The sequence below is a fragment of the Bacillus sp. AFS053548 genome (genome assembly GCF_002575105.1).
GTDB lineage: Bacteria > Bacillota > Bacilli > Bacillales > Bacillaceae_G > Gottfriedia.
Window position 1 is genome coordinate 1 of record NZ_NUHI01000013.1, and the last position, 47,128, is coordinate 47,128.

35 protein-coding genes are annotated in these 47,128 nt (G+C 32.6%); 5 read left to right on the plus strand and 30 right to left on the minus strand.

Going from position 1 to position 47,128, the window contains the following annotated elements; all coding sequences use genetic code 11:
• Positions 1 to 41 precede the first annotated feature (41 nt).
• The 3 genes from CN946_RS07055 to CN946_RS07065 are packed head-to-tail and all read right to left on the minus strand — an operon-like array spanning position 42 to position 2,897.
• Positions 42 to 842 carry an ABC transporter ATP-binding protein gene (locus CN946_RS07055; RefSeq protein WP_098860498.1) on the minus strand — a complete coding sequence of 267 codons (801 nt, stop codon included), beginning with the start codon at positions 840 to 842 and terminating at the stop codon, positions 42 to 44.
• Positions 843 to 846: 4 nt separating this feature from the next.
• Positions 847 to 1,899: a FecCD family ABC transporter permease gene (locus CN946_RS07060; protein WP_141546872.1), complete on the minus strand. Its 1,053-nt coding sequence runs from the start codon at positions 1,897 to 1,899 to the stop codon at positions 847 to 849.
• The gene (locus CN946_RS07065) at positions 1,896 to 2,897 is read right to left on the minus strand and encodes a FecCD family ABC transporter permease (RefSeq protein WP_098860499.1); all 1,002 of its coding nucleotides are present in this window, start codon (positions 2,895 to 2,897) and stop codon (positions 1,896 to 1,898) included. Before CN946_RS07065 ends, CN946_RS07060 begins: the two co-directional genes overlap by 4 nt.
• A 169-nt stretch (positions 2,898 to 3,066) precedes the next feature.
• Between CN946_RS07065 and CN946_RS07070 the strand changes: the two genes are divergently transcribed.
• On the plus strand, positions 3,067 to 4,026 hold the full coding sequence (locus CN946_RS07070) for an ABC transporter substrate-binding protein (protein WP_098860500.1): 960 nt from the start codon (positions 3,067 to 3,069) through the stop codon (positions 4,024 to 4,026).
• Between the two features lie 76 nt (positions 4,027 to 4,102).
• Here CN946_RS07070 and CN946_RS07075 read toward each other — a convergent pair whose 3' ends face one another.
• The 7 genes from CN946_RS07075 to CN946_RS07105 all read right to left on the minus strand — a co-directional run bounded on the left by CN946_RS07075 (position 4,103) and on the right by CN946_RS07105 (position 13,306).
• The gene (locus CN946_RS07075; RefSeq protein WP_098860501.1) at positions 4,103 to 4,672 is read right to left on the minus strand and encodes a GNAT family N-acetyltransferase; all 570 of its coding nucleotides are present in this window, start codon (positions 4,670 to 4,672) and stop codon (positions 4,103 to 4,105) included.
• Positions 4,673 to 4,908: 236 nt separating this feature from the next.
• On the minus strand, positions 4,909 to 5,610 hold the full coding sequence (locus CN946_RS07080) for a response regulator (RefSeq protein ID WP_098860502.1): 702 nt from the start codon (positions 5,608 to 5,610) through the stop codon (positions 4,909 to 4,911).
• Positions 5,576 to 7,210, minus strand: a complete 1,635-nt coding sequence (locus tag CN946_RS07085) for an ATP-binding protein (RefSeq protein WP_098860503.1) — start codon at positions 7,208 to 7,210, stop codon at positions 5,576 to 5,578. The genes CN946_RS07080 and CN946_RS07085 overlap by 35 nt, the downstream gene beginning before the upstream one ends.
• A gap of 69 nt (positions 7,211 to 7,279) precedes the next feature.
• Positions 7,280 to 8,785: a tripartite tricarboxylate transporter permease gene (locus CN946_RS07090; protein ID WP_483295374.1), complete on the minus strand. Its 1,506-nt coding sequence runs from the start codon at positions 8,783 to 8,785 to the stop codon at positions 7,280 to 7,282.
• A 45-nt stretch (positions 8,786 to 8,830) separates the two neighbouring features.
• Entirely contained in the window at positions 8,831 to 9,283 is a 453-nt protein-coding gene (locus CN946_RS07095; protein ID WP_098860505.1) for a tripartite tricarboxylate transporter TctB family protein, read from the minus strand.
• Positions 9,284 to 9,347: 64 nt separating this feature from the next.
• Positions 9,348 to 10,367: a Bug family tripartite tricarboxylate transporter substrate binding protein gene (locus CN946_RS07100; RefSeq protein WP_483295373.1), complete on the minus strand. Its 1,020-nt coding sequence runs from the start codon at positions 10,365 to 10,367 to the stop codon at positions 9,348 to 9,350.
• 551 nt (positions 10,368 to 10,918) lie between these two features.
• Positions 10,919 to 13,306, minus strand: coding sequence for an immune inhibitor A domain-containing protein (locus CN946_RS07105; RefSeq protein ID WP_098860506.1), 2,388 nt, complete (start codon positions 13,304 to 13,306; stop codon positions 10,919 to 10,921).
• A 220-nt stretch (positions 13,307 to 13,526) separates the two neighbouring features.
• Between CN946_RS07105 and CN946_RS07110 the strand changes: the two genes are divergently transcribed.
• Positions 13,527 to 14,108 (plus strand): DNA-3-methyladenine glycosylase, encoded by a 582-nt coding sequence (locus tag CN946_RS07110; protein ID WP_098860507.1) that lies wholly within the window; start codon positions 13,527 to 13,529, stop codon positions 14,106 to 14,108.
• Positions 14,109 to 14,187: 79 nt separating this feature from the next.
• On the opposite strand, the gene CN946_RS07115 is transcribed toward CN946_RS07110, so the two are convergent.
• The 6 genes from CN946_RS07115 to CN946_RS07140 all read right to left on the minus strand — a co-directional run bounded on the left by CN946_RS07115 (position 14,188) and on the right by CN946_RS07140 (position 21,233).
• Entirely contained in the window at positions 14,188 to 15,834 is a 1,647-nt protein-coding gene (locus CN946_RS07115; RefSeq protein WP_098860508.1) for a glycerol-3-phosphate dehydrogenase/oxidase, read from the minus strand.
• 149 nt (positions 15,835 to 15,983) lie between these two features.
• Entirely contained in the window at positions 15,984 to 17,474 is a 1,491-nt protein-coding gene (glpK, locus tag CN946_RS07120) for a glycerol kinase GlpK (RefSeq protein WP_098860509.1), read from the minus strand.
• A gap of 491 nt (positions 17,475 to 17,965) precedes the next feature.
• Entirely contained in the window at positions 17,966 to 19,201 is a 1,236-nt protein-coding gene (locus CN946_RS07125) for a sensor histidine kinase (protein WP_098860510.1), read from the minus strand.
• Positions 19,202 to 19,209: 8 nt separating this feature from the next.
• Positions 19,210 to 19,881: a response regulator transcription factor gene (locus CN946_RS07130; RefSeq protein ID WP_141546873.1), complete on the minus strand. Its 672-nt coding sequence runs from the start codon at positions 19,879 to 19,881 to the stop codon at positions 19,210 to 19,212.
• 362 nt (positions 19,882 to 20,243) lie between these two features.
• On the minus strand, positions 20,244 to 20,525 hold the full coding sequence (locus tag CN946_RS07135; RefSeq protein WP_098860512.1) for a hypothetical protein: 282 nt from the start codon (positions 20,523 to 20,525) through the stop codon (positions 20,244 to 20,246).
• A 333-nt stretch (positions 20,526 to 20,858) separates the two neighbouring features.
• Complete coding sequence (locus CN946_RS07140) at positions 20,859 to 21,233, minus strand: hypothetical protein (RefSeq protein WP_056471423.1); 375 nt, start codon at positions 21,231 to 21,233, stop codon at positions 20,859 to 20,861.
• A gap of 548 nt (positions 21,234 to 21,781) precedes the next feature.
• Here CN946_RS07140 and CN946_RS07145 point away from each other — a divergent pair.
• Positions 21,782 to 23,032, plus strand: coding sequence for an MFS transporter (locus CN946_RS07145; protein ID WP_286133853.1), 1,251 nt, complete (start codon positions 21,782 to 21,784; stop codon positions 23,030 to 23,032).
• A 38-nt stretch (positions 23,033 to 23,070) separates the two neighbouring features.
• Here CN946_RS07145 and CN946_RS07150 read toward each other — a convergent pair whose 3' ends face one another.
• Positions 23,071 to 24,204 carry a zinc-dependent alcohol dehydrogenase gene (locus CN946_RS07150; RefSeq protein ID WP_098860513.1) on the minus strand — a complete coding sequence of 378 codons (1,134 nt, stop codon included), beginning with the start codon at positions 24,202 to 24,204 and terminating at the stop codon, positions 23,071 to 23,073.
• Between the two features lie 331 nt (positions 24,205 to 24,535).
• On the opposite strand from CN946_RS07150, the gene CN946_RS07155 reads away from it, so the two are divergent.
• Positions 24,536 to 25,408, plus strand: coding sequence for a hypothetical protein (locus CN946_RS07155; protein ID WP_098860514.1), 873 nt, complete (start codon positions 24,536 to 24,538; stop codon positions 25,406 to 25,408).
• A 56-nt stretch (positions 25,409 to 25,464) separates the two neighbouring features.
• Here CN946_RS07155 and CN946_RS07160 read toward each other — a convergent pair whose 3' ends face one another.
• The 13 genes from CN946_RS07160 to CN946_RS07225 form a co-directional block, all read right to left on the minus strand.
• Positions 25,465 to 26,553: a DNA alkylation repair protein gene (locus CN946_RS07160; protein ID WP_098860515.1), complete on the minus strand. Its 1,089-nt coding sequence runs from the start codon at positions 26,551 to 26,553 to the stop codon at positions 25,465 to 25,467.
• A 34-nt stretch (positions 26,554 to 26,587) separates the two neighbouring features.
• On the minus strand, positions 26,588 to 27,358 hold the full coding sequence (locus tag CN946_RS07165) for a hypothetical protein (protein WP_098860516.1): 771 nt from the start codon (positions 27,356 to 27,358) through the stop codon (positions 26,588 to 26,590).
• On the minus strand, positions 27,339 to 27,836 hold the full coding sequence (locus tag CN946_RS07170) for an ECF transporter S component (protein ID WP_218012645.1): 498 nt from the start codon (positions 27,834 to 27,836) through the stop codon (positions 27,339 to 27,341). Before CN946_RS07170 ends, CN946_RS07165 begins: the two co-directional genes overlap by 20 nt.
• Positions 27,837 to 27,850: 14 nt before the next feature.
• Positions 27,851 to 28,450 (minus strand): histidine phosphatase family protein, encoded by a 600-nt coding sequence (locus CN946_RS07175; protein WP_098860518.1) that lies wholly within the window; start codon positions 28,448 to 28,450, stop codon positions 27,851 to 27,853.
• Complete coding sequence (gene cobS / locus CN946_RS07180; protein ID WP_098860519.1) at positions 28,447 to 29,187, minus strand: adenosylcobinamide-GDP ribazoletransferase; 741 nt, start codon at positions 29,185 to 29,187, stop codon at positions 28,447 to 28,449. Before cobS ends, CN946_RS07175 begins: the two co-directional genes overlap by 4 nt.
• A 10-nt stretch (positions 29,188 to 29,197) precedes the next feature.
• Positions 29,198 to 29,764, minus strand: coding sequence for a bifunctional adenosylcobinamide kinase/adenosylcobinamide-phosphate guanylyltransferase (gene cobU, locus CN946_RS07185; RefSeq protein ID WP_218012646.1), 567 nt, complete (start codon positions 29,762 to 29,764; stop codon positions 29,198 to 29,200).
• A gap of 62 nt (positions 29,765 to 29,826) precedes the next feature.
• Positions 29,827 to 30,546 (minus strand): hypothetical protein, encoded by a 720-nt coding sequence (locus CN946_RS07190; protein WP_286133854.1) that lies wholly within the window; start codon positions 30,544 to 30,546, stop codon positions 29,827 to 29,829.
• A 126-nt stretch (positions 30,547 to 30,672) separates the two neighbouring features.
• The gene (locus tag CN946_RS07195; protein ID WP_176547242.1) at positions 30,673 to 31,788 is read right to left on the minus strand and encodes a Ger(x)C family spore germination protein; all 1,116 of its coding nucleotides are present in this window, start codon (positions 31,786 to 31,788) and stop codon (positions 30,673 to 30,675) included.
• Between the two features lie 8 nt (positions 31,789 to 31,796).
• A complete protein-coding gene (locus CN946_RS07200; RefSeq protein WP_098860521.1) occupies positions 31,797 to 33,263 on the minus strand; it encodes a spore germination protein in 1,467 nt (488 codons plus the stop codon).
• Positions 33,260 to 34,330, minus strand: coding sequence for a GerAB/ArcD/ProY family transporter (locus CN946_RS07205; RefSeq protein ID WP_098860522.1), 1,071 nt, complete (start codon positions 34,328 to 34,330; stop codon positions 33,260 to 33,262). Before CN946_RS07205 ends, CN946_RS07200 begins: the two co-directional genes overlap by 4 nt.
• Before the next feature lie 155 nt (positions 34,331 to 34,485).
• Positions 34,486 to 38,658: a S8 family serine peptidase gene (locus CN946_RS07210; RefSeq protein WP_098860523.1), complete on the minus strand. Its 4,173-nt coding sequence runs from the start codon at positions 38,656 to 38,658 to the stop codon at positions 34,486 to 34,488.
• Positions 38,659 to 39,494: 836 nt separating this feature from the next.
• Entirely contained in the window at positions 39,495 to 43,643 is a 4,149-nt protein-coding gene (locus CN946_RS07220) for a S8 family serine peptidase (RefSeq protein ID WP_098860524.1), read from the minus strand.
• A 772-nt stretch (positions 43,644 to 44,415) separates the two neighbouring features.
• Positions 44,416 to 45,675 (minus strand): helix-turn-helix domain-containing protein, encoded by a 1,260-nt coding sequence (locus CN946_RS07225; protein ID WP_098860525.1) that lies wholly within the window; start codon positions 45,673 to 45,675, stop codon positions 44,416 to 44,418.
• Positions 45,676 to 46,231: 556 nt separating this feature from the next.
• On the opposite strand from CN946_RS07225, the gene CN946_RS07230 reads away from it, so the two are divergent.
• Positions 46,232 to 47,080, plus strand: a complete 849-nt coding sequence (locus tag CN946_RS07230; protein WP_025672344.1) for a MurR/RpiR family transcriptional regulator — start codon at positions 46,232 to 46,234, stop codon at positions 47,078 to 47,080.
• Positions 47,081 to 47,128: the final 48 nt, after the last annotated feature.

Below are 47,128 nucleotides of genomic sequence, written 5' to 3' on the forward strand. Positions count from 1 at the left end.
TAAGGGGATTATTACATTTTAGGACACCTTTTTAAAACTAATTAAATTATTTTTCTTCCTCGCCCATGAGGTATGCAAAGTGGCGTTCCGAATAATGGATCCTTCACAATATCGCAGTTCATACAGAAAACGTCACAGATTAAGTTCTGACTAATGATGTTTTCTGGGTCTCCTTCTGCGTAAACTTTACCATTTGAAATTGCAACAACGTTGTGTGCATATCGACATGCTAAGTTTATATCATGTAGTACCATAACAATTGTACGCTGTTCTTTTTCATTTAATTCGTAAAGTAAATCTAAAATCTCAATTTGATGTGTTAAATCCAAATAAGTTGTTGGTTCATCTAATAAAATAGTATCTGTGTCCTGAGCTAATGTCATCGCAATCCAAGCACGTTGACGTTGTCCACCAGATAAAGAATCGACTAATTGATCCTTTAATTCGTACATATTTGTCATTTTTAAGGCATGATTTACTTTTTCTTCATCTTCTTTTGACCATTGCTTTAACCAAGTTTGATATGGATATCTGCCTTGTTTTACTAATTGAAAAACAGTTAAACCTTCTGGTGCAACAGGACTTTGAGGCAGGATTGAAAGATTGCGTGCAATTTCCTTTGTTGGTCGCTTACTTATTTCTTTACCATCAAGTAAGATGGTTCCACTTTTTGGTTGTAGTAATCTTGCAAGTGAACGAAGTAATGTTGATTTTCCGCAGCCATTAGCTCCAATTAAAACTGTGATTTTTCCTTTTGGGACTTGAAAATTTAATTCGTTTATAATTGTACGATCATCATACGATAACGTTAACTTTTCTGTTTCGATTGCGCTCGTTGACATCTTATCACCTTTTTCCAGTCTTAAATAATAAATAGATAAAATATGGTGCACCAATTACGGCAGTAAATACACCAGCAGGTATTTGAATTGGACTAAACACCGTTCTTCCAATTGTATCGGCTACTAATACCATGATGGCACCGATGATTCCAGATAAGGGTATCAATGCACCGTAAGAAGCACCAACTATTTTCCGAGCAATATGAGGTGCAATTAGTCCAACAAATGCAATTGCTCCTGCAAATGCAACTGCACCAGCTACTAATGCTGTACTTATAAATAACAAGATTAGTCGATTTTTTTCTACTTGAACACCTAAGCTTGTTGAAACTTCATCTCCAAGTTGTTGCGTATTGATATGTCTAATAAACGATAAAGCTAACACGATAAAAACTAGCGTCCAGACTGTAATGATTTTAACCTGTTGCCAGTTCGCTCCGTAGACGCTACCAGTTAACCACATATTCGCTTCAGTTGCCCTAAAAATAGGTCCAATAATCATAAAGAATGAAGTTGTGCTCTGAGCTAATGCTGAAAATCCAACCCCTACTAAAACTAATCTTAATGGCTTTAATTCCCCATCCTTATAAGCAAAAGCATAAACAAATACTAAACTTATGATGGCACCGATAAATGCCGCTAAAGGTAGCCATTTTATACTTACTGTTAATTGATTTGTACGGTTATCACTAAAAATAGCTAAAAATAATACAACGGCAGCACCTGCTCCACCTGTTATCCCAAGAATATCTGGAGATGCTAGTGGATTTCTAACTAACCCTTGAAGAATTGCCCCAGCAATCGCTAAAGAAATCCCAGCAAAAATTGCAATGAAGATTCGTGGCATTCGAAATGCTTGAATAAATAATTCATCTATTTTTTCACCTTCACCGAATATAACAGATAATACTTTTGGAATTGAGATGTAACGGTCACCTAGCGTTAAGCTCACTATAAATGAACTAATCAGTAAAAGAAGAGCAATTATTAAAACGGAAAATGATCGCTTATTAAATAGTAGTGAAAAGTACTTGTTTCTTAATTTGATCATGTTCATTTTACAGTACCGCCTTTTCTTGCTAAGTAAATAAAAAATGGTGCGCCAATTACTGCAGTCATAATACCAACTGGCGTTTCTTCTGGCATTAAAATGTAACGAGATCCTATATCAGCTAAAAGGAGTAAAATTGCTCCGAAAATACCACAAAACGGAATCATCCAGCGATAATCATTTTTAACGAACATTCTAACTATTTGAGGGACAATTATACCAACTAATCCTATTGGTCCTGCTATACTTACAGCACCACCGGCTAGAATGATGACTAATACGACTAATGTCGTTTTTAATAAAGCTGTATTTTGACCTAAAGCTCTAGATACATCCTCTCCTAACATGAATGTATTAATCTTTCCACCAAGTGCAAGTGAGACCACCCAAGCTATTACGATATATGATAGTACCATATGTAAAGAATCAAGTGAACGTCCTTGAACTGAACCAGCTAGCCAAAATAGTACTTGCTCTAATGCCACTTCATTAGTTACTAGTAAGCCTTGGGTTATTGAGCTAAACATAGCTGCAATTGAAACACCAGCTAAAGTAATTTTTAATGGTGTCGCTCCGTCTTTCCCTATTGAACTTAACCCAAATACGAATACCGCTGATAATGTAGCTCCTATAAATGAAAGCCATATGGTCGCATTAGGTGATTGTAAATGAAAAAAAGTGATACTAAGTACAATTAACATCGAGGCACCAGCGTTAATTCCTAGAACGCTTGGTGATGCTAGAGGATTTTTAGTTAAAACTTGCATAAATAAACCAGCGATTGCTAAACTTGCTCCTACTATTGAAGCAATGATCGCTCTTGGAACTCGAACATTTTGAATAATTAACTGTTCATTAGACCCATCAAATTGTGTAAATGAATGGATTAAACTTGTAAAACTAGTATCCGTATATCCTAGTAAAATACTAGAAAAAAAACAAATTACTAATAAAAAAATACAAGCTACTAATACAAAAACTCTTGATTTTGGATGAATAAGCATTTTATATCTCCTACTATTCTATTCTCTTCTTTTAGTCTAAATGATATGAATTATCAAGTCAATGAGAATGATTTTCATTTTCTTGTTGACTTCTAATCAAATCTTAATCTATAATACTACTTGTCAAGAGAAATGATAATCATTATCAACTAAAAAGGGAGAACATTCCATGAAAAAACTAAAATTTTCCTCACTAATTGCTCTGTTCATTGCAGCAATTATGGTATTAGGTGCTTGTGGCACAAAAAAATCAGACGAAGCTTCTGGTAAAGAAAGTAAAAAAGCAAATACAGTTACGATTGAGCATGCAATGGGAACGACAAAAGTTCCTGTTAATCCAAAAAGAGTTGTTATTTTAACAAACGAAGGAACTGAAGCTTTACTAGCATTAGGTGTGAAACCAGTTGGTGCTGTTAAATCATGGACTGGGAACCCTTGGTACGATCATATTTCTAAAGATATGGATGGCGTAGAAGTTGTAGGTGTGGAAAGTGAAGTTAACCTTGAGAAAATCGCTGGTTTAAAACCAGATTTAATCATCGGAAATAAAATGCGTCAAGAAAAAGTGTATGAACAATTAAGTGCAATTGCACCAACAGTTTTTGCTGAAACATTACGTGGAGATTGGCAAGAAAATTTCAAATTTTATGCAAAAGTTTTAAACAAAGAAGAACAAGGCAAAAAAGAATTAGCTGATTATTCAAAACGTGTTGATGACCTAAAAGCTGAATTAGGCGATAAAGTAAATCAAAAAATTTCAATGGTGCGTTTCATGGGTGCTGATGTACGAATCTATCACCAAGATACATTCTCTGGTGTAATTCTTAAACAATTAGGATTCCAACGTCCAGAGGAACAAAATGCTCCTGATTTTGCTGAAAGAGGCGTAACAAAAGAACGTATCCCAGCGATGGATGGAGATTACCTATTTTACTTTACGTTTGATGACGGTAAAGAGTCTGGATCTAAGCTTGAAAAAGAATTTACAGAAGATCCTTTATTCAAAAAGTTAAATGCTTCTAAAAATGGACATGTCATTAAAGTAAATGATGTAACTTGGAACACGGCAGGTGGAATGAAGGCTGCTTACTTAATGTTAAATGACATTGAAAAGACTTTTACTAAATAATAGAATTTAAAAAGGTTTACCTTTATTGTCAGATTAAATGACAATTTAGGTAAACTTTTTTTGTTAAAGTCGGAATCTAGCTAATTTCCACGCTTGCAATACTTGCTTCTCCCGCTTTCCCTGCATCTTCAGCATTTCCTGCAATTAGCGTAAGCATCATATGCTCTTGGTCCCAATATTCATCGTTAAATTTTAAACTATTAGGGGTTTTTGCAAATGTTTTGAATCCTAGCTTTTCATATAGTTTTTTTACTGTTTCATTACCTTCTACGATATTTAATGTAAGCTGTTCAAGTCCAAAGCTTTTTGCTAAGTGGATCGCTTCTTCAATTAGAAGATAACCTGCCCCCATTTTTCGAGCGCTAGGAGAAACATAGACAGACTCAATTTTTCCTTTATGCTCTGCTTTAACCTTTTCAAATGTTTTTAAAGTTGCTACTCCAATTAATTGACCTTTGTCAGTAAATGCACCGATCGTATAATTTTTATCTTGATCTAATATTTCTGCTTTGTATTCAATAGGGTCATCTTGATCAAGTATTTCATCCATAGTTGTAATAAAAACTTCAGGATTCTCTTTTAAACCTTCTAAACGAATATTAAGATAGATTTCTGCATCTTCTTTAGTTAATAAACGTATTTTCATTAATATCCCTCCGTAATTCTTGCAAAGTATATTTTATATAACAAATAGTAGCTTTTCAACGCTTTCAAAAACTAGACTCTAGTAAACTCACATTGTCATAAACTTGTAAAAAACATAAAAAAACGCTTGTATACCAAGCGTTTAGACGATCCTCTTATCATGATTTTTCACAATTCCTGTTACAGAAATGTTAGGTTTGTCATAGTCAATAAGTAAACTTTACTAAATCACGTAATCTAGTTTTTTATCAAATAAACTCTTTCAGGTCTACCGATTGTTCCATACGCTAAATCTGCTAATACTTTTCCTTCAGATACTAGATATTCTAAATATCTCCGGGCAGTAGTACGACTAACGCCAATTTCCAGTCCTATATTCTCAGCAGTCATCCCATTATGAACTTCTTTAATCGCGAATAACACTTTATCTAAAGTAAGCTTATCAATTCCTTTAGGATAAATACTTTGTTCTTCAACTATTGAATTATTTTTTCCGATTAAACCATCTATTTCTTCCTGAGTTAGATATGCACTTTTTGATTGTAGGCTTTGCACTTTATTTGAATAATTTACATAACGAATTAGAGACTTTTTAAAACGATCAAAAATGACTGGCTTAATGATAAAATCAAATACACCATAATGTAAGGCCTTATTCACTGAATCAATTTCTTTGGATGCTGTAATCATAATAACATCTGCCAAAATTGAATTTTTCTTCATCCATTGTAAAAAATCTAAACCATTCATATCCGGAAAATACACATCTAATAATACTAGCTGCGGTTTGATAATCTCAATTAAATCAACTGCTTCTTGGTAATTTGTTGCAATACCAATTACACTAAACCCTTCTATTCTTTCAATGAATCGCTGATGAATTTCTGCAATTCTACTATCATCTTCAACTATTAACACTTCTATTAAATTCTTTTTCATCGTATCTGTTACTCTCCTTTTGGCGTTTCGGAATGGCAACAATAAATGTAGTTCCCCCATGTTCGTTTGAATGAAAAGTAATTTGTCCGTTTAATTTATGGAGTAATCTCTGGACTAGGTGGAGTCCAATCCCTGAATTTTTAGATTGCTCCTTAGTAGATATACCATATTCAAAAATCTCATCGATTAATTCCTCAGGGATACCATTTGCATTATCCTCAATTTCAATCAGTAAATCCTCACCTAGGTCAGTAAGAAATAGTGAAACAAGCTTTTCTGATTTGTTCGTTTCTAATACTGCATCGAATGCGTTATTTAATAGATTTCCAATTATCGTTATTAAGTCTTCCCGATTTATTTCTTTTGGAACATCTGCAAAACTACTATTATAATCAATGTTAAAATCTACTTTTAACTCATTAGCTAAACTTATTTTACCTAATAGAAGTCCTGCAACGACTGGGTCTGAAATTTCTTCCATAATAAAATGGATAATATTTTGAGTTATATTTGATTCCTTTGAAATTAATTCAGTCGCTTCTTGATAGGATTCAAGCTGAATTAAACCTAAAATTGTATGCAACTTATTCGAATATTCATGTGCCTGTGCTCTAAGGCCTTCTGAATATGCTTTTATTTGCGATAGTTCATTTAACAATTTATTCAATTCGGATTTTTCCCTAAAGGTTGTTACTGCTCCAACAATTTTAGAATTCACTCCAACAATCGGTATACAATTAATAATCATTACTTTTTCGTTTATTAAAAACTCTAAATCATAAATTGGTTTACCAGTTTCAACTACTTTCTTCAGTTGCGAATTATGCAATATGTCTTCTATTTTTAGTCCTCTAAGCTTTATATTATTAGGAATAGAAAGTACTTTATGAGCGTTTTCATTTACTACCGTAATCTCTCCATATTCATCAATCGCAATAATCCCTTCATGTATCGATTCTAAAATTGCGTGTTTTTCTTTGTACATCCTTCCAATTTCTTTCGGCTCCAATCCGAATATCGATTTTTTAATATTAAATGAAATTAAAAAAGCTACCCCTATTCCAAGTAATAAAATGACAATACTATTTTTTATTAGTTTTTTACTAAACGCTTTTGCCTCGTGATCGATATCCTTTATTAAGTAGCCTACAGAAACAACTCCAATTACATTGCCATTATCATCAAAAATAGGGGTTTTTCCTCTTAAAGAAGGGCCGAGTGTACCAGTCGATTCCGATACGATTTCCTGTCCCTTAAATACTTTATCATTATCTCCTCCAACCATTTTCTTCCCTATTAGGAATGGGTTTGGATGTGAATAACGTACTTCATTTTTATTTCCAACAACGATAAATTCTGCCCCAACTTTCTTTCGGATCTTTTCAACGATTGGCTGAATAATTCCAGATGGATTTTCACTTAAAAATGCTTCGCGGACTTCTGGCATATTTGCCACTGTTTGAGAAATAGCTAAAGCCTTTAGTCCCTTTTCATGTTTAAGGTTTTTTAGAAACATTTCTTGAGATACTATTTCAAAAACACTACTAATAACTAAAATGAGAACAGAAATAAAGATGATTAACTTATAATGTAAACGCATAAAATTTCTCCTTATATTTTTATAATAATCAAAAAACTCCTTTTATTAAAGGAGTTTTGTTAGAATATTTTAAGCTTCTACATTAATAACTACTTCTTTACCTTTCAATTTAATAATAATTGGAATAAGGATCCAAAGTAGACCAATTATTAAAAATACTAATGAAATAGGATGAGTAAAGAAAATACTATAATCACCATTTGATACGGTTAAAGCTCTTCTTAAATTATTCTCAATCATTGGTCCTAAAACGATTCCTAATACTAGTGGTGCGATTGGAAAATCATTTTTAGAAAGGAAATATCCAAAAATACCACATGCTATTAATAGAAGTAAATCATTTACAGATACTTGAACAGCATAAACACCAAATATTGAAATAGCTACAATTAGTGGCAATAAGTATTTTTTCGGAGTTTGAATAATCTTTGCAAATATTTTTACTAAAGGCATGTTTAAAATGATCAACATAACGTTACCAATAAACATACTCGCAATTAACCCCCATGCAACGTCAGGATGTTCATCGAAAAGCAATGGTCCCGGTTGTATGTTATACATCATTAAGGCACCCATTAGGATTGCAGTTGTTCCTGAACTTGGAATACCTAAAGTTAATAAAGGAATCATCGCTCCTCCAGACGCGGCATTGTTTGCTGACTCAGGAGATGCAACTCCAGCAATTGTACCAGTTCCAAATTTTTCTGGTGTTTTACTAACCTTCTTTTCTAAAATATAAGCAAAAAATGAAGCTAAAATAGCACCCGCTCCCGGTAATAAACCGACGAAAAATCCTAAAACAGAGCCCCTAGCGATTGGTGCTAAACTTTCTTTTAATTCTTCTTTAGATGGTAATAAATTATTGATCTTTGCCATCTCACCATCTTCTACTTCATTTTCAATAATTGTTTTAAATACTTCCCCTAGAGCAAATAATCCTACCGCTACTGTTAAAAATTCTAATCCTTGATATAGCCAAGGAATGTCATATGTAAAACGAGAAACTCCAGATACAGAATCAATTCCAATAGTAGCTAAAAGTAGACCCAAGATCGTCATGATTAATGCTTTTGTTACTGACTTTCCTGCAAGTCCACTTACTGCACATAAACCGAGAAGCATTAATGAAAAGTATTCGGCTGGACCGAACTTAATTGCTAATGCCGATAATGGTTTTGCTAATACGATCAGTGCAATAAGAGTAAATATTCCTGCTACAAATGAACCAATTGCTGCGATTGACAAAGCACTTCCCGCTCTACCTTTTTTAGCCATTTGATAGCCATCTAAAGTCGTCACCACCGATGAAGATTCACCTGGCGTGTTTAATAGAATTGATGTAGTAGAACCTCCATACATAGCACCATAATATACACCAGCTAATAAAATAATTGCACTGCCCGCTGCTTGCTCAGGTCCTAAAAAACCAGTTACCGAAGCAGTAACAGGTATTAATAAAGCGACCCCACTCATTGGCCCAATACCAGGTAATACCCCTACTGCTGTACCAATTAATACTCCGGCAAAAGCAAACAATAAGTTGTACCATGTAAATGCAGTTTCAAATCCCTGCATTAAATATTGAAAAGTACTCAAGTTAATAACTCTCCCTTCTTTTTTCTAAAACCAAATTGACCAAACAGGTAGCGTACCTTTTAAAACATCGACAAAAATAAAATAAATAATGAATGAATAACCTAATGAAATCGAAAGTGATTTTATCCAGTTTCCACGCTCCATTGTTTGAATTGCTACAATTAGGAATAAAAACGAACTAATAATAAAACCAATTTTCTCAAGTAAAAGTGCATAAAGAATAGCAGAAACTAGGATGATAAAAAATTGCTTATAATTATATTGAACTGCTTCCTTTTCTTTTCCCTTATAAGAAAATGTTTCGTAAAATAACCTACAACTTAATAAAGAAAGCGCACAGCCAAGTATAAATGGAAAAACGTTCGGACCAACTACACTTCCATAAGCAGTGGCTGCTATACTCCGACTTTCTATAATAAAAGTAATACCTGTAATAAGAAAAATGATTGCTGCTAATCGATCAAATTTTTTATTCATGTATCTCACCTCTTTATGTTCAGTAATGGAAAAGAAGGAGTGTTTTTCCCCTTCTTTATTTCAACTATTTATTCATTCCCAATGCTTTTAATAGATCTTGAACTTGTGTTTCTTGTTCTGATAAAAACGAATTAAATTCTTTACCATCTTTATATTCCGGCTGCCAGCCTTGCTTCTCTACTTCTTCTTTCCATTCTTTTGTTTCAACTAACTTTGAAATTGTTTTTTCCCAATATGAATATGCATCCTTAGACATTTTCTCTGGCCCAAAAACCCCACGCCAAATGATAAACTCAGCATCTATTCCTTGTTCTTTAGCTGTTGGAAACTCAGACAGTACATCCCCTTGTAAACGTTCAGGTGATGTTACTGCTAAAACTTTAACCTTACCTGATTTAACAAACTCAAGCGTACTAGAAACATCTGTCGAAATGACATCCGCATTATTCCCTAATAATGCTGTTATTGCTTCTGAACCACCATCATAGGATACATACTTAATTTTCGTAGGATCAATACCATATTTATAAGCAGGTAAAATTCCGACTAAATGATCCATCGACCCTGGAGCAGATCCCCCAGCTAAAGTAATATTCTTCGGATTCTTTTTAATATCTTCTAAAAGTGATTTTAGATCTTTATACTTAGAATCAGCCTTTACAACGATTGCACCATAATCCTTTGTTAGCTGAGCTAAAGGTGTACTATTTTTATAGCCATAAGGACTATTTCCCTCTTTTTTCAGGTTATTAATAATAATAGGTGGTGAGTTTACAAATAATTTTTCATTATTGGCTTTATCCTGTGTAGCATACTCAGCCATGAATACCGTACCGCCACCGCCAGGTTTATTTTCTACCGTCATAGGTTCTTTAACAAGTTTTGTTTCACTTAAAACTTTAGTGAACGATCTAGCTGTTAAATCCCATCCGCCGCCTGCTCCTGATGGTGCTACAACCGAAATTGCCTTATTAGGATAAGAAGAGTTATTGCTTCCTGTTGTTACACTACTACTTTTACATGCTGCAAGACTTACAGTGATTAAAGAAGTCATTACAAACAAACCAGTCTTTTTAAATTTCACCTATAGTTCCTCCCTTTTTTGGAAACGCTTTCTAATATAAGTATTATAATTTAATAATTCTGAAAAAAGTTTTTATGAACGTTAAAGACGTAAAGTCCATTAAAACCATTTTGTTCATAAAAACCACGATAAAGAAAACTCTCCAATTGGGGAACCCTTAGGCGGACACAGGAGCGTAGTTAGGATTTTAAAAATTGCTTACTAATAGTAGTTTCATGAGGTACTACATACGCTGGTTATTGAAAATTACTTCCTCATAACGGGTTCATGAGGTACTTTAAGCGCTGGATTTCGAATATTACTTCCTCATAACAGGTTCATGAGGTACTATAAGCGCTAGATTTCGAAAATTACTTCCTCATAAAGGGTTCATGAGGAACTATAAGCGCTAGATTTTGTAAATTACTTCCTCATAACAAAGAATAATGGAAATCAACCACAACACCCTACTATAAGAGACTAATTGAAAAACTCATTTCTCGGGCAGTCTATAAAAACAAAAAAAAGAATACGAGTCTGAAATTATATCAGACTCGCATTCTTTTTCTTTCTTATTTATGAATCCAAACAGCACCAGCTGAATTATCTTTTGCTTCTCCAATTACTTGGAATTTTAATCCATAGTTAGGTACTTTTCTTCCTGCATCAGGAATTAATGTATTTTGGTAACTATGTGAATCATCGAATTCTGTTACACCAGGTAATCCATCATAGTCAAAGATCCCACGAGATGGTGAGTTAAAGTAGAATTCAGGTGATTTATCGTAACTGAAAGCAGCGTCAGCTACTTGGTAACGAGTACTTTGTGATACAGATGGTTTACCATTTAATGTACCAACGATCGCCTCTGGGTGAGCATCTACAACACCTAAGAAACCTTCACCAGGGTGCACACCTGTCCAGTTATCTGTGTAGCTATCATCTCCATACCAAACTACTAAACCAGTATTATACTTAACTCCACGAGCATATTCTAATGCTTTATCAGAGCCAGCATAGTTTCTCCACTCTAAGTAGTAGAAGTGATCTTTAAAATCAGTACCATTCGATACAGTTGCTTTGTCTAATGTAAATCCTGGAGTTCCTTCAGCACCATCAGTAAATTTAACTGCACCGTCAACAGTTAATTTTGCTTCGTCGAAAGCAAATCCTTCAGGAGCTAGTCCACCATCAGTAACATATTCAAACTGAACTTTTACGTTTTTTCCTTTGAATGCAGATAAGTCATAAACTTTATCTACCCAAAGTCCTTTAGATGTTTCAAGTCCACCTGCAGTATTTTCATCACCAATCGTATCAATTGTTGCAAGTTTAGCACCTGTTGCTGCATCTAATACATTTACATACAGATAGTCGTAATTATATTCAACTTCATAGTTTGCTTTTACAGCGAAGCTTGCATTTGTAGCTGCTGTTAAATTAAATACTGGTGAAGTCATAGTAGTGTGAAGATTATCGCCTTTTGTACTATAGTAATACTTTGCACCAAATTGAGGTTGGAATTTACTTTTTACTTCTTTTTTAGGTAAGTTAACTTTTACGATCGCTGGATTATTTGATTTAGTAACACTTTGATCAATAACAGCAGCAATACCTTTTTCATCAATATCTTTATAATCTACTTCAGTCATATTTGCCCAGTTTCCACCAATTGTTTTTTGGAAGAACTCTTTGTTTTGTGGTGAGAAACTTGTAGGTGTTGTTCCAGCGATTGCGCCGTTCCAACTACCACCACTCATAACTGACCAAGAAGCAATCGGCTCACCATTACCTGAATACTGAGTATCGTACTCATCTGGTAATCCTAAATCATGACCAAATTCGTGAGCGAATACACCAACTGCTCCATCTTCTGGCTCAATTGTGTAATCATATGCAGCCATTAGTCCGCCCCAATATGGAGCTTTTGATTGAGTTCCTGAGAAAGTAGTTACTCCATTTAAAGTCCAACGATGTGACCAGATCGCTTTATCTCCTAATTTACCGCCACCAGCTTCTTGACCAGTTCCAGCATGAAGAACCATTAAGTGATCGACTAATCCATCAGGCTCATTAATATTTCCATCACCATCAAGATCATAAATATCTAAATCATCAAAATCAGCTAAATTAATACCTGAATTGATTGCTGCTCGTAGTGATTCCTTTACAAGATCACGTGGACCTTTTGGTGCTAAGTTATCATGTCCACCAGTTGGGCTATCATCACCATAATCAGCTGCATTCCCAGAAACTGTTAACCAGTCTGTTACTGTACCTTTTACAGTATAACTTCCACCAGATTGTTCTTCATAAAATTGTTTAAACGTTTTTATTTTAGAGCCATCGTTTAAAGTAAAATCTTTATCTCCAAAAAGCATATCTTGGTAATGTTTTTTACTGAAATCATTAGTGTACATGTACCCATCTTGTTTATCAATATTGTTATGTTTGAAATCAGCGAATTCAGTTAAGATAACTAATACTTTATCTTCACGTACTCCGCCGTTATAGCCAGCTTGTTTAGCAGAATCAACTTTTACAACGCCAGTTGGTTTGCCTTTTTTATAGTTTTCGTGTCCTTTATTTAATTGTGATAAAAGTTGAGCTTTACGTTTTTCTAATGTTGCTCTTTGTTTATCGGCAATTTTTGAATCTGATTGTGCATTAACTTTCTCTTTATATGCACCTTGTTTTTCTTTTATGTATGCTTGTACTTTTTCTTTAGCTACTTCAGCGCTATCTGTTTCTTTGATCACGCCTCTGTCTCTTAAAGCTTTTTCTAATCTTTCTTCGTCCACTACGTTTAAATCTAAATAAGGACTTTCTACTAATTGCTTACTTTCACTTTCAGTAGGAATTGCTGCTTTTGAAGTAACTCCAGTTGAAAAAATGGACATACTTAATGCTGTAGCAAGTGAGACACTCGATAATACCTTCCAGTATGATGGTCTTGCCATAATTTTACACCCCTTTTCAGAATCTTCTAACAATAAGTAAATAGTACAAGCTTAAAGGGGATTGTACAATGAGTAATTATGAATATTTTCTAATAATTAGGTTAATATATTTAATCTATTTTTAATGGATTCTTAATAATATGAATAGGTAAATATTCTCATTAACATGACAAAAAAATACATTTTCTCTTTTTATCAAACAATTTTCGAGGAGTTTTTTATGAATTCGACATTAAAACAAGATTTCTTTTTAAAACCATCTATACAAGTAGCAAAGGACCTTTTAGGCAAAATACTAGTTCATAATACCGATGAAATGGAACTTTCCGGAATAATTGTAGAGACCGAAGCATATATGGGTCCAGAAGATCGCGCTGCACATAGTTTTCAAAACCGACGTACGAAACGAACGGAAATCATGTTTCATGAGGCAGGTTACATCTATACATATCAAATGCATACCCATACCTTAATAAATATAGTTTGTGAAGAAATCGGCAAACCACAGGTAGTATTAATTAGAGCACTAGAACCTGTGAACGGGATTGAAAAAATGATCGAATTTCGAAAAAATCAGCCCATTTCTAATTTAACGAATGGACCAGGTAAGCTTACAAAAGCATTGAATATTACGATGGAGTCTTATGGAAAACCGATTTGGCTACCACCCGTTTACATCAAAGAAGGAATTAAACCAGATCATATTAGTAGTGGACCTAGAATCGGTATTGAAAATACAGGTGAAGCGAGGGACTATCAATGGAGATTTTGGATTACGGAAAATAAATTCGTTTCAAGATAATAAAAATACCCAGGCTGTTGATGAACTCTCACTTTCAAACAGTCTGGGTCTTCTTAATTTCGGAACCTATTTTTAAACATCATTCATCAGATGAAGAAACTGCATTGTTTATTTGCTCTTCCAACTCCAAACGATATTCCAAAACTTGGTACTTATTCCAACTTAATCTATTCGCCATATAACGAATCACTTCGTCTTTATACTTATTAACTAGATCAATTTGAAAATATAAAAATCCAGTTCTCCTAATAAAAAAGTCGACTGGTTTTACAATCATTTCGTTTTGAATTCCATATTCTAGTTGTAAAAATAATGATAGTGGTAGATTAGTATCATTTTTCAATTCACTAAATGATATATTCATTAAATGTTCTATATTCGATCCATATGTTCTACTTAATCTTTTATATTCCGATTCACTTAATCCAATTGCAATACCAGCAGATGAAAATCGTTTTTTAAAATAATTAAAACCTTTTGAGCCCCCTACATCGCCACCGGATATTGGTAAGGTTTTAGTCTGGCATTCTTTAAATTTATATTCATGATCTTTTGAAATACGGTCTACAATTGTCTCCGCCATTTTACGATAGCCTGTTAACTTTCCCCCAGCTATTGAAATTAACCCAGAGGATGAATCCCAAATCTCATCCTTTCTTGAGATTTCAGAAGGATCCTTACCTTCTTCAAAAATTAAGGGACGAATGCCAGCCCAACTTGATTCAACATCAGTATCTTCCAGCTTTGTTGTTGGAAACATATACTTAACACAACTTAATATATACTCCCTATCTTCATTACTTACTTTTGGATTAGCGGTATCTCGATCAAAAAATGTATCTGTTGTACCAACATAAGTCTTTCCATCTCTTGGAATTGCAAAGACCATCCGACCGTCCACCGTATCAAAATATACAGACTGATTTAAAGGAAATTTCTTATGATCAATTACTAAATGAACCCCTTTTGTTAGTCTAAGATTTTTATCACTTTCTAATCGTTCCATTTCCCTAAGCTGATCAACCCATGGTCCGGTTGCGTTAACAATTCTCTTTGCCCGAATTGTAAAAGGTACTTTCGTTATTAAATCGATTACTTTGACTCCTACTATTCTATTCTTTTCATAGATGAAATCTGTCACTTCTACATAATTGATTGCCTGTGCTCCATGTTCAACTGCTTTTTTTATAACTTCAATTGTAAGGCGAGCATCATCGGTTCGATATTCAACGTAATATCCTCCAGCCTTAAGGCCCTCTCTTTTAACTAATGGCTCCTTTTCTATTGTTTCTTTTCGATTTAACATTTTTCTCCGCTCATCTTTTTTTACACCAGCTAAATAATCATATAATCTAAGGCCAATAGAAGTAGTAAACCTACCAAAAGTTCCACCCTTATATATGGGAAGTAACATCCTTTCAGGTGTAGTCACATGTGGACCATTTTCATAAACAATTGCACGTTCTTTACCAACCTCTGCTACCATTTTAAATTCATACTGTTTTAAATATCGTAAACCACCATGAACTAGCTTAGTAGAACGACTAGATGTACCCGATGCAAAATCCTGCATCTCAACTAGGGCCGTACTCATCCCTCTAGTAGTTGCATCAAGTGCAATACCACAACCTGTTATTCCTCCACCAATTACTAATAAATCGAACTCTTTTTCAGCTAATGTTTCCTTAATCCTTTTCCTATTTAAACTTGAAAATTGTTCTTCCATTGTAAAACCTCACTTCAACAAATTTTCTAGTTGTCTTAAAAAGCCAGCACAAAAAGAAATCAATCTAAAATTAAAAAGGACCGCTACAATTATATCTGCATGTAGAAAGGTCCTAGAGTTTCAAATTAAAAAATATTTTAGTGGGTTACTTATTTAAATGCTAAAGTTGCATTAACTGCTTTTTTCCAGCCTGAATATAGCTCATTACTTAATTCAGTTGTCATTTGTTGTTCAAAGCATCGATCCATTTGCCATTGTCCGGCTATTTCTTCTCGGTTTTTCCAAAATCCAACTGCTAAGCCAGCTAAATATGCTGCACCTAAAGCTGTTGTTTCATTTATTAAAGGCCGCTCGACAGGGACATTCAAAATATCACTTTGAAATTGCATCAAGAAATTATTCTTAACAGCTCCCCCGTCTACTCGTAACGTTTTTAAAGAAATAGTTGAATCCGCCTCCATTGCTGTAAGCACATCTTTTGTTTGATATGCAAGAGCTTCTAATGTAGCACGGATAAAATGCTCTTTAGATGTACCTCTTGTCAACCCAAATACTGCGCCACGAACATCACTATCCCAGTATGGTGTTCCTAAACCTACAAAAGCAGGTACAACATAAACTCCCTCAGATGATGTTACCCTAGAAGCATATTTCTCACTATCTATAGCATTTTTAATCATTCTTAAACCATCACGTAGCCATTGAATAGCAGAACCTGCAACAAATATACTTCCTTCAAGTGCATATTCAACTTTTCCGTCTATTCCCCATGCAATTGTAGTCAATAATCCATGATTTGATTTAACAGCATGATTTCCCGTATTCATAAGCATGAAACATCCAGTTCCATATGTGTTTTTAGCCATTCCCTTTTCAAAACAGGCCTGACCAAATAAAGCTGCTTGCTGATCACCAGCTATTCCAGCAATTGGAATCTCACTTCCAAAAAAATGATAACTTACAGTATTAGCATATACATCTGAAGAAGGGCGGACACTTGGAAGCATACACTCCGGAACATCCAATATTTTCAATAAATCTTTATCCCATTTTAATTCATGAATATTATACATCATCGTTCTAGAAGCATTTGAATAGTCTGTAACATGTGCCTTGCCTCCAGAAAGCTTCCACACTAACCAAGTATCAATCGTTCCAAATAATAAATCTCCTGCCTCAGCCTTTTCTCTAGCACCATCAATCTGATCAAGAATCCATTTTACTTTCGTACCAGAAAAGTAAGCATCAATTAATAAGCCCGTTTTTTCGCGAACGATTGAATCATAACCGTTCGCTTTCAGTTCCTCACAAATTTCAGCTGTTTGTCTTGATTGCCAAACGATGGCATTATAGATTGGAGCCCCTGTATGTTTATCCCAAACTACAGTCGTTTCACGTTGGTTAGTAATTCCTATTCCACTAATTTGATCATGACGAATATTTGATTCTGCAAGGCACGTTGCAATGACCGCAAGTACTGAACCCCAAATCTCATTTGCATTATGCTCTACCCAACCTGGATGTGGAAAATATTGCGAAAACTCTTTTTGGGCTGTATGTACAATCTTACCTTTTTTATCAAACAAAATTGCTCTTGAACTAGTCGTCCCTTGGTCAAGTGATAAAATATATTTTTCCATCTCAGGATGACCTCCTTACTATAATTTTATGTCGGTGTGATTTAAAAATGCGACTTAGTATCTATTTAAAGATGAATGTTGATTTCCACACTTTAATCTCAGAAAAGAAGGAACTAAATCAAAGAACTAATATCTGTGAAAGTAGAACGTTGCAAATACTACTTATTAAATCGTGGTTTACTCATATAAGACATAACTAATTATATAAAAACGCTCCAGAATATTACATTTAATCTTTTAAATACATATTCTATTCGATAATTAATGATTCCTTTCATTCCTCAAGTAATGTATTGGAATTCCTTCATTTATTCTTCCATAAAAAAAACCTACTTAGTTCAGTAGATTTTCTCACTTAATATTAAATTCATTTGATTTAATTAATTTATTGTAGTTTATCGTTATTTCTTAGGAAATAATGTCGGAAATATGCTTTAATTTCTTGGGGAATCACCAAATGACTTTCTTAAGTAGCTACGATGTCTTGGAATTTAACTGTTTTTTGAAGAGGACATAATCGGTAAAGATACTTCAAAACTAGTGCCTTCTCCTTTTTTACTATGAACTTTGATTTTCCCACCATGTTCTTCAACAATCCATTTTGCAATTGATAATCCAAGTCCAATTCCATTTTTGGTTGAACGTGAGACATCTTCTTGGAAGAATCGGTCAAATATTCGAGGAAGGTTTTCTTCTTTTATACCCACTCCACTATCGATAACCTTAATAAGAAAATTATTTTTCACTTGTTTACAGCTAATTTGAATCGTATCATTTTCGTTTGTAAATTTCATTGCATTATCGATTAAAATCACAAGTAATTGGTGAATTCTTTCTTGATCGCCAAAATAAAAATACTTATCTTTAATAGATAAAAATATTTCTTTACTTTGAAATGAGATGATTTCAGTAAAGTGCGAAACAACTTCTTCTAACAATTCATTTAAGGAAAATATTTTTTTATTTAATTGTATTTGCCCTGAATCCGATCTAGCTAAGGTTAATAAGCTTGCTACTAGTTTGGAAAGGCGCCTATTCTCTTTTAACATAATTGAAAAATCTTGTGCCTTTTCTTCGATTGTTGCACCCGGCTCTCTAAGCAATAACTCCAAACGTGATTGAATTACGGTTAAAGGCGTTCGAATTTCATGAGAAGCATCTGATACGAACTCTTGTTGTTTTTGCCACGCGTTTGTTATTGGTACGAGTGCACGTCCAGCCAAAATATAACCAGCTACAACTGATAATGCACTTCCCAAAACCCAACCAACGATTAATATGATTAATAATGTATCAACTAAATCCTTTTCGGAGTCGATATTTCGTAAAATTTGTAGTGTAATTTTCCCACGATTTGTCTCACCTTGAATTGAAATCGTTCGATAATTCATATCACTGATTTTATCATTATATATTTCGTTTATTTTTGTAGGATACTTAAGTTCATCTTGTAGAATAATCGCATTCATACCTGGCATGGGATTTACTAATTTTTTATTTTCATCCCACATGATCATTAAAACACGTGGATCTCGATTGGAAATTGGTAAACGATTTGGATTATCACTATTTTGAATACGATTAATATTCCATAAAAGAGATTGATCAACTTCTTTATATAAACGATTATTTGTATATGAATAAATAATTAAAGAAAGGATTCCAATTATTAAGATAAATACTACTGAATTTATGATTGTTAATCGAATTTTTGTTTTCTTAAACATCTCTTCACCTAGTCATCTTTCATAATATATCCGATTCCTCTGACAGTCTTTATCATACTACCATAATTAAATGGCTCTAGCTTTTTTCGGAGTTGATGTACGTATACTTCAACGATCGCAACAGTCGTATCAGAATCAAATCCCCAAATTCTATCAAAAATTTGTTCTTTCATTAAAATCTTACCTTGGTTTTGAATGAAGTATTCTAGTAGCTCATATTGTTTGATTGTTAAATGAATCGATTCATTATCTATTTCAACAGGATGCTCTTTTCCTTTTAAAATGATTCCTTGATACTTCAATGAACTATCAATTGTTAATTTACCACTTCTTCTAAGTAATGCATAGATTCTTGCTAGTAACTCCGGCCCTTGAAATGGTTTTACTAAATAATCGTCCGCTCCTAAGTTTAATCCTTCAACACGATCTTCTAGTGAATCTTTGGCAGTTAGAAAAAGAACTGGTGTATGTACCCCTACTTTTCTCAGGTCCTTAACAATTTCAAAACCATTTTTCTCAGGCAGCATTACATCTAATACAATCACATCATAAATGTTTTGCATCGCCAAGAAAAAGCCTTCTTCCCCTTCTAACGCCTTATCTACTTTAAAATCATTTGATAATAATTCAACGATTGAATTTAAAACTTCTATATGATCTTCCACAACTAAAATTCTCACTTTTTTTGCCTCCATTAGACTAAAAAGAAGCGTTCATCATATAACAACGCTCCCCTTTATTTATTCAATTCGTACTGCTTGAATTGGTCTCATATTTGAAGTTCTACAGGGAATACCCTAAAAAATCCCTCCAACTAATAGAGAAAATGTAAATGATAATAAGATAACAGGTAAAAGGAATGCAGTAACTGTACTTAAAATAATTGAATACAGTTTTGTTACACTTACACTTATCATACCACCAAATGAGCTAAGTACGAATGATTCGATTAAAAATTGTATATTTGTTTCTTGTTCATCTTTACCGATTGTGGTTTAAAAATTTTATAATCCCTAATATGTGCAACAAATGTGATTTTCTTTTAATTGCTGCTACCTGATGAACCTCCTGGTTGTTGATTGAAATAACCTCCGCCACCATTTTGTGGGAAGCCTCCTCCATTTTGGAAGTTTCTCATCATTTGCGTTCGATTATTATTTTTATAACTTAAATAGCCAACTCCAATTAGCGTAAAAATGCCAATTACTAAATTGATCACTAATAAAATAGAAATGACTTTAGGCGAAAACGCAAACGTAGTTGAACGATTCTTCAAATTCGTTTTTTGGTTTTTTTCTACTAAATTTGATTCTAACTCTTCCATCTTGACTCCACTCCTTTAAATTCAATTAATTGAATTATGTAATAGAATCCTTAATTTTTTCTTAAAATTATTTGCCGATATTTTTAGAAATAAAAAACTTAAAGAATTTTGAAATTTTATTGTTTCAAAATTCCTCTTCAAACGAAGAAAAGCCCCCAGGATTTAAGAATCCTTGAGGCTTTTTTGTGATTTTAATAAAAAAAAGATGTCTGTACAAGTCTGTTGACTACCGAGACATCTCTAAAAATATGAAATAAATAAGTCCAATTTATAAAAATTAATAATCTTTTTATTAAGCATTTAAAATAATAATTTTTTTAAGCGAATTTAATATTACGATAACTTAACTTTTCGAACTACTTGGATCTTGACGTGTTTAGGTATATCACCTTTAATTGTCACTTCTCCATTTGATAAAGCAATTTTTGCTCCCCATCCATTTTTAAATTTTTTAATTTTTACTCGAAGTAATCTTATTTCCACCTGACCTAATCCAGATTTGTTTTTTACTTCTAATTCTGGTGTTTTTGCATTACCAATATTATGTAGAAGTAGTTTTACTCTAATTAGAGGTTCTTCATCACTTTTTACGATTACATATGCGTTCCCTTGTTCATCCTCTTTAAATTGGTCGTAGGTTACTGAAAAACCTTTTGTACTTAAGTAAATTTCTCCATCATCATTTACTTTGTAAACTGGTGAAAACATATGTCTCTTCTCCTTGCCTTATATTGTTCATATGTAAATAAAGAAAACTTGTCGATTGGCCAGCCTATAAAGAGAAGTCAGAAACGTCGGTGTACTTATTCCTATTCTTAGAATTGGCTACTACGTCGACTACTCATCATCGCTGCCAACTTATACTTTCTTAAAGTGCATTAAAAAATTGACGATGAAATAAATAAATTATTTTTACGTCAATTCTAATATTAGTATGGCTTAACTATTAAAAAATGTTCTTTCCAATATTTAATATGTTTAAAATATGATTCTTATTACATCAGACAGATTATTCTATTTTATTAAAAATTATTATAAAAAGCAATTTTTAAACACTGAAATTAATAGCTAATATTTGGAAATTTCTGTTTGAGATAAAGCCATTATTTTACATTAATACTTAGTTCTAAAACATAGTATTTAATGAATAAATATGCTATTGTTCTAATGAATTATTTAAAAATTTAAAATCAAATATTCTATTTTGAATTTTGTATAAAGTTAGGAAATTATTACAAAGGAAGAAGGAACGTCAGTTGATTTACAGTAAACAAGATGTGCTACATAATGAATCCCAGAGCATTAAAAATGGAGCTGCATCTACAATCGCAATCAGTTTATCAAATAACTATTTTATTTTGTTTGCTATTGCAATTTTAGGTGCTACCAATTATCAAGTTGGTTTAATTTCTTCCTTACCTTCAATTGTCGGAATGGCCGCAATGCTCCCAGCTGCTTTTATGGTTAATAAGTTAGAAGAAAAAAGAAAATTCACTGCTTACTCCATTTTCTTTACTCGTTTTTTTCTATTAATAATGGTATTTCTTCCATTTGTTAAATCAGAGCATATCGCATGGTTTTTTGTTATTTTAATTGCAATAATGAATTTTCCCGGTACATTTCTAAATTTAGGCTGGCAAGCATTTATTGGTGATTTAATTCCAGCAGATCGTCGAAACACATTTTTTGGCAATCGAAATAGAATACTAACCTTTACAGGAATGATTGTAACGCTTGTAGCAGGAATATGTATGAAATCCATTAGCCCAAAAAGTGCCCTTCCATATCAATTACTTTTTTTATTCGCATTTATATTCGGAATGATTGAGTTCTTTTATATATTAAAACATAAAGAGGAGAAGCAAAAAATTGAAATTTCTAATCATTATTCTCCTTTTTCAAAACATCTTTTTCAGTATAAACCCTATATCTCATTTTTAGTTTGTGCACTATTTTTTAACTTCGCGTGGCAAATGGCATGGTCTTTATTTTCGATTTATCAAATAAGATTTGCTCATGCAACTGCTTTTTGGATTAGTTTATTTACTGTAAGCAACCAACTTTCACAAATCGTTAGTTTTCGTTGGTGGGCAAAGATGGCGAACCGTTATAGTAATACTCAATTATTAATATGGATTTCAATCGGAATGGCATCTGCACCTATTTTAAATATTTTATCAACAAATTATGTATACTTATTTATTGTAAACTTTACATCAGGATTTTTTGTATCCGGTACAGTTTTAATATTATTTAATAGCTTACTAGAAGCTACTGAAGAAGAACATCGCACTTCCTATATTGCTAATTATAATTTCCTACTTTCAATCGTTGCCTTCATCGCTCCACAATTTGGTGTTTTTTTACTTGAATCATTCAGTATGAATATAGCGATGATTATCTCAACGATATTCAGAGGATTGGCAGGAGTATTATTTGGAGTGATGGCCTATAAAATGTCGCATTCAAAACAATTAGATTATAAGCAAAATAAAATATCTCTCTAGATAAAATTAAAGGAGTTCAAACTAATGAACTCCTTTATTTATGGCTTCAAAACCACTTTAATACAATTATCTTCTTTATCATTAAAAATATGATAAGCATGATCAGCTTCATCTAAAGACAATTTGTGAGTAATAATTTTCGTCGGATCAATATTTCCACTTGTAATTTGTTCATATAAGTATGGCATATAATGTCTTGCCGGAGCTTGACCCATTTTTATATTAATATTTCTACTAAAAAATGCACCTAAAGGAAACGCATTATAGTTCCCACCGTAAACCCCTGTGATTTGAACAGTTCCACATTTTTTAACAGCTTTTGTAGCAATTTGAATTGGTCCTAGTGTCCCACCTTGTAATTTCATTTTCTGTTCAATGAATTCTAACGGAGATTTCTTCCCATCCATACCAACACAATCTATTACAACATCCGCTCCACCTTTTGTTATCTCCTTTAAGGTTTCACCCATATCTGGATCTTTCGAAAAATCATAGGTCTCAGTTTTATTCATCTTTTTTGAATGCTCTATTCCATAATCGATATAATCCACTGCGATAACTCTTTTTGCGCCTTTTTTCCAAGCAAACTCCTGAGCCATTAATCCAATTGGACCGCATCCTAATACAATGACTGTATCTCGTTCCTTGACCCCTGCATTTTCAACACTCCAAAATGCAGTAGATAAAACATCTGACATAAAGAGTAGGTGATCATCATCCAACTCACAGCTTTCTGGTATTTTAAACGGTGTATAGTTGCCAAATGGTACCCTCAAATACTCTGCTTGTCCACCTGGATATTCTCCAAACTTTGCTGTATAACCTAAATAACCACCTGAATCATAATGAGGATTCGAGTTATCACACTGGCTTTGCATTCCATGATTACAATATGGACAAGTTCCACATGCTACAGTAAATGGAATAACAACTCGATCCCCTTTTTTTAGATTAGTAACACCCGGGCCAATTTCTTCGACTATTCCCATCGGCTCATGTCCAATAATATAGCCTTCTTTAATTGGAAAATTGCCTTGATAAAGGTGAAGGTCAGAACCACAAATTGCTGTCGAAGTAATTTTAATAATGACATCATCTTTATCTTGAATTTTAGGATCATCTACTTTAATCGTTTTTACATTATAATGCCCTTGATAAGTAACCGCTCGCATAGTACACCTCCTAAATTAGGTCATTTTTATAGCGTTAACTTAAGGAGTATAAATATGTAATTATTAATTAAAAACGACCATTCTTCAGTAATAAAAAAGTGAAACAAAAAAAGTGCCCCTGTACAGACTCTAATTAAACTTCTTGCTCAATGCTCTTTTTATAGGCAACAGAATGACTATATAATCATACTTTAATTAATGTGATATTTATTTAATTGGCCCTATTTAGATGTTACTGGTTTTTTTTAGTAAAATTAGCTATTCTTGAAGATTCAAATCCAAATGAATTTGATACTATTAAAATTAGTACGATTTAGGAAAGGATATTGATATGACTATAGATTATCGTTTTTATGAGAGTCCAACAGATCTTGATTTGCAGTTTGATTTTTGGAATAAGATGACCGAATCTCTACCATATGCTTGGAAAGCAACTTTATCTCCAAAATTATTTGAACAACAATCTGAGTTTAATGAAAAATCTAGATGCTTTGCTTTTGACGGTGATCAACTTATAGGTTATATGAGTTTCTCTGGTAAAGGAGAGTTTGTTTCATTAGGTTATCCATGGGTATTGCCTGAATATGAGGATACTGTGCGAGATGAGTTGTTTGAAAGAGTTTATCAATTTGCTGTTAGTGAGGAATACGGTGGAAAACTATTTGCACAGCGATTTAGAGGACAATGGTCAAAACAAATAGACTATTTCTTATCAAAAGGCTTCAACATTACCAATCGTACGCAAATAGTTGGTGCGTATTATCCACTTCTTATAAAAACGCTCCAAAGTATTCCTGGATTTTCGTATGAGATAAAAAATCAATTTCAATTTAATGTTTGGAAAGATTTAAAAATGAAGCAACAAATTCTTACTAACGAACAAGTTGCCATGATGAATGAGTATTATAGCTCAATTGAATTTGACTATGCAGTTGAATGTAAGTTAGAAAATCAAGTCATTGCCTATTTTGGTATGACATTACGACCAGATACCGGGTATTCAGAAATATTGGCTGTTGCTTATACTGAAGCAGCTATACCTTATTTTTATGATATAATGTCGATCATCCATAATGAAAACATCAATCGAAAAGTTTCAGTAGTTACAATCACTAAATCACAAATTCCTAAGAGTGTGTTACAAGAAAAACTTGGCTTTACTCCATTAACTGAAGATGTGATGATGCACAAGAGACTGGGATAAGTGGTAGAAAAGATTCATTTTAAAAAAGAGATTCCAAAAAAATTGGAATCTCTTCTTTAGCTTACCGTAAAGTCATAATTTCCACTTTCCACTCCATTGATCAGTATTGTGATGCTATGTTGGCCTGGGTAGTGTTTTCTTGTTGATAAGTTTTTGAATGAGTGTTTTTTGTTGTATGATAATGTTTTTTCATTTTCAATTGTGTTTTCGGATATTTTAAAGATTTTTCTTGTACGGTTACCTTTTGACTTTACATAATCAATTGCGAATTCGATTCTAAGTTTTGTGGTGGTTGGTTCGTTACTATGAATGGTAAATGAAAAGTTTAAGTCTCCACCAATTTCGATCTTGTCTGATTGTAATTGGAATTGGTCTATATGGATTGCTTTTGTCGTTTGGAAACCAAAAATCGTTAAAGCTTCTATATTACCTTTTTTTAATAATGTTCTACATGCATGCTTTATAATCCAATTAGTATGGGGATTTTTACCGGACCATTCTTTCGCAATTTTTAATACTAGAGTTGGGTGATCTTTAGAAATATCGTTTAAATTATTCGCTACACTTTTGCGAACATATAATGACTCGTCTTCCTTTAAGTTTTCTAGAATAGGTAGAATTGGAGTCGGGTCTTTTTTTAGACTTTTTAGAACCATCCCCCATGGTAATTTTGGACGGCATCCTTCACTTGCAAGTCTTCTTACATGTTCATCTGGATGAGTAGACCATTTTAGCATTTGTGTCATCATTCGTTCTTGGTCTTGTACAATGAACGGTCTAACAGCAAATTCTGAAGTTGAGTGCTTTGTGAATAATTCTAGGGATTCTATTGATTTTTCCCAATGATCTAAGCCGTACACTTCAACAAAATCAGGAAAAAAAATACTACTTAATTGGCCTTTTGGAAAGTTCTCTAATATACTACTTAAAATCTCTATTGATTTTTCATATTTGTTTGGAAGTGTCTCTCCCAAACAAATCGTAATATGTCTCATTCTTTCCTTTAATGTTTTTTCTTCCCAACTTTCATTGAAAACCTTATTCATAAATGTTTCACGATTAAAGTCTGTATAGACAATACTGATCTCGTTTGCAATTTTTGAAATTAAATCGTAGTTATATAAATCTTTTAAAGCTTCTGCCATATTATTTCTCCATATTTTTATTTCAATCGATTCATTAAACGATCTCACCTAGTAATGTGATTGGCTGTAAGATTTGCCTTTTTAATCTCTCAATCGCATCCTTTTTAATAATTGCTAGAGCACATGTCGCGGGACCTGCTGATTTATGTAATGGGATACTAGACTGATTTACTAAATTTATATCGATATTATTTGTTTCCATCAACTGATTCATTTCATATTGAACGCCTTTTGAACCGATTGGTAATAGATCCGAGACATATTCGCAATTTGTTAATTGCTTTAATGAATTAAAATTAATGATCTCGTTTTTATTTTCATTTAAATCCTCTAATACTTCATTTCCTACTTTTGGATAACCAATTAATATTACACGATCCCCTGAAATGGCTTCTTTTCTATTAAACGGATTATAAATTTCACCCATTAAAGTAATTCCTAAACCTGTTTGTTTTGTAGGAATATTTTCTTCTGTACTACCAGTAATATTTATTTCTAAATTGTCTTCATAAAAATTAGCTTTATTATATTCTTTAATTGCTTTTTCAATCCCGTTTATTATTCGCTTACCTCTGCCGTTCATTTCTACACATAAAGTATTAATTAAAACAGTAGGCTTAGCTCTAAATGCTAATGTTTCAACTAAACATAATTTGGCAGTTAAATAACCTACAATTTCTTCATCAACTTTTATGAAATCAAGCTCACTCATCCCTATTCCACCGCAGCTATCACAAGCAATTGTAAAATAACGATTCTCATCTATATGCATTAAAGTTAAATCCCTATATTTTGAAATTTGCACGTTTCATCACCTTTTGAAGTATAAATGCTAAAACAATATTTGCCGCTGAAGCTAAAGTCAATGGCACAACCATTAAGATAAAAAAACTACTAATAGTCTTTACTGTAAACGAATGATTCAAAAAAGCAATTAATAGTCCACTTAATAAAGTTGCCACTGGACCATTTAAAATAATTGCCACGACCATTGCTAAGTATTGATTCATTTTTTTAAATAATACGCCAAACATCCAAACAATCACAAGCATTTGTATTGCGATGAATAGATGCACTGGTACTGTAAATGGAAAACCTGAAGTAATTGCTGTAAGAAGATGACCTAGTGCCCCTACAATACCGCCGGCAATCGGTGAAATCATCATAGCAGCAAGAAAAGCTGGCAATGAATCAAATGCAATAGAATAGACTATTTTTATATTAGACAGTACTGCACTTAATGCGATAAATAATGAAAGTAAAACAATTCTTTTTGTGTTCAAGTTTATCCATCCTCTTAATTTAGTTGAATGATATTTTTCAAAAATCCAAAACCGTCGTTATACTCAATTTCAATAATACATCCATTACTCGTATAAAATTTCCAGAAATGACTTAAATCTAAATGAAGTAAATTTAAGAGTAGTAGCTTCATAATTCCTCCATGCGATATTACTATTACATCTTCGTTTTTTGATCTAATGTCATGACAAAATGTATTAACTCTTTCTGCACACTGTTTTAAGCTTTCCCCATTCGGAATTTGAAAATGAATCAAATCTTCATTCCACTTTTCTACAACTTCAGGCACTTCATTTAAAAGATCAGTATATGTTTTCCCTTCAAATAGCCCAAAATTTGTCTCTTGTATCCGATGATCAACTATTTTCGATTCTCCTATTAAATCTTCAATCGCATCACTTAATAAAGTGCATCTACGAAGTGGACTAGAATACAAAGAATAGCGTGAAGTAGGCTCAATCATTTTCGTAAACTGGGTTATCACACTACCTATTTGACTTAAGCCTTTTTCTGTTAAATCAAAATCAGTCATTCCTGCATAAACCTTTTGTCTATTTCCAATGCTTTCTGTATGTCTAATTAAAAATATTCTCATACTAATCTCTCACCTATAACAGTAAAAATTAAAAAGCATAATTGGGAAACTTCAATTGTAAATCCAATTACATCTCCTGTAATTCCATCAAGTTTTTGATTGATTTTTTTCGTTACAAAAATAATAAAAATAAACGTGACACATATCCCAATAATAATAGCTATTTCATTAATTAATACACTACTTACACAAATGAGTATCACGTATGCAATTAGAACAAATAATGAATTAGATTTTTTAGCTTCGATTATAAATTGACTTCCAAATCCTTCATTTCTAGCATAAGTACTTATGCTACATGTGAATAAGGCAATGCATCTTCCAATTATCGGAAATAAAAAAATAGCAAATGTTGAACTCTTGGATAAAAATAACCAATCTCCTAAAAATAAAACAATTAAGGAAATAACCCCAAATGCGCCAATGCGACTATCTTTCATAATTTCTAGTATTCTTTCTTTTGAACGATAACTAAAAATTCCATCTGACGTGTCAGCTACTCCATCAAAATGTAATCCACCTGTTAAGAATAAATAGACTAATAGAATAAGAAATGCATTGGCTTCTTTGTCCAAGACTAATGAAATTCCAGTATTCAAACTAACAAGTATTAAACCAAATAACACACCTATTAATGGAACCAATCTAATTCCTTTTCCTAGTTCGGCTTCAATAAAATCATAATTTTTAACCGGGATGGTTGAAAAAAAACTGAGGATCATTTTAAATCGATTCATATTGGTACTCCTACTTTATTCTTAATGGTATACCAGCTGTAACGAGTATAACTTCTTCTGCTCTTGCAGCAATTTTTTGATTTATACGCCCAGCAATATCTCTAAAAATCCTGCCTAATCGATAAGATGGAACTAGCCCATATCCTACCTCGTTCGTTACAATTATTAATGTCTTACTATACTGATCACACATGTCAATCAACTCGTTCACTACAACTTCTATATCTAACTCTAGCTTGTTTATTTGCTCGTTATTAATCGTTTCAAAATCAACATCAGTATAATGATCAAACATTAAATTTGTCACCATAACTGTCATACAATCTAATAATACATACTTCGATTGTATAAATTCTTCATGCGTTTTTAGTTGATTAAAATGTTTATAGCGCTCAATGGTATGCCAATTGTTCGGACGATCATCTTGATGTCTTTTAATTCTTGTATTCATATCTCCATCAAACGGGATTGCTGTAGCAATATAAACTACATCATTTGCGGTTGTTTGTAACTCCTTTATTCGTCTTTCTGCATAGGAACTCTTTCCACTACGAGCCCCACCAATAATTAGAATCAACGCCTTCACCTCCACGTATAAAATAATTTACCTAATTAAAGGACCGCAATATCTTGTCCTAATTATCCTAACTCTCCAAGTACAAATAAACCAACTAACAAAATGATTATTAATATAACTGAACCAATTATTTTCTTCATACTAGGTCTCGAACCATCTTTTAAAACTCTTAACCCAAGTGGTACAAGTGCAATGCAAAGTGCCAATGTAGCTACAATTGAAAATGGAGTTGTACCTTTTAGTACGCCTAGTGGTAGTGAACTCATAAGTCCTAACATTATAGAGCGAATTAACCCCATTACTCTAGCTCGATATGAACCAATGGCTAAAATAATCCAACCAAACATAATTAATGGGGATAGGCTATGGAATATATGAAACGCTCCGTAAGATTGCGCCATTACTTTTGTTGTAGAATCAACACCTTGAATTCGTACAAGCTGAAAAGCTAGATGATCAATTCCTGCATGAAAAGTACGAGCAAAAAGGCCAAATATCGCAAAACTTCCTCCCCATACTGCCCAATTTGGCTTTTTTATACTGATTAATCTACAAAGTGAGATAACTGCTGGCCACAATAAGACATTCCCAGCAATAAAGAAACTATAAGATAAAAATAGTAAAGTTGGATGAGCTTTGTATGCTTCAAGTTGATCCGGAAAGAAGAAATGAAATCTACTTCTTAAAATGACACCTGTAAGCATAAAAATTGGCCCTAATATTAGAGAGGTCCCACCTAACCAACGACCTGGAAACCAATTATCTTTTACTCTTTCATTCATAATCCTACTCCTTTTATTCAGTTCATTTCTATCATAATTCATTTTTAATAAAAATGAGCATAAAAAAGAAGGTCTCTTTAATAAAAATTAACCTTCCTTTTCGCTCTTCTCAATTCAAAACAACTTTCATCTTTTATAAACTTTACTTCCTATAATATGCACATTTACTTTTATATCTTTTATCGAATTAGTATCAACATCATTCAAGGCCCTTAAATCCCATTCTTTTCGATTAAATCGATAAGGCTTTTCCGAAATATTTAAGAGATCGGCATGAAGCTCTTCTCCTTTTTTCATTGTCTTTATAATTTCTGTTTTCATTTTATTTCTGATTTTAGAAGCAATTTTCTTTCTACTTAAATTATTTTCGTTCTGTACAATAGCTACATTTGTTTTTATATTTATAATATACTTTGGCTTCTTACCACCTTTTATGACTTTAACTGAACCATTTGAGCTTCTAATTTCTATATTCAATTTATCTTTTTCTAGTATTAGTGGCAAATTATAATTTTTTTGCTGCAAATAATCCAGTGATTTTATATCTTTTAATTTTACTTGACCTTTATATTTTTGCTGCGAGATTACATATGCGCCATTAATATAGGCTATCTTATCCTCTTTTTGCTCATTAAAATTCTTATCTTCAATATCTAGTGATGGTATCAATACTGTTCCTACTGGCTGAGTATATCTTGAAATAAAGTTATGAAATTGCATACTTAAAAGAATTAGGCTACCTCTGCTCTTTTCAGCAGGGTTATTCACTACTGTATATAAAAAGGGTAAATTAAAAAAACTTTGACTTAACAAGATTTCTTTAATTTCCAACTCGGTACCATAGAACCACATTGTGTATCTTAATAACGGTCTTCCGCTAATAAATGAATTGACATCTTTCATTTTTTTTTCTATTACCGATTTACTTAAGATGACACTGTTAACATGACCAAAATATAAAGGTATTGGTGATTTTGATTCCAATTTAGTAAATGCTGACTGTATACTTTTTCCTGTTGCTTGACCGATTAATGGAGGAGCAGGTACTTGTAATGCCCCGCTTTCTTGCTTCGCTATATTCGAAAAGTTAAGCGCTTGAATTGTTACAATATACTGATTGTCCTTATAGTCAATTCCAAAACTCGTCACCAAAGTTTGATCAATAATCGTTCGCTCTCCCCAGCATCCTGTTAAAGTGAATAAATAAAAGACCATCTGTATGATGATTAGTAATTTTTTCATCCTATACATCACTCCTTTTGACGGTCTTTATCAATTGGATTGAAAGCTTGATGTCTTGTCTTCTTATACTTTTGCGGCAACTTAAAAACTACATTTAAGAAGTCAGATAGTTTCGGAACTGATAATAAAGTTATATACGGTTGACCAAAGCTTTCTAACGAAACAATCATCGTACTAATTAGAAAAAAGCCAGTAAAAAAGCCAATCAACCCTAAAATAGACGATAAAAATAAAACAAAAAAGCGTAGGATTACAATATTTCCTGATATATTTTGATTAATTAATGTATAGCCTGAAATAACAGTTAAAGCTATTACGACAAGCATAGAAGGTGATGTTAATCCTGCGCGTATCGCGGCATCACCAATGAATAGTCCTCCTAAAACAGCTACAGTTTGTCCTACTGCTTTCGGCAAGCGTATCCCAGCTTCTTTAAATAATTCAAAAAATGCTAGCATTAAACAGGCTTCTAATGGTGCTGAAAATGGTAGTCCATTCCTAGCCATACCAATCGTGGCAAGTAATTGATAAGGTATTTGATCTATATGAAATGTCACTAATGCAATATAAAATCCCGGTAGGAAAATGGTTGTTGCAATAGCAATAATTCTAAGATATCTAACTACGTTAATATAATAAAAGCTCGCATGTATATCTTCAGGTGAATAAACAAGTTGATTTAAATTGGTTGGTCCTAATAAACATGTTGGATTACCATCAACAATTATGGCAAATCTTCCTTGATTTATTGATTGTACAACGAAATCGGGTCTACCTATATTATCTATTAGTGGAAAAATTGAAAATGGTTGATCATATAGTGCCTCCTCAATTTCATAGCTACTTACAATTACGTCTTTTTTTATTGAGTTAAGTCGTTGCTTTGCATCAGATAGAATCGAAGGATTAATAATATCTTCCATATAAACTAATAGAACTTTCGTTCGACTTCGTTCACCGATTGTAAATTCGACACTTTTTAATGTAGAGGTCTTAAGCCTTTGACGAATTAATGCCATATTATCGGAAATATTTTCTACAAATCCATCTCTTGGGCCACGAATTGAATTTTCTAAATTAGATTCTTCTGGATTTCGTTTTGGTGGATTCGCTACTTGTATAAAGAATACATCATTTAAATACGAACTAAATATGACTAAATCTCCAGAAAATAAATTTTCTTCAACTTCCTTTTTAATATTTGATATTTCTTTCAACGTTTTAGTCTCGACTAAGTTACTTAATAACTCAAAATTGAATTTCTCTTCTTTCTTAATCACATTAAAGATATCATTAATGATTTGATTACTAAATTGAGTGTCAATCAAATTTGGACAAAACATTATAATGACAAAATGCGAGTCTTCTCCTTCCTTATATGATTTCGTTCTGAAATCTATATCCGATGAATGATTAAAAGACTCCATAAATTTTAATAAATTAAGGTTTTCTAAAGTTGTCGAATCTTTAGTCATGCTGAATCACCTTTTAATTTTGAAATAACTAAAAATATTAGCATGGTACACAATAAAAAGATTAAATTTATTGGAAAATAGTAGTATTGTAAAAAGTTATAAAATGACGATGCATTCCAGGGAATCATTACTGCTACTAATAAAAAAAGGGACATTACTGGTAAACTCCACTTTTTTCTTCCACTATAATTGATGATGTAATTTACAATATATAGATTTAAACTGATCCGAATAAATGCACCTGACAACCACTGAAAAATTGATAAAAAATCCAATCTAGTAATATTCATTCCTAACGTTAGAAGTTTCCATTGTTCATAAACTGGATTTCTCATTTTTTCTGCCTCAACAGGTCCAAACTCCATAATCGCTCCTGTCAGTGGCCCTAGGATTAACATTAATAATATAAAACTTACAATCATTAACCATTTTACTTTTACTTTATCTTTTAAAAAGGAATTTAAGAATAATATGAAAATGATTTCAAAAAATCCTGAGCAAGTATATACAAAACCATGAAAAAAATCATGATATCCTTTTTCGAAAATAGGAAATAGTAAACTATAATTTTTGTTCTTATCGTTCCCTATACCGACTAAAAAACCAAACAGAACAACTGGTGGTAAAATCAAAAATGCAATCGTACCAATAGTACGAATTCCTTTAAATGCCGCATAAAAGCAGATCATTAAAATTAGAAACGCTACAATAATATCCGGAATATCTTGGGTATAATTTGTATTTGCCCAAATAAGGGTAAATCGAAAGGTAACAAAAGCTGATAATAAAAAGTAGGCAACAAAGATGGTGGATAGTATGTACGCTATCGGTTTATACAATACTTTAAACATCACAGATAAAATATCTTCATTTTTAAGCGTTTTATACAAATAAAAAACTAAAGTTGTCCAAATCACGAAAGGGAGAATACTAGCAACAACCGTTACCCATGAATCTCTATGAGTAGATGTCAAAATACCTGGAACGATAAACACATGCAACATAAATCCGGTAGACATAATAATCAAGATATAAATATGAGTTGAATATATAAACTTTTTATTCATAAAAAGTCTCCCTACAAATCCTTTATTTCTTTAAATTAACCTGAAGTGAATTTTATTATGTATAAATTTACCAATGAACTAAAATAAAAAGCCTTCTCCTATAAAATAATCCGGAGAAGGCTGCTTAAAATTCTTATAAAATCTTTTACACTTTATTACTTGTTTAATCCTAACTCTGTTAAGATACTATCTAATGTAGCACCTTTATATGATTTTTTAGCTTTAGGAGGATTTGGAACTGTTGAATTTTGTAATCCAAAGTTCTTAACTACATAATCCATATCTTTTGCATCAACTACTTTATCAAAATTGAAGTCAGCAGATGCTTTGTTTGTACCCCAGTAAGTTTGTACAGCTAATGCATCGAGTACGTCGATTACATCATCTTTATTTGCATCACCAGCAGGAGCCACATCCAATAAATAGCGCAATTGCTTACCGATTAAATCACCACGGATATTATCAAATAAATTATCCATTGTTTGATTCATTGTAAAGTGACCTGGTACATCAACTGATAATGTATAAGGTTTACTGTCTAATTTCACACCATCGAATGCATAATCACCTTGTTTTGATGTGATTGGTGCTTGTAAAACAGTTTTACCATCATAAGATGTTAATGTAATTTTCGCACCTAATTTACTTTGATCGATCGCATAGTTTGTTTCACCTGTTAAAGGATTTTTTGCACCTTCTACTTGAAGTGTACCTGACAGTTTTGAAACTGTTGGTTTTACATTGTAACCTTCAATATAAGTGTAGACATTTTTCGTTTCAACATTTGATGTATCAATTGTAGATGTACCGTTACCTGAGAAGTTAATTGCTGAACCTGTTGTAAATGATTTAACTAATGTTTTAATATCGAAATTAAATAATTGAGTGTCTTCTGGTAACTTAGCAGAACCTGAGTAAGTAAAAGTAAAGTCATATTGCGTAATATAATCCCAAGTAGTAGGAGATGTTTTTACTGTAACTTGTGCATCCCCATATTTTTTAACTTCATCATTTACTAGAATATTGTCAATGATTCCTTGATTATTATTCAATTGAAGCGTTAATTTAGTAGTTTTTAAGTTACTAATATTATTTGCTTTTACTGAGTAGTTTACAGTATCACCAGGTACGATATTTTGCTTATTCGCTTTTAAGTAGTAATACGGAGTTGTATTTTTTACAAAAGAAATTCTAATTTGAGCAGTTGGATTTAGCGCTGCATCCATTCCATAGAATGTTAATGGTAATACAGAATATTTACTATCAACTAAAATTTGATCCGTATAATCCCCATTTTTATCTACGTTAATAGGTAATGATGGGAAGAAAGAATTATAAGTATAAACAATTGTGTTATCTGATTGATCAGCTTTAATACCGTATTTTTTCGCTTCTTCAATTTCTGGATCATTTACGTTAATGTTGAAGTCGTATAACATTTGTCCATTTTTATCTAGTTGACTATCACTATACTCGATAACCTTTTGATCTAACTTGTCAAAGCTTGAAGTCATATTCGGAACAGCATATTCCAGCATAAAGTCTCTAGCTTCAGCAAATGTTTTTCCACTTTCACTCACACCAACTAGTCTTAATTTGTAATGTCCTGGTTTAATTAATTCATATTTACTGCTAATTGGGTTTTTCGCATCTCCAGTATATGGGAAGTAATATCCGCCAACAAGTCTACCGATATTGTAAACGACACCTTCTTTTATTACTGAAGTATTAAATGAACCAATAATACCTAAATCTTGACCAGTTGTTGGATCCTGTACGACAACATCTAATGATTTCATATGTGTTTTTATAGAAACACTTCCATCAATAAATGGGTACGCATAAGTTGGATTCGTAATTTTATTTGAATAAAGTGGATTGATTAAATTAAATGATTGGATCCCCTCTTCAACTACACGAACACCAAACGGAATTTGATATTGCTCAGTTGAATCCTGAGTATTCGTGAATGTAACATACCCTTCATAAGTTCCTTTTTCAGCAGTTTTTGGAATGTTTAAATTAAACTTAATTGATTTTGAACTAATTCCATTTAACTTCACTGATGTAGGTCCTGAAAGTGTAACATTATTCGAAGCTGCATCCTTAGATCCTCTTAATCCAGTTTGATATTTCACGTCAACACTAAATGTTTTTGTTTTTTCACTACGATTCTTTAAAGTAACACTACGAGAATCTGCAATATCATTATTATCAAATCCGTATGAACCAAAGCTCATCCCACCTGTTAACTCATTAATTAATTTTTCTTTGCCGTTTACGATCGTTGGTGTTTTATCAACCACTTCTAATTCTACATTTGAATGAATTGCTTCATATGCATCTACACGTCCACTACCTACTTCAAATACACTATAAGCTTTTGATAATGGATCAGCAGTATTCATTAAGATTGATTTTATATCTTCTGGTTGTAAGTCTTTATTTGATTGAAGTAATAGGGCAGATACACCTGCTACATATGGTGTTGCCATTGATGTTCCAGACATACGCTCATATGCATACTTATAATCTTCAGGCTTTGATCCATCGCCTGTTTTATTATTTACATAAAATGGTACACTTGAAAGAATTGAAACACCCGGAGCAGTCACTTCTGGCTTGATATCATAGTTTACACGTGATGGTCCCCTTGAACTAAACGTCGCTAATTCATCTGAAGCTGTTTGTAGGTTAGTATAATCACCAAAAGAAACTTCATTTCTACCTGCTTTAACCGCTGCTGTGATTTTTAATCCCGCTTCATATGATACTGAGAATGAAGGAATAGCATCGACCGACTCACCTAAAAATGCTTGGATTGCTCCTTCACTTTGGTTATCAATATTATTAGCCATTAATACACCTACAGCGCCAGCTGCTTTTGCATTTTTAATTTTATCAATTAAAGCAATCGTTCCACGTTGAATGTAAGCAATCTTGCCTTTTAAATCTTTTCCTGTAAAATCAGATGGATTTGCTAAACCTACATCAACAAGTTGATAGGTTTTACCTTTTAATGTCGTTAAATTATCGGAGTAGTTTTGAGCTAATTGTCTAAAGTTGTATTTGTTTCCATCCTGTGTTCCGTTAAATTGATAAAGATCAATTGCAACAGATGAAGCTCCGACAGTTAATGCTAATGCAGCCGCTCCCGGTGAACCTAATGTGTCCATTTTGTCTCCATCATTTCCTGCAGCTACGACAGTCGTTACACCACTTAATACAGCATTGTTAACCGCGATAGAAGTTGCATAAAGTGGATCATTTAACGACGCACCTAATGACATATTAATAACATCCATGCCATCTTTTACTGCTTTATCAAGACCAGCGATAATAGCTTCGCTTGTTCCAACCCCACCAGGTCCAAGTACACGATATGAATAAATATCAGCTTCTGGTGCTGCACCCACCTGTTTGTATTCACTATCTGAAGCACCACGTCCACCAATGATACCTGCTACGTGTGTACCATGCTCAGTATAATAATCAGCACCATTTGCAGAACCTGGTTTACCAGCTTTTACCCAATCAGCATATGTAGTCTCCATTGGATCATTATCATTATCTACAAAATCATATCCACCTTTGAAAGCGCCTTTTAAATCTGGGTGGTTGTAATCGATACCTGTATCAAGAATACCAACTTTAATGCCCTTTCCTGTATAGCCTTCAGCATGTAGCTTATCCAAGCCGTCATATGGCGTATAGTTTGCTACTTTAGACTCGTCTGCTTTTAACTCGCTATTCTTATCTGATTCCTTTGGAGGGTCAATAGTGAACTTCTCGTTACTCCAAACAGTTTTAACTGCTTTTGATTTTAATAGATTCTTAATTTGATTTGCTGGTAGACTCATTGAAACGCCATTAAAGGCATTTTTATATGAATGTTTAATTTTAAAATCTACCTTTTTATTATTTTCATCTTTAAGAACTTGTCCCACTTCTGCAGTAAAAGTAGCATGATCTTGATCAACTAATTTCCCTGCTTGTGTCTCAGTTAATGATTTACCTTCTACTTGCGCCTCAATTTTGGCCACCTTCGCAGGTTTATTTGCAAACTCTACAATAACTGAGGTTTGTTTTGTAGTTGTTTGATCTATGTCTGATGAGATTTGAAGCCCTGTCGATTCATTCGTTGAAATTTGTTTTAAAGCAGCTCGTTGCTGGGAAGTTAAATTTGCAAGTATTGTTTCTGTCTTCGTTTTCCCTGCTGCCTTTGAAACATTTGTTACATGTGCAATCGGTGCAACAACAACACTAGATGATAGAGCTAATACGGTAAAGCCTGATACAAACTTACTTTTCTTTACTCTTTTCCCCATTCTTCTTCCTCCTGGCTTTTATTTATCTAAAGTAAAATTCAATGAAGTTCTATGATTTATAAAATAGTAAGCTACTTTTTATCTTCATACATACCTCTTTACATCAAATTTACTTTCTACATTTATTATCATTTTTTTCCAATTTTCGGTCAATTGGGTTATCCCTCCCCTAATTTACCAAAGTTTTAAATTCTTCCTCTCTACATTCGACAAAATTCCTCTGAATTCACCCGTGAAAAACAATCGAAATAACCCAATTTTTCTATCATTTTAAAAGAATTAGCCAGCCCTTTGAAAACGCTTACTATTTTTAATTAAACTTTAATAGTTCTAAATAAACCCCGAAATGATAGCTTTTTTTACTTATTGAACACGATAAAACTATTTTAGAATATTTTTAATTCATCATTTATTAAGTCTGCTTTTCATAAAAATAGTCAATAATCAACACATTTTTTTGATGAAAAGTAACTACAGAGTGATGGGGGAGTTTGCTTTAAAAGGTAATGAGCAAAGAAGAAAGTGAACGTTTTAGGGGCAGTCTACGCGAGGCTATTTTGACTTCTCAGTTTGTGCTTTTCGATTGTTTCTTTGGACTTTACTTCTGTTTATGGGCAATTTATCTTTTTACTGATCCATGCTATTTCACTCAATTTATTTAATATGAATGGCTTTATTGCAGTTCCACCGATTTTATTTGCAGATTTGATTATTTTAATTGCAGATTTCGCTTTTTTAATTGAAGTTTTGACTATTTTATTTGCACTTCACAACTTCTTTCTACAACCTTAAAAAGGGAAGCCAGAATAACTGGCTTCCCTAATCTAAATCTTTTATTATTTGTCTAAACCTAACTCTTTTAAAATACTATCTAAAGTTGCACCTTTATAAGTAGTTTTTGGTTTTGGCGCATTATCAACAGTAGGATTTTGTAATCCAAAGTTTCGAACAACAAAGTCCATATCCTTTTTATCTACTACTTTATCAAAGTTAAAGTCTGCTGTAGCTTTATTAGTACCCCAATAAGTTTGTACAGCTAATGCATCTAAAACATCGATTACATCATCTTTATTAACATCTCCAGCTGCAGCAGTTGCTAAACTATATTTATACAATTTACCCACAGTTTCTCCACGAATTTCATATGATAAAACAACTCGTTGGTTCATCGTAAAGTGCCCAGGTACATCCACTGTTAATGTATAGGCATTTTTATCAGCTTTTATCCCATCAACATCATATGAACCATATTTGTCTGTAATTGGTGCTTGAGTAACTGTTTTTCCATCGTACGAAGCAACTGTTACTTTTGCATTGGCTTTACTTAGATCAATTGCATAATTCGTTCCACCTGTAACCGGATCTAAGCCACCTTCAACTTGTAATACACCTCTTATTCTCGAAACAGTTGGCTTTATTTTATATCTTTCCATATAAGTGTAGATATCTTTTGTCTCAACATTTGCTTGATCTATTGTTGTTGCATTCATATCAAACCAGTAAGGACTTTCATTAAGATACTTGTTATCTGTTTTAAGGTCAAAATTAAATAATGGTAAATCTTCCGGTAATGCTTTATCTCCAAAATATGTAAATGTAAATGTATGACTCGTTGGTGTAGTATTTACACTAACCTCTGCTTCACCATACTTTTTAACTGCATCATTTACAACTACATTCTCAATTGAAGCATAATTATAATTTCTCATTGTAATTTTAGTTGTCTTTAAATTTTTCACATTGTTCGAACGAACAGTGTAATTTACAGCTTCACCAGTCTTAAGAAGGTTTTTATCTGCTTTTAAATAGTAGTACGGTAAATTTCGATCCACAAATGCGACGCTTAACTTATTAGTTGCGTTAGAAGTAAAGTTTTTTGCTGCATCAATACCATAGAACGAAACTTCCAATGGTGCAGATTGTTTTCTCACTAGAATTTGGTCACTATAGTTTCCATTTTTATCTGTTTTAATTGGATTTGCAGGAAATGGACTATTATAAAACGAAACAACTGAGTTGCTTGATTGATCTACATCTAAACCTAATTTATTTGCTTGATCTGTTTCAGGGTCATTTAGATTAATATTAAAGTCGTATAAAAATTCTCCATTTGAATCAAACTGTTTATCATTATATTCAATTACCTTTTGGTCTAAAGAGTCAAAATTAGACGTCATAGTTGGTGGGGCTAAATCGTAAATGAAATCAGAAACTTTTGTGAACGTTTTTCCATTTTCATTTGTTCCAACCATCTTTAATTGATAATGACCTGGTTGCGCAAAGCTTGGTTCATTGCTAATTGGATTTTTCGAATCTCCTGTAAATGGATAGTAAATCGAATTAAATCCTCTTCCAATAAAATACGACTGATTATCATTTAAAGTGATTGGTGTAAATGATCCAACTAAACCTAGATCTTCACCTGTCTTTGGATCAGATAAAAGAACATCCAATGTCTTCATGTGAGATTTTAATGAGAATTCAAACCCAAGAAATGGAAATGAATTTGCTGGCCAGCTTGTATCAGTTGAAAACAATGGGTCAGCTTTAAAGAAATCGATTCCTTCATTAACAACACGTCCACCAAATGGAATTTGGTATTCTTCAGTAGGATCTGCATTATTTGTAAATACAATATACCCTTCATATGTGCCTTTTTCAGCTGTTTTTGGAATGTTTAGGCTAAACTTGATTGATTTAGAACTAACTCCATTTAACTTTACTGAAGTAGGACCAGTTAATGTTACATTATTTTTAGCCGCATCTAAAGACCCTCTAGTGCCCGTTTGGAATTTTACATTTACATTAAATGTTTTCGCTTTTTCACTTCTATTTTTCAATGTAACATTGCGAGATTCTGTAATATCTTTGTTATCAAATCCAATTGAACCAAAACTAAATCCACCGGTTAATTCTTTGATTGTTTTTTGTTTTCCATTAATGATTGTCGGTGTTTGATCTACTACTTGGAATTCTACATTTGAATGGATTGCTTCATATGCATCAACTCGACCGCTTCCTATCTCAAATACACTATAATCCTTTGCTAATGGATCAGCTGTATTCATTAAAATAGATTTTACATCTGCTGGCTCGAGATCTTTATTTGATTGAAGTATTAATGCTGATACACCAGCAACATAAGGAGTAGCCATTGAAGTACCTGATAGTCGTGCATAAGCATATTTATAATCTTCAGGTTTTGAGCCGTCAACGTTTTTATCATTTACATAAAATGGAACGGTTGCTAGTATTGATACTCCTGGTGCTGTGACTTCCGGTTTGATATCATAATTGATTCGTGAAGGACCTCTTGAACTAAACCCTGCTAATTCATCAGATACTGTTTGGATTTTCTTGAAATCACCAAATGTGAACTCTGATTTTCCATCTTTTAATGCTGCAGAAATTACTGAACCCTCTTCAAATGAAACTGAGAATGAAGGGATCGCATTCATTGATTCACCAAGGAATGTCTGAATTGCTCCCTCTGCCTTGTTTGCTTCATCGTTAGCCATGATAACACCCACAGCACCTTGAGCTTTGGCATATGCAACTTTAGAGTCTAATGTATAAACTCCTCGGTTCATGAATACAAATTTTCCTTTTACATCTTTATTTTTATAACCAGCTTGATCTCCAAGTCCTACATCGACTAGTTGAACCGATTTCTCTTTTAAAGCTGATAAATCATCTTTATAGTTTTTCGTTAATTGTCTTAGATTGTAATTTTCACCATTTAGTACACCTGCATATTGATAAATATCAATTGCAACAGATGAAGCTCCAACTGTTAAAGCTAAAGCAGCTGATCCTGGCGAACCTAATGTATACATTTTGTCTCCATCATTGCCAGCTGCAACGACTGTCGTTACCCCACTTAATACTGCGTTGTTTACAGCGATAGAAGTAGCATAAAGTGGATCATTCAATGATGCTCCAAGTGACATGTTAATAACATCCATGCCATCTTTCACTGCTCTATCAATTCCTGCAATAATTCCTTCACTTGTTCCGCTACCATATGGACCTAATACACGATAAGAATAAAGATCTGCTTCTGGTGCAGCACCAACAGATGAATACTCACTATCAGCTACTCCACGCCCACCGATAATTCCTGCAACATGTGTACCATGTTCAGTATAATAAGTAGAACCGTTTACTTCCGGTTGTCCTGATTTCTTCCAATCCTCATATGTTGTTTCCATCGGATCATTATCATTATCGACAAAATCATATCCGCCTTTATATGCATCTTTTAAATCTGGATGGTTATAATCCATACCTGTATCTAAAATACCAATTTTAATCCCTTTACCTGTATAGCCTTCTGCATGTAGACGATCTAGCTGATCATATGGAGAATAGTTTGCAACATTAAACTCGTCTGCTTTTAATTGTTCGTTTTCTTGATTTTTTGCAGGCGGATCAATTGAGAATTTCTCATTACTCCAAACTGTTTTTACTGCTTTTGATTTTAATAGATTCTTAATTTGATTTGCTGGTAGTGTTATCGAAACACCATTGAATGCATGTTTAAATGAACGATTAATTTTATAATCTACCTTTTTACTTTTTGTATTTGTTAAAACTTCCCCTATATCTTTTGTAAAAGTAGCATGGTCTTGATCAATTAATTTTTGTGCATCAGTTGTTGTTAATGGTTTACCTTCAACACTCGCTTCAATTTGAGCGACCTTAACTGGTTTATTAGCAAACTCTACAATGACATTCGTTTGTTCAGTAGAGTCCAAATTAATATCTGAGGAAACTTGTAGCCCAGAATCTTCACTAGTAGAAAGCTGCTTAAGAGCTGCTCTTTGTTCTGAACTTAAACTTGCCAAAATATCTTCTGCCTTACTTGGACTTGCTGCATTTGATACATTTGTTACTTGTCCAAGAGAACCTAAAATAAAACTAGATGATAAAGCTAAAACAGTAAAACTTTTTAGAACTTTACTTTTTTCTCTCTTTTCCCCCATTTTTCTTCCTCCAGTTCATTTTTCTTCTTAGTTTGCCTTTTACGTTAATTACTAGAATTAAGTTTTTTTGACAACTTCTTCTAGTAATCAACAAAATAGAATGACATTTGTCGTTTTTTTCTATTAATTATATTATTGAGAATTTTCTATATTTAAGCAATTGGGTTATAACAAACCTTGATTTATCAACGTTTACCAAAAACTCTTTAAGTAAATCGACAAATTACAACATAATTCCCCTTCTGAATAAACCAATTTCATGCAATTTCAATTCAATCTATTAATTTATTAGCCAATTACAATGAAATAAATTTCTAAAAAGACAAAAAAATGGAGCCATCTCAAATGTCAGCTTACTGACACGGGATGCCTCCTAAACGCTTCTGGAACAATTATTTATAAAGTTCTTAGCCATGTTAATCAAAGTAGTGGGGTATCTCTGGCAGTAATTTTCATTTGTAATTGAGATACGTCTCTCTATTAAGAAGAGTTTATTCGATACAGTAAGAATTAGATTACATTAGCTATTTTTCCATTTTAAATGATCTACTATTATACATCATCGGGGTCTTAATACCCAACCCGGTATGGGTAGTTACTAACTTTATTTGCGATTTTCTTGGATTTAATTACAGTTTTGGCAATTTTAATTGCGATTCTCTAATTTTAATTGCAGTTTTACTAATTTTAATTGCGATTCTCAGATTTTATTTGCAGTTCACCAAAAAAGGGTACCCATATAAAGTTAGACTTTTGGGACACCCTCATTTTTTTACATGCTAACAAATGTATGTTCAATTGACTCATATAACTCGGCAGCTTTTTGATACTCTTTGATCTCTATATAGTATTTATATAATTTCTTACCAAACTGTTCGATATAAAATTTATTATTAGTAGAATAAAAAAATGGGAGTGCCTCATCCGATAGATATTGATAAAATTTTTCACGGGCCCCCTCGGCCTTAAGCTTAAATAGTTTAATCAATGTAATATGTACTGGGCTTTTTAACATTTTTGCTAATGCTAATGCTCTTTTCATCACACTAAGAAGTATCTCTTTTTCGAGTAGTGTGCCTTCCGTACATGTCTCTAAATAATTGCACAAACGTCTTAAATAATTAATTGATTTTTTATTTTCGGTTTCATTAATACTTTCCTCAAAATAATACAATGCAGTTTCATACTCTTCTCGCTTAAAGTATTTCACTCCGAGATTATTCAATAAAATGGCCTTTCGTTCGCGATCTCCTAATACTTCACAGTTATGAATCAAATCTTTATAGCGCTCTACAACTTCACTAAAATTCATTTCTAATTCACTACCGTACTGCAATAGCATAAGGCTTTCGGAACTAATTGCGAATAAATAGTTGTTCGTCTTCTGAAAAAACTTAAGTGCCATTTCGGCATATTTATACGCTAAGATTTTTGAACTTCCAAAATGATAGGCAATTGCTAGATGGTGATAATATTCTTCATTTCGATACTCATCAATATTAATCATCTTTAATACTTTAATTGCCTTTTGATGGTCTTCACTACTTAGGCTAGTATAGTTCGATATATAGTACATACCTTGAAGATGATAGAATAAATTTTTCTCGTAAGGAGCTAAATCACTAAATTCTTTTTTCACATATGTAAGTATTTGCTTAACCATATCTAAATTTTGATAATGAAAATAATACCTTGCTCTTAGTAAATTATAGTGGGTTGCATATTGTGAATAGTCAATAAAGGGCATTTGTTCAAGTTCTGCTTTACATTCTTCTATTTGGGCTTCTTTTTTCATGATTAATGCATCATGCCATAGATGTAATTTTTTCTCTAAATTATAAAAAGATTGGACTTCTTGATTAATATTGATTCCTAAACGATCTGAAAATAAAGCAATAATATCAGGTGAATAAGCCGTCTTACCTCTTTCAATTTTACTTACATGAGTAGTCGTACATATACCTTCTCCAAGCATAGCTTGAGTTAACCCCATTTTTTCACGATAAAACTTTATGATTTCCCCCTCAATCATATGCACCCTCCTCTATCTCTATAAACATATTTATCTAAGTATTCTTTACTAAATTTTAATATCCTTTTAAGGAAAAAACAATTAATGATTTTTACCTAATACTAGGATATCCCCTTTCAAACTCAATACAATTTAACTAAAAAAAAGATAGGATTCGAAAATCAAATCCTATCTTAAAGACTAATTTATTATTTTTTACTCATTTCCAAAGACCTATTCAATCTACTATGTTAATTTTCAGCTTCCTTAATTAAACCATAAATAAAATTCCTTTATTGACTCTTTTTCATCACTTAACCCACTTAATTTGAAAATTTGCTATACTAAACATGTGTGAAAAAAATTTTTTTGACAAAAATTAATATATACGAAATAATTTTCACAAGAAAGGGTTTTCATATTATTATTAAAAAAAACTCTTTTTTCCTATATAATAATTATTAAGCAAATAATAATGCTTTTCTAAATCTTTAAAATACAAATAATTTCAATTTAATACTATATTAAAAATTTATTTATTCTAAAAATCAATTCTCTTAGGAAAGGTGTAAAGAATATGGAACAAACGAACAGCTTAGGTAAAATTCGTTCTTATTATGCGCGATTAAGTGATAAAGAAAAAAAGATCGCTGATTATATTTTACAAAACCCAAAGCATATTATTCACAGTACGATTACAGAAGTAGCCGAAGACTTAAACGTTGCTGATGCAACTGTTTTTAGATTTTGTAAAAGGATTGGATTTAAAGGATACCAAGCGCTTAAAATTGCATTAGCAACTGAAATTATGACGCCGATTCAACAAATCCACGAGGAAATTAATGAAAAAGACGATGAAATAACAATAGCAAATAAAATATTTCAATCTAATATTCGAACACTTGAGAATACTGCACAAATTTTAGATGGTGCATCAATTAAAAAAGCAGTAAATCTTATATTAAAAGCAAATAAAGTTGAATTATACGGTGTAGGTGGCTCATCTGTTATTGCAATGGATGCCTTCCATAAATTTATTCGTACAGGAATTAAAGCGAACTCGTACACAGACTCTCACTTTCAGTTGATGTCAGCTTCTCAATTGACAAAGGAAGATGTGGCAATCGTTATCTCACACTCAGGATCAAATAAAGACATCCTTCGTATTTTGCAAGTATTAAATGAAAACGGTACCAAAACAATTGGAATTACAGGTTTTCCAAAATCACCTTTAAGTCAAAATGTTGATGTCTCACTTTACACATCTTCCGAAGAAACAGAATATCGACCAGAAGCACTTGCTTCAAGAATTGCGCAACTAAGTATTATAGATGCCTTATACGTAAACTTAATGATATTAAACTCTCACAAAGCTAAAACATCATTTGAAAAGGTAAGAACTGCAATATCAGAAACAAGATCTTAATATTATTAGGAAAAAAGATGTCTCAAATAAAATGTAATAATCCCCTTA

What these genes read in the sequence shown, in the direction of transcription:
- CN946_RS07055 (WP_098860498.1), bottom strand. Translation starts at nt 842, where the DNA reads ATGTCAACGAGCGCAATCGAAACAGAAAAGTTAACGTTATCGTATGAT.
- CN946_RS07060 (WP_141546872.1), bottom strand. Translation starts at nt 1,899, where the DNA reads ATGAACATGATCAAATTAAGAAACAAGTACTTTTCACTACTATTTAAT.
- CN946_RS07065 (WP_098860499.1), bottom strand. Translation starts at nt 2,897, where the DNA reads ATGCTTATTCATCCAAAATCAAGAGTTTTTGTATTAGTAGCTTGTATT.
- CN946_RS07070 (WP_098860500.1), top strand. Translation starts at nt 3,067, where the DNA reads ATGAAAAAACTAAAATTTTCCTCACTAATTGCTCTGTTCATTGCAGCA.
- CN946_RS07075 (WP_098860501.1), bottom strand. Translation starts at nt 4,672, where the DNA reads ATGAAAATACGTTTATTAACTAAAGAAGATGCAGAAATCTATCTTAAT.
- CN946_RS07080 (WP_098860502.1), bottom strand. Translation starts at nt 5,610, where the DNA reads ATGAAAAAGAATTTAATAGAAGTGTTAATAGTTGAAGATGATAGTAGA.
- CN946_RS07085 (WP_098860503.1), bottom strand. Translation starts at nt 7,210, where the DNA reads ATGCGTTTACATTATAAGTTAATCATCTTTATTTCTGTTCTCATTTTA.
- CN946_RS07090 (WP_483295374.1), bottom strand. Translation starts at nt 8,785, where the DNA reads ATGCAGGGATTTGAAACTGCATTTACATGGTACAACTTATTGTTTGCT.
- CN946_RS07095 (WP_098860505.1), bottom strand. Translation starts at nt 9,283, where the DNA reads ATGAATAAAAAATTTGATCGATTAGCAGCAATCATTTTTCTTATTACA.
- CN946_RS07105 (WP_098860506.1), bottom strand. Translation starts at nt 13,306, where the DNA reads ATGGCAAGACCATCATACTGGAAGGTATTATCGAGTGTCTCACTTGCT.
- CN946_RS07110 (WP_098860507.1), top strand. Translation starts at nt 13,527, where the DNA reads ATGAATTCGACATTAAAACAAGATTTCTTTTTAAAACCATCTATACAA.
- CN946_RS07115 (WP_098860508.1), bottom strand. Translation starts at nt 15,834, where the DNA reads ATGGAAGAACAATTTTCAAGTTTAAATAGGAAAAGGATTAAGGAAACA.
- glpK (WP_098860509.1), bottom strand. Translation starts at nt 17,474, where the DNA reads ATGGAAAAATATATTTTATCACTTGACCAAGGGACGACTAGTTCAAGA.
- CN946_RS07125 (WP_098860510.1), bottom strand. Translation starts at nt 19,201, where the DNA reads ATGTTTAAGAAAACAAAAATTCGATTAACAATCATAAATTCAGTAGTA.
- CN946_RS07135 (WP_098860512.1), bottom strand. Translation starts at nt 20,525, where the DNA reads ATGGAAGAGTTAGAATCAAATTTAGTAGAAAAAAACCAAAAAACGAAT.
- CN946_RS07140 (WP_056471423.1), bottom strand. Translation starts at nt 21,233, where the DNA reads ATGTTTTCACCAGTTTACAAAGTAAATGATGATGGAGAAATTTACTTA.
- CN946_RS07150 (WP_098860513.1), bottom strand. Translation starts at nt 24,204, where the DNA reads ATGCGAGCGGTTACTTATCAAGGGCATTATAATGTAAAAACGATTAAA.
- CN946_RS07155 (WP_098860514.1), top strand. Translation starts at nt 24,536, where the DNA reads ATGACTATAGATTATCGTTTTTATGAGAGTCCAACAGATCTTGATTTG.
- CN946_RS07160 (WP_098860515.1), bottom strand. Translation starts at nt 26,553, where the DNA reads ATGGCAGAAGCTTTAAAAGATTTATATAACTACGATTTAATTTCAAAA.
- CN946_RS07175 (WP_098860518.1), bottom strand. Translation starts at nt 28,450, where the DNA reads ATGAGAATATTTTTAATTAGACATACAGAAAGCATTGGAAATAGACAA.
- cobS (WP_098860519.1), bottom strand. Translation starts at nt 29,187, where the DNA reads ATGAATCGATTTAAAATGATCCTCAGTTTTTTTTCAACCATCCCGGTT.
- CN946_RS07190 (WP_286133854.1), bottom strand. Translation starts at nt 30,546, where the DNA reads ATGAATGAAAGAGTAAAAGATAATTGGTTTCCAGGTCGTTGGTTAGGT.
- CN946_RS07195 (WP_176547242.1), bottom strand. Translation starts at nt 31,788, where the DNA reads ATGAAAAAATTACTAATCATCATACAGATGGTCTTTTATTTATTCACT.
- CN946_RS07200 (WP_098860521.1), bottom strand. Translation starts at nt 33,263, where the DNA reads ATGACTAAAGATTCGACAACTTTAGAAAACCTTAATTTATTAAAATTT.
- CN946_RS07205 (WP_098860522.1), bottom strand. Translation starts at nt 34,330, where the DNA reads ATGAATAAAAAGTTTATATATTCAACTCATATTTATATCTTGATTATT.
- CN946_RS07210 (WP_098860523.1), bottom strand. Translation starts at nt 38,658, where the DNA reads ATGGGGAAAAGAGTAAAGAAAAGTAAGTTTGTATCAGGCTTTACCGTA.
- CN946_RS07220 (WP_098860524.1), bottom strand. Translation starts at nt 43,643, where the DNA reads ATGGGGGAAAAGAGAGAAAAAAGTAAAGTTCTAAAAAGTTTTACTGTT.
- CN946_RS07225 (WP_098860525.1), bottom strand. Translation starts at nt 45,675, where the DNA reads ATGATTGAGGGGGAAATCATAAAGTTTTATCGTGAAAAAATGGGGTTA.
- CN946_RS07230 (WP_025672344.1), top strand. Translation starts at nt 46,232, where the DNA reads ATGGAACAAACGAACAGCTTAGGTAAAATTCGTTCTTATTATGCGCGA.